The 57,671-nt window shown below is 61.9% G+C and carries 47 protein-coding genes and 1 tRNA gene (2 of these 48 running past the window's edge); 38 read left to right on the top strand and 10 right to left on the bottom strand.

The annotated features are described in order from the left end of the window. The 4 genes from MRBLMS1_RS17540 to MRBLMS1_RS17525 form a co-directional block, all read left to right on the top strand. Positions 1-411, top strand: the 3' portion of a protein-coding gene (locus tag MRBLMS1_RS17540) for a phasin family protein (protein ID WP_128140787.1). Its footprint begins 75 nt before the window's first position; the window shows 411 of its 486 coding nt (coding positions 76-486); the start codon falls outside the window, past its left edge; it ends in the stop codon at positions 409-411. A 213-nt stretch (positions 412-624) separates the two neighbouring features. Next, on the top strand, positions 625-1,803 hold the full coding sequence (locus MRBLMS1_RS17535; protein WP_034752893.1) for an acetyl-CoA C-acetyltransferase: 1,179 nt from the start codon (positions 625-627) through the stop codon (positions 1,801-1,803). A 211-nt stretch (positions 1,804-2,014) separates the two neighbouring features. Next, complete coding sequence (gene phbB, locus MRBLMS1_RS17530; RefSeq protein WP_034752894.1) at positions 2,015-2,755, top strand: acetoacetyl-CoA reductase; 741 nt, start codon at positions 2,015-2,017, stop codon at positions 2,753-2,755. Positions 2,756-2,871: 116 nt separating this feature from the next. Next, a complete protein-coding gene (locus MRBLMS1_RS17525) occupies positions 2,872-4,302 on the top strand; it encodes a hypothetical protein (protein WP_485880700.1) in 1,431 nt (476 codons plus the stop codon). Here the strand turns inward: MRBLMS1_RS17525 and MRBLMS1_RS17520 are convergent. Beyond that, the gene (locus MRBLMS1_RS17520; protein WP_485880698.1) at positions 4,239-4,859 is read right to left on the bottom strand and encodes a LysE family translocator; all 621 of its coding nucleotides are present in this window, start codon (positions 4,857-4,859) and stop codon (positions 4,239-4,241) included. The two genes, MRBLMS1_RS17525 and MRBLMS1_RS17520, sit on opposite strands and share 64 nt — an antisense overlap. Before the next feature lie 153 nt (positions 4,860-5,012). Between MRBLMS1_RS17520 and MRBLMS1_RS17515 the strand changes: the two genes are divergently transcribed. From MRBLMS1_RS17515 to MRBLMS1_RS17500, 4 genes are all read left to right on the top strand, one after another. After that, positions 5,013-5,495: an Lrp/AsnC family transcriptional regulator gene (locus MRBLMS1_RS17515; RefSeq protein WP_034752896.1), complete on the top strand. Its 483-nt coding sequence runs from the start codon at positions 5,013-5,015 to the stop codon at positions 5,493-5,495. Positions 5,496-5,573: 78 nt separating this feature from the next. Further along, the gene (gene pip, locus MRBLMS1_RS17510) at positions 5,574-6,530 is read left to right on the top strand and encodes a prolyl aminopeptidase (RefSeq protein WP_485880696.1); all 957 of its coding nucleotides are present in this window, start codon (positions 5,574-5,576) and stop codon (positions 6,528-6,530) included. Between the two features lie 112 nt (positions 6,531-6,642). Continuing rightward, a complete protein-coding gene (locus MRBLMS1_RS17505) occupies positions 6,643-7,083 on the top strand; it encodes a DUF2721 domain-containing protein (protein ID WP_034752898.1) in 441 nt (146 codons plus the stop codon). Positions 7,084-7,125: 42 nt separating this feature from the next. Next, the gene (locus MRBLMS1_RS17500) at positions 7,126-7,581 is read left to right on the top strand and encodes a hypothetical protein (RefSeq protein ID WP_034752899.1); all 456 of its coding nucleotides are present in this window, start codon (positions 7,126-7,128) and stop codon (positions 7,579-7,581) included. A gap of 1 nt (position 7,582) precedes the next feature. On the opposite strand, the gene MRBLMS1_RS17495 is transcribed toward MRBLMS1_RS17500, so the two are convergent. Then, positions 7,583-8,164 carry an SRPBCC family protein gene (locus MRBLMS1_RS17495; RefSeq protein WP_223278957.1) on the bottom strand — a complete coding sequence of 194 codons (582 nt, stop codon included), beginning with the start codon at positions 8,162-8,164 and terminating at the stop codon, positions 7,583-7,585. Positions 8,165-8,325: 161 nt separating this feature from the next. Between MRBLMS1_RS17495 and MRBLMS1_RS17490 the strand changes: the two genes are divergently transcribed. Continuing rightward, the gene (locus MRBLMS1_RS17490) at positions 8,326-10,371 is read left to right on the top strand and encodes a 2,4-dienoyl-CoA reductase FMN-binding domain-containing protein (protein ID WP_485880692.1); all 2,046 of its coding nucleotides are present in this window, start codon (positions 8,326-8,328) and stop codon (positions 10,369-10,371) included. 57 nt (positions 10,372-10,428) lie between these two features. Here MRBLMS1_RS17490 and MRBLMS1_RS17485 read toward each other — a convergent pair whose 3' ends face one another. From MRBLMS1_RS17485 to MRBLMS1_RS17475, 3 genes are all read right to left on the bottom strand, one after another. Then, complete coding sequence (locus MRBLMS1_RS17485; protein ID WP_128140941.1) at positions 10,429-12,141, bottom strand: cation:proton antiporter domain-containing protein; 1,713 nt, start codon at positions 12,139-12,141, stop codon at positions 10,429-10,431. Between the two features lie 211 nt (positions 12,142-12,352). After that, positions 12,353-13,474 carry a beta-ketoacyl-ACP synthase III gene (locus tag MRBLMS1_RS17480; RefSeq protein ID WP_128140942.1) on the bottom strand — a complete coding sequence of 374 codons (1,122 nt, stop codon included), beginning with the start codon at positions 13,472-13,474 and terminating at the stop codon, positions 12,353-12,355. 197 nt (positions 13,475-13,671) lie between these two features. Then, a complete protein-coding gene (locus MRBLMS1_RS17475) occupies positions 13,672-15,114 on the bottom strand; it encodes a S41 family peptidase (RefSeq protein WP_070304461.1) in 1,443 nt (480 codons plus the stop codon). A 367-nt stretch (positions 15,115-15,481) separates the two neighbouring features. On the opposite strand from MRBLMS1_RS17475, the gene MRBLMS1_RS17470 reads away from it, so the two are divergent. The 3 genes from MRBLMS1_RS17470 (at position 15,482) to MRBLMS1_RS17460 (ending at position 20,210) form a co-directional block, all read left to right on the top strand. Further along, a complete protein-coding gene (locus tag MRBLMS1_RS17470) occupies positions 15,482-15,703 on the top strand; it encodes a hypothetical protein (RefSeq protein ID WP_456148198.1) in 222 nt (73 codons plus the stop codon). Positions 15,704-15,877: 174 nt separating this feature from the next. After that, positions 15,878-17,953 carry a M13 family metallopeptidase gene (locus MRBLMS1_RS17465; protein WP_485880688.1) on the top strand — a complete coding sequence of 692 codons (2,076 nt, stop codon included), beginning with the start codon at positions 15,878-15,880 and terminating at the stop codon, positions 17,951-17,953. Positions 17,954-18,134: 181 nt separating this feature from the next. Beyond that, positions 18,135-20,210, top strand: a complete 2,076-nt coding sequence (locus MRBLMS1_RS17460) for a M13 family metallopeptidase (RefSeq protein WP_485880686.1) — start codon at positions 18,135-18,137, stop codon at positions 20,208-20,210. A 139-nt stretch (positions 20,211-20,349) separates the two neighbouring features. On the opposite strand, the gene MRBLMS1_RS17455 is transcribed toward MRBLMS1_RS17460, so the two are convergent. Then, complete coding sequence (locus tag MRBLMS1_RS17455; RefSeq protein ID WP_072455912.1) at positions 20,350-20,910, bottom strand: c-type cytochrome; 561 nt, start codon at positions 20,908-20,910, stop codon at positions 20,350-20,352. Between the two features lie 199 nt (positions 20,911-21,109). Here MRBLMS1_RS17455 and MRBLMS1_RS17450 point away from each other — a divergent pair. From MRBLMS1_RS17450 to MRBLMS1_RS17365, 18 genes are all read left to right on the top strand, one after another. Then, a tRNA-Arg gene (locus MRBLMS1_RS17450) sits at positions 21,110-21,185 on the top strand. A gap of 157 nt (positions 21,186-21,342) precedes the next feature. Further along, positions 21,343-23,013, top strand: a complete 1,671-nt coding sequence (locus MRBLMS1_RS17445) for a DNA glycosylase AlkZ-like family protein (RefSeq protein ID WP_485880684.1) — start codon at positions 21,343-21,345, stop codon at positions 23,011-23,013. Between the two features lie 533 nt (positions 23,014-23,546). Beyond that, complete coding sequence (locus MRBLMS1_RS17440) at positions 23,547-26,204, top strand: TonB-dependent receptor (RefSeq protein WP_485880682.1); 2,658 nt, start codon at positions 23,547-23,549, stop codon at positions 26,202-26,204. A gap of 108 nt (positions 26,205-26,312) precedes the next feature. Continuing rightward, a complete protein-coding gene (locus tag MRBLMS1_RS17435) occupies positions 26,313-27,665 on the top strand; it encodes an MFS transporter (RefSeq protein ID WP_485880680.1) in 1,353 nt (450 codons plus the stop codon). 24 nt (positions 27,666-27,689) lie between these two features. After that, the gene (locus tag MRBLMS1_RS17430) at positions 27,690-28,637 is read left to right on the top strand and encodes a glycoside hydrolase family 43 protein (protein WP_485880678.1); all 948 of its coding nucleotides are present in this window, start codon (positions 27,690-27,692) and stop codon (positions 28,635-28,637) included. 17 nt (positions 28,638-28,654) lie between these two features. Beyond that, positions 28,655-29,725 carry an aldose epimerase family protein gene (locus tag MRBLMS1_RS17425; RefSeq protein WP_485880676.1) on the top strand — a complete coding sequence of 357 codons (1,071 nt, stop codon included), beginning with the start codon at positions 28,655-28,657 and terminating at the stop codon, positions 29,723-29,725. A 200-nt stretch (positions 29,726-29,925) separates the two neighbouring features. Continuing rightward, positions 29,926-31,668 (top strand): IlvD/Edd family dehydratase, encoded by a 1,743-nt coding sequence (locus tag MRBLMS1_RS17420; RefSeq protein WP_034752921.1) that lies wholly within the window; start codon positions 29,926-29,928, stop codon positions 31,666-31,668. A 12-nt stretch (positions 31,669-31,680) separates the two neighbouring features. Beyond that, positions 31,681-32,673, top strand: a complete 993-nt coding sequence (gene araD1, locus MRBLMS1_RS17415; RefSeq protein ID WP_485880674.1) for an AraD1 family protein — start codon at positions 31,681-31,683, stop codon at positions 32,671-32,673. Next, positions 32,670-34,247 (top strand): aldehyde dehydrogenase (NADP(+)), encoded by a 1,578-nt coding sequence (locus tag MRBLMS1_RS17410; RefSeq protein ID WP_485880672.1) that lies wholly within the window; start codon positions 32,670-32,672, stop codon positions 34,245-34,247. Before araD1 ends, MRBLMS1_RS17410 begins: the two co-directional genes overlap by 4 nt. Before the next feature lie 34 nt (positions 34,248-34,281). After that, complete coding sequence (locus MRBLMS1_RS17405; RefSeq protein WP_139091365.1) at positions 34,282-35,049, top strand: SDR family NAD(P)-dependent oxidoreductase; 768 nt, start codon at positions 34,282-34,284, stop codon at positions 35,047-35,049. A 158-nt stretch (positions 35,050-35,207) separates the two neighbouring features. Beyond that, positions 35,208-36,758, top strand: a complete 1,551-nt coding sequence (locus MRBLMS1_RS17400) for an alpha-N-arabinofuranosidase (RefSeq protein WP_485880669.1) — start codon at positions 35,208-35,210, stop codon at positions 36,756-36,758. A gap of 69 nt (positions 36,759-36,827) precedes the next feature. Next, on the top strand, positions 36,828-37,862 hold the full coding sequence (locus MRBLMS1_RS17395) for a family 43 glycosylhydrolase (RefSeq protein ID WP_485880667.1): 1,035 nt from the start codon (positions 36,828-36,830) through the stop codon (positions 37,860-37,862). 160 nt (positions 37,863-38,022) lie between these two features. Continuing rightward, positions 38,023-38,985 carry an ABC transporter substrate-binding protein gene (locus tag MRBLMS1_RS17390; RefSeq protein WP_034752929.1) on the top strand — a complete coding sequence of 321 codons (963 nt, stop codon included), beginning with the start codon at positions 38,023-38,025 and terminating at the stop codon, positions 38,983-38,985. Between the two features lie 9 nt (positions 38,986-38,994). Further along, positions 38,995-40,536 (top strand): sugar ABC transporter ATP-binding protein, encoded by a 1,542-nt coding sequence (locus tag MRBLMS1_RS17385; RefSeq protein ID WP_139091367.1) that lies wholly within the window; start codon positions 38,995-38,997, stop codon positions 40,534-40,536. Then, positions 40,533-41,615 carry an ABC transporter permease gene (locus MRBLMS1_RS17380; RefSeq protein WP_139091368.1) on the top strand — a complete coding sequence of 361 codons (1,083 nt, stop codon included), beginning with the start codon at positions 40,533-40,535 and terminating at the stop codon, positions 41,613-41,615. Before MRBLMS1_RS17385 ends, MRBLMS1_RS17380 begins: the two co-directional genes overlap by 4 nt. Beyond that, positions 41,612-42,586 carry a galactofuranose ABC transporter, permease protein YjfF gene (gene yjfF / locus MRBLMS1_RS17375; protein WP_035823670.1) on the top strand — a complete coding sequence of 325 codons (975 nt, stop codon included), beginning with the start codon at positions 41,612-41,614 and terminating at the stop codon, positions 42,584-42,586. Before MRBLMS1_RS17380 ends, yjfF begins: the two co-directional genes overlap by 4 nt. A 4-nt stretch (positions 42,587-42,590) precedes the next feature. Next, complete coding sequence (locus MRBLMS1_RS17370) at positions 42,591-43,565, top strand: glycoside hydrolase family 43 protein (RefSeq protein WP_485880663.1); 975 nt, start codon at positions 42,591-42,593, stop codon at positions 43,563-43,565. A 93-nt stretch (positions 43,566-43,658) separates the two neighbouring features. Beyond that, positions 43,659-44,600: a LysR family transcriptional regulator gene (locus MRBLMS1_RS17365; RefSeq protein WP_128140959.1), complete on the top strand. Its 942-nt coding sequence runs from the start codon at positions 43,659-43,661 to the stop codon at positions 44,598-44,600. 90 nt (positions 44,601-44,690) lie between these two features. Here MRBLMS1_RS17365 and MRBLMS1_RS17360 read toward each other — a convergent pair whose 3' ends face one another. The 4 genes from MRBLMS1_RS17360 to MRBLMS1_RS17345 all read right to left on the bottom strand — a co-directional run bounded on the left by MRBLMS1_RS17360 (position 44,691) and on the right by MRBLMS1_RS17345 (position 49,055). Then, positions 44,691-45,956 (bottom strand): DUF6445 family protein, encoded by a 1,266-nt coding sequence (locus MRBLMS1_RS17360; protein ID WP_128140960.1) that lies wholly within the window; start codon positions 45,954-45,956, stop codon positions 44,691-44,693. Positions 45,957-46,010: 54 nt separating this feature from the next. Continuing rightward, positions 46,011-46,742: a hypothetical protein gene (locus MRBLMS1_RS17355; RefSeq protein ID WP_456129534.1), complete on the bottom strand. Its 732-nt coding sequence runs from the start codon at positions 46,740-46,742 to the stop codon at positions 46,011-46,013. Positions 46,743-46,775: 33 nt separating this feature from the next. Then, positions 46,776-47,585, bottom strand: a complete 810-nt coding sequence (locus MRBLMS1_RS17350; RefSeq protein ID WP_331778246.1) for a hypothetical protein — start codon at positions 47,583-47,585, stop codon at positions 46,776-46,778. 75 nt (positions 47,586-47,660) lie between these two features. Then, positions 47,661-49,055, bottom strand: coding sequence for a caspase family protein (locus tag MRBLMS1_RS17345; protein WP_485880660.1), 1,395 nt, complete (start codon positions 49,053-49,055; stop codon positions 47,661-47,663). A 173-nt stretch (positions 49,056-49,228) separates the two neighbouring features. On the opposite strand from MRBLMS1_RS17345, the gene MRBLMS1_RS17340 reads away from it, so the two are divergent. From MRBLMS1_RS17340 to MRBLMS1_RS17305, 8 genes are all read left to right on the top strand, one after another. Then, positions 49,229-49,993, top strand: a complete 765-nt coding sequence (locus tag MRBLMS1_RS17340; protein ID WP_485880658.1) for a hypothetical protein — start codon at positions 49,229-49,231, stop codon at positions 49,991-49,993. Beyond that, on the top strand, positions 49,990-51,012 hold the full coding sequence (locus tag MRBLMS1_RS17335) for a hypothetical protein (RefSeq protein WP_485880656.1): 1,023 nt from the start codon (positions 49,990-49,992) through the stop codon (positions 51,010-51,012). Before MRBLMS1_RS17340 ends, MRBLMS1_RS17335 begins: the two co-directional genes overlap by 4 nt. A gap of 27 nt (positions 51,013-51,039) precedes the next feature. Continuing rightward, complete coding sequence (locus MRBLMS1_RS17330; RefSeq protein ID WP_485880654.1) at positions 51,040-51,903, top strand: hypothetical protein; 864 nt, start codon at positions 51,040-51,042, stop codon at positions 51,901-51,903. Between the two features lies 1 nt (position 51,904). After that, positions 51,905-53,545: a hypothetical protein gene (locus tag MRBLMS1_RS17325; protein ID WP_485880653.1), complete on the top strand. Its 1,641-nt coding sequence runs from the start codon at positions 51,905-51,907 to the stop codon at positions 53,543-53,545. After that, entirely contained in the window at positions 53,520-54,431 is a 912-nt protein-coding gene (locus MRBLMS1_RS17320; protein WP_436482278.1) for a glycerophosphodiester phosphodiesterase, read from the top strand. Before MRBLMS1_RS17325 ends, MRBLMS1_RS17320 begins: the two co-directional genes overlap by 26 nt. 192 nt (positions 54,432-54,623) lie before the next feature. After that, positions 54,624-55,649 carry a LacI family DNA-binding transcriptional regulator gene (locus tag MRBLMS1_RS17315; protein WP_485880650.1) on the top strand — a complete coding sequence of 342 codons (1,026 nt, stop codon included), beginning with the start codon at positions 54,624-54,626 and terminating at the stop codon, positions 55,647-55,649. Beyond that, on the top strand, positions 55,649-57,136 hold the full coding sequence (locus MRBLMS1_RS17310) for a sugar ABC transporter ATP-binding protein (RefSeq protein WP_485880648.1): 1,488 nt from the start codon (positions 55,649-55,651) through the stop codon (positions 57,134-57,136). The genes MRBLMS1_RS17315 and MRBLMS1_RS17310 overlap by 1 nt, the downstream gene beginning before the upstream one ends. Then, on the top strand, positions 57,117-57,671 hold the 5' portion of the coding sequence (locus MRBLMS1_RS17305; protein ID WP_485880646.1) for an ABC transporter permease. Its footprint extends 453 nt past the window's final position; only the first 555 of its 1,008 coding nucleotides appear in the window; its start codon is at positions 57,117-57,119; the stop codon falls past the right edge of the window. Before MRBLMS1_RS17310 ends, MRBLMS1_RS17305 begins: the two co-directional genes overlap by 20 nt.

Genomic DNA, 57,671 nt, shown 5'->3' with positions numbered 1-57,671 from the left:
TATGCCCAGGCCGCCGTCGATAGCGGCGCCAGCGTGCTGGACTTGCAGCTCGATGCGGCCCGCACGGCGCTGGCGGCCGCTACGGTGGCGGGCAATCAGCTGCTGTCCGTGAAGGACCCGCAAGCGCTGCTGCAACTGTCGCGCACGCAGTCGCAACTGGCCATCGAGCGCATCGGTGCATATGGCCGCCAGGCAAAGGATGTTGCCCAAGAAACCCAAGAGAAATTCGACACTGTGACAAAGGGTGAGTTTGCTGCATCGCGTCAAAAATTTGGCGAGCTGTTGCAAGTGGTAAAGCAAACCCCCGTACCCCTGATTATTCCCTTCAATAATTTTCTAAAAACCACTTTCGGCAGCGCCGATGAAGGGTATGATAAAAATAAAAACACGCGTCCTGCGCCCCAGGCGTAAGCGTTTTGCGGCCCGGCAGCGGCTATCCGCCGCGCCAGGCCATCCGCCAGTACCGCAAGCAGGCTGTCATCGCCGCCGCCAGCGGTGCGGCGCTGGAACTGCGGCGCATGCCGCGCTAGAATGAAACGCAGCTTGCTGTGTCTTTCCGAATTCTCATTGGATTCTATTAACACCTTGACCTTGGCCCTCGTGGCCTGCATATCGGAGAAATAAATGGATGATGTCGTAATCGTGGCCGCTGGCCGTACCGCAGTCGGCAAATTCGGTGGCAGCCTGGCCAAGATTCCTGCGTCCGAACTGGGCGCGCATGTAATCAAGGGCTTGATGGCACAAACCGGCATCGACCCGAACCTGATCGGCGAAGCGATCCTGGGCCAGGTGCTGACAGCCGCCGTCGGCCAGAACGCCGCGCGCCAGGCCGTCATCAAGGCTGGCCTGCCCAGCGCCATCCCGGCATTTACCATCAACAAGGTTTGCGGCAGCGGCCTGAAGGCCACGCACCTGGCGGCGCAAGCGATCAAGTGCGGCGACGCCAACATCATCATCGCCGGCGGCCAGGAAAACATGAGCGCTTCGCCGCACGCGATGAACGGCTCGCGCGACGGTTTCCGCATGGGCGACTTCAAGATGATCGACACCATGATCGTCGACGGCCTGTGGGACGTGTACAACCAGTACCACATGGGCATCACGGCGGAAAACGTCGCCAAGAAATACGAAGTGACGCGCGCCGAGCAGGATGAATTCGCGCTGCAGTCGCAACTGAAAGCGGAAGCGGCGCAAAAAGCGGGCAAGTTCAAGGATGAAATCCTGCCGCTGGAAATCGCCAACAAAAAAGGCACCGTGGTCTTCGACAGCGATGAATACATCAAGCCCGGTTCGACCCTGGAATCGCTGTCCGGCCTGCGCCCCGCGTTCGCCAAGGACGGTACTGTTACCGCCGGCAATGCGTCGGGCCTGAACGACGGCGCCGCCGCCGTGATCATGATGTCCGCTTCGCAAGCGAAAGAACTGGGCTTGAAGCCGCTGGCGCGCATCAAGGCTTACGCATCGTCGGGCCTGGACCCTGCCGTCATGGGCATGGGCCCCGTCTCCGCCTCGCGCCTTTGCCTGAAAAAAGCCGGCTGGACGCATGAAGAGCTGGACCTGATGGAAATCAACGAAGCGTTTGCCGCGCAAGCGATTGCCGTCAACAAGGAAATGGGCTGGGATACCAGCAAGATCAACGTGAACGGCGGCGCGATCGCCATCGGCCACCCGATCGGCGCCTCCGGCGCGCGCATCCTGGTCACCCTGATCCACGAAATGATACGCCGCGACGCCAAAAAAGGCCTGGCAGCCTTGTGCATCGGCGGCGGCATGGGTGTTGCTTTAGCGATCGAGCGGGATTAAGTAGCTGGCACCGCACCCAAGCTACTGCGCGGCGCGCTTTGCGGCCTGCGATGCTCACCGTGCTAGAGCACGGTTGCGCTTCTTAGCCACAAATCATCGCCGCTCGCTACGCTTGGATACGGTGCGGTACGGCGCTGTGGTTCAACGGTTGTGGACTACTTTCACTAAATAATTAACTTTTTAGCAATAGAACGACACTGAGGGGATGAAAATGGCAAGAGTTGCATTGGTAACTGGTGGCATGGGCGGTCTGGGCGAAGCGGTGTGTTTCAAGCTGGCGGCGCTCGGCTATCGCGTGGTGACCACATATTCCCCAGGCAATCCGAAGGTCGCGGAATGGCTGGCGACGACGAAGGACATGGGTTATGACTTCAAGGCGTATCCGTGCGACGTGGCTGACTACGATTCGGCGGCTGCCTGCGTGGCGGCCGTGGAAGCGGAAATCGGTCCTGTCGACGTGCTGGTGAATAACGCCGGCATCACGCGCGACATGACGTTCAAGAAGATGGACAAGCCGAACTGGGATGCCGTCATGAGCACCAACCTCGATTCCGTCTTCAACATGACCAAGCCCGTCTGCGACGGCATGGTGGAACGCGGCTGGGGCCGCATCATCAATATTTCGTCCGTCAACGGCCAGAAGGGCGCCTTCGGCCAGACCAACTATTCGGCCGCGAAAGCCGGCATGCATGGTTTCACCAAGTCGCTGGCGCTGGAAGTGGCGCGCAAGAACGTCACCGTCAACACCATCTCGCCAGGCTACATCGGCACCAAGATGGTCATGGCGATTCCACAGGAAGTGCTCGACAGCAAAATCATCCCGCAAATTCCGATGGCGCGTCTGGGCAAGCCGGAAGAAGTGGCCGGCCTGGTGGCCTACCTGGCTTCCGATGAAGCGGCGTTCGTCACGGGCGCCAACATCTCGATCAACGGCGGCCAGCACATGTCGTAATCGTTGTTGAGGTAAAAAAGAGAGACAGCTTCGGCTGTCTTTTTTTATGCTTGCCAGCAAAACAAGGGGATGGCCGGATTTGCCTTAAAATCAGCATTTCTTCACTGCATCATTCCATGACCCTTGTTCCCGCCTTGCGCCGCGCCAGCGTGGCCGCCATCCTTTTCCTGGGCGCCAGCGCGGCCCAGGCCAGCGTTGCGTTCCACGTCACGGTAACTACCGAACGCGTCAACCAGCCCGGCGTGAAAACCAGCTTGCCCGCGCGCACCACGCAGGAAAGCGATGTCGTGCTGGGCCCGCATTACCTGAGCGTGCGCGATGGCAAGGCCTTGTCGGTGTTGGACTTTGCCACGCGACGCCGCCACGTCATCGATATGGCGGCGTCTACCTACGACACGTATTCGCTGTTCGACGTGGCGGGTTTTCGCGTCTTCGAGCTGCGCCACCGGCAGGGGATCGCCGGCATCTTGAAGGCGGGCGGCCTTGAGCAGCACGCAACGCTGCCCGTGTATGAGGAGCAAGCTTTATCGGTGCTGGACAACAAGCGGCGCGGCGCGCTGCAGCCCCAGCTGCTCGATGGCGCCGTGCTGTGGTCGCTCGACGGACACCCCCTGCTGCGCCTGGGCATTGCCGGCAGCCCCGTCAGCGGCGACGATGCGACGGCGTTTGCCCAGTATGTGCGCTACACCTGGGGCGGCCACCCGCTGGTACTGAAGCTGCTGGCCGACGGCAAGCGCATTCCCGCCGACTTCACCTTGCACTACGAGGAAGTGGGCGGCACGGTCGCGCGCCATTTCCGCGTCAGCGCCATGACGGCGGGGGCGCCCGCCACCTATTCGCTGACCGCCTACCGGCTACGCCCGCTGGCGGCCGACGCGCCGCCGCTCGAAAGAGTGCTGGCGCAGGCGGCGTCGCTGCCGCCGTTGAGCCCCCAGGCGCATCCAGCGCTGCGGGCCGAGGCGGAGCGCCTGTTTGCGGTAGACAAACCCTTCGAGGCTTTCTTGACCATGCTGGAAGACCATTTTTCCACGGGCGCGCTGGTCGAAAAACTGTCGCTTCAGCAACAACGGGCCATGCAGGAGTGCCAGCCCATCCACGATTTGACGCGGGGATTGCAGGCCAAGGACAAGGACAAGGAGGGTATCGCGGACGCGCTGGCCACCGTGCAGGAATTGAGGAAGCAAACGGGAATGGAGCAACCCGTCCTGGCCTTGTTCGAGGGGAATTTGCGCGCCAAGCTGGGGCAATGGCCGCAAGCGACGGCCTTGTATCTGCAAGTGCTGCAGGCAAAGCCGCAGATGGCGGCCGTGTACCAGGATCTGGGCGACGCCTTGCTGGCGCAATTCGATGCGCCAAATGCCTGGCGCAGCTGGGATGCGGGCCGGGCCATGGCGCCGTCGCTACGGCAATTTCGCAAGGTCAACGACCTTGAGCGCAGCCTGCTGAACGATTATCCTGCCTTCTTTGCCGACGTTAAATCAATTCAGCCCAGCACCAGCCGTCCGGCCAGCAGCACGAAGACGGAGGGCAGCACGAACTTGCCGTAAGGCGAAGGCTTGCCGCGCAGGCGGCGCGCTAGGCGCGCGGCCAGCACGGCGTAGATGGCGTCGAACAGCAGGCCCATCAGCACCAGAACGGCACCCAGGCGCAGGTATTGCATGCCGACCTGTTCGCTGCCGGCGACGAATTGCGGCAGGAACATGCTGCAAAACAGCAGTGCCTTCGGATTGAGCAGATTCGTCAGGAAGCCGCGCACCAGGCTGGCGCGGGCGCTGTGCGCCGTGGCGGGGGCCGCTTCTTCCGGCGCCGTTTTGCTCGACAGGGCCGACTGCAGCAAGCGCAGCGCCAGGTACAGCAGGTAGGCGGCGCCTGCCCATTTGACCCACTGCAAGGCTTGCGGATGCGTCACCATCAGCGCCGCCAGGCCCGCGCCCGCCAGCGCCACGTGGACGGCGCGCGCGCCAGCGATGCCCAGCGCCGTCACCAGCGCCGTGGCCACGCCGCGCGCGGCGCCCGTGGCCAGCACCAGCGCCATGTCGGGACCCGGTAATAAAAAGGCGCCGGCCAGTGCCAGCAGGTACATCAGGAAGGTAGAATCGGACATGGGCCAGTCGAAAAGAAAAGCGGGAGCATGCGCACGGTGCAGCCTGCTCGCCGGCCCCCATTATGTTCTTGCGGCGATGAAATGTGCTTGCTTTTCCTGCCCCGCATGCCCTAGTATTTGGGTAGATTCCACTCGTATAAAAACAAAAATTAGATGAAAATTTCAGAAGTTAGTCTCGACGCCACCGATTTGCAGATACTCAGGCTGTTGCAGGATGAAGGAAGGCTGTCGAATGCGCGCCTGGCCGAGCGCTTGAAACTGAGCGAAACCCCCGTCTGGCGCCGCTTGCGCCGTCTGGAAGAGGAAGGTTTTATTACCGGCTACCAGGCTTTGCTCAACCGCAAGAAGCTGGGCATCGGCCTGGTCGCGTTTGTCCGGGTCGTGTTCGCCAACCATGGCGGCGAGCAACCGTCGCAGTTCGAACAAGCGATCGCGACGATTCCCGAAATTCTGTCGTGCCACAACGTGGCGGGCGAAGCCGATTATTTCCTGCAAGTGGTGGCGCGCGACCTGGAAGCGTATGGCGAATTCGTCTCGACTGTGCTGCGCCGCCTGCCTGGCGTGGCGGAAATCCAGTCCAGCCTGTCGATGCGCGAAATCAAGTCGTCGAACCGCCTGCCTTTGCTGCTGGCCTGAGGCGCCGGGCGCGCACTATAATTGGAACAGTTGCCAGGACTCGCGCCTGGCGCCCTGACCGCCACTCCAAGGACCGCCATGCCCGATTCCCTGTCTCCTTTGTTTCCCGCCCTGTCGCCGAACCGGCACGGCATGCTGGCGGTCGATGACATCCACACCATTTATTGGGAAGAGTGCGGCAACCCCGACGGCATTCCCGTGCTGTTCCTGCATGGCGGCCCCGGCGCGGGCCTGTCGCCGCAGCACCGCCGCTTTTTTGACCCGCAGCGCTACCGCGTGATCCTGTTCGACCAGCGCGGCGCCGGCAAGTCCACGCCGCTGGGCGAATGGCGCAACAACACGACGCAGTTGCTGATCGAGGACATCGAACGCTTGCGCGCCCAGTTCGGCATCGCCCAATGGCTGGTGTTTGGCGGCTCGTGGGGTTCGACCCTGGCGCTGGCGTATGGCCAGGCGCATCCTGAAGCCTGCCTCGGTTTCGTGCTGCGCGGCATTTTCCTGTGCACGCAGGCGGAAATCGACTGGTTCATCGAGGGCGTGCGCTGGTTCTACCCGGAACTGTACGCGGAGTTCGCCGCACCGATTCCACCAGAGGAACGGGGTGACCTGCTGGCGGCCTACGTGCAACGCATCCTCAGCAGCGATCCAAACGTGTACTGGCCGGCCGCGCGCGCCTGGAGCCGCTTCGAAGGGCGCCGCGTCTACCTGATGCCGCAGCCGGAAGATGCGCCGAACGATGCGCTGGACTTGGGCGTGGGCCGGCTCGAATCGCATTACATGGCCAATCTGGGTTTCTTCGAGGAAGACCAGCTGATCCGCAACATGGGGCGCATCGCGCATTTGCCGGCCGTCATCGTGCAAGGACGCTACGACGCCATCTGCCCACCGCTGTCGGCCTACCGCCTGCAGCAGGCCTGGCCAGGCGCGCAGCTGGAAATGATCCCGGACGCGGGCCATGGCGCGCTCGAGCACAGCATCGCTTCGGCGCTGGTGCGCGCCACCGAGCGCTTCGTGCCGGGGCGCGGCTTCGCATGAACTGTGAACATGCCGGTTGGCAAAGCTGCCAGCCGGCGTGTGCCACCTGCTACACTATGGCCTGTGCTGGCGCCAAGGTCGGGCGCCGGTGTGAACCCACGACTTTTTATCCATGAACATACAGATCGGCGACATCGGCCATATCATCCAGCTGGCGATTGCGCCGGTTTTCCTGTTGACCGGTATCGGCACCATGCTGGTGGTGCTGACCAACCGCCTGGGCCGCATCATCGACCGCACGCGCGTGCTGGAAGACCGGCTCGACATCGGCTACAACGATTTCTATATGGATGAGCTCGATACCTTGTATCGGCGTACCCATTTGATCAATTATTCGATTTCGCTGAGCACGGCGTGCGGTTTCTTCGTCTGCGTCATCATCGCCATGCTGTTTTTGGGCGATATTCTGAACCTGACCCTGGACAGATACATCGCGGCCTTCTTTGTGCTGGCCGTGATTTGCCTGATCGGCTGTTTTATTTATTTACTGCGCGAAATTTATCTGGCCGCGACGGCCCAGCGCATCCGGCGCCATATCCGCCCGCCACGTTAAGCGGCGCGCCGGTTTACCCTACTATTGAAGAACGAGTCCAGCATGCACGATTACAAACGTCCCCCCACCCTGCACCGCTACGGCCAGCGCAGTGAACTCGAGCTGGCCCTGAGCCTGGGCCAGTTCCGCCTGGCGCCGGCGGGCAATTGTCTGACCCTGAGCTTTTCGCAAGTGTGGGACAAGCAACTGTTCGACCTGTTCGCCCCGGCCGACGCTTGTTTGATCATCCACAATACGGAAGAATTCGGCGAACGCCTGCACCGCGCCGTGCAGCGCACCTTGCCCAGCTGGGCAGGCATCGATGGCCTCGTCGAATACGGCCAGCGCGCTGCCCTGGGCGCCGCCTTCACCAAGACGCGCGCCGAAGCGCCCGAGCAGGAATGGCTGTTCGCCTGGCGCTCGATGCAGCCGCAGGCCAGCCTGAACCCCGTCACCGTGAAACTGGGCAGCCTGGAAAACTTCGCGGAAATCCGCGACCGCGACACGTACTTGGCGTAGTTCAGCTCGATTTGTCGGCGTACTGGCTGTCGATGCGGGCCAGCACGGCCGCCATCATGCGCTCGATATCGCCGCGTATCATGGTCGTGCCCAGCATGCCGGGCACATAGAAGCCCGGCATCAGGCGGCTGGAAAAGACGATGCGCGTGCCGCCCGTCTCGGGCACGGGATACAGATTCCAGCGCGATTCGTAATGCCGCATGTCGCCGGAGATCAGGGCGATGTCGATGGACGTGAACGGCGTTTCCGTGGCCCGCACCACCAGGTGGATGGGGTGGTTCATGAACAGGAAGCGCGCCATGCCCTGCTGCTCGATGATGACTTCATTGCCGTTGCGCGACAGCACGCGGCAGGAACTGAGGTCGGGCACGAATTCACTCATGCGCTCATAGGTGGTCAGGGTCTTCCACACGGACGCCGGCGGCGCCTGCACGCTGGCGCTGGCATCGACTTCATACATGCGCTGCCCGTCGACCTCGATGCGCTTGACCTCGACCTTGAGCTTGTCCAAGCGTATCGCCTGTGCCAGCGCGGTAGCGGGGACGGCGCACAGCATCAGCAGGCAGAGGAAGAGTCGCTTCATGCCAGCTAGCCTACGGGAAAGTACCGCCCGGCACAAGCTGTACCCGTCGCCGGCCCGCGCGCCGGGCGATTTAGAACTCCCGGTCTAGAGAAAGTCGCTGCGGCGATCGGCAATGCTTGCTACCGTACGGCCTGCATACCACTTCTACCGGACCGATCACCATGACTGCCTATCCTCACCTGCTGGCCCCGCTCGACCTGGGTTTTACCACCTTGCGCAATCGAGTCATCATGGGGTCCATGCACACGGGCCTGGAAGACCGCTTTTATCATTATGGCAAGCTGGCCGCCTTTTACCGCGAGCGGGCGCGCGGCGGCGTGGGGCTGATCGTCACGGGCGGCATCTCGCCGAACCGTCAGGGCTGGCTGCTGCCGTTTGGCGGCACCTTGAATTTCCTCGGCGACGTGCCCAACCACCGCAAGGTGACGCGCGCCGTGCACGAGGAGGGTGGCAAGATCGTCATGCAGATCCTGCATGCGGGCCGCTATGGCTATCAGCCGTTCGTCGTCTCGGCGTCGGCCAAGAAATCGCCGATCTCGCCATTCCGTCCCCGTCCCTTGAGCGAGCGGGGAATCGAACGCACCATCTGCGACTACGTGCGCTGCGCGCGCCTGGCGCAAAAGGCGGGCTACGATGGCATCGAGGTGATGGGCAGCGAAGGATATTTATTGAACCAGTTCCTGTGCGCGCGCACGAATCTGCGCCAGGACCGCTGGGGCGGCAGCATCGAGAACCGCATGCGCCTGCCCGTGGAGATCGTGCGCCGCATCCGCGCCGCCGTCGGCCCCAACTTCATCATCATGTACCGTCATTCCTTGCTCGACCTGGTCGAAGGCGGCAATACCTGGGAGGACGTGGTGACGGTGGCCAAGGCGCTGGAGCAGGCGGGCGTGACGATTTTGAATACCGGCTTCGGCTGGCATGAGGCGAGGGTGCCCACCATCGTCACCTCGGTGCCGCGCGCCGCGTTTGCTTCCGTGGCGGGCCGATTGCGCCGCGAAGTGACGATTCCCGTGGTGGCCTCGAACCGTATCAACATGCCGCACGAAGCCAACGCCATCCTCGAGCGGGGCGACTGCGACCTCGTGTCGATGGCGCGCCCCTTCCTGGCCGACCCTGATTTTGTCGCCAAGGCGGCCTCGGGACGCGCCGACGAAATCAATACCTGCATCGGCTGCAACCAGGCCTGCCTCGACCACACGTTCGCCAACAAGCGCGCCAGCTGCCTCGTCAACCCGCGCGCCTGCCATGAAACGGAACTCGTGTACGCGAAAAAGGCCGTGCCGCGCAAGGTCGCCGTCGTCGGCGCGGGCCCGGCCGGCTTGTCCGCCGCCTGCGTGGCGGCCGAATGCGGGCACGAGGTCACCCTGTTCGACAGCAGCGATAGCGTGGGCGGCCAGTTCAAGGTGGCCATGCAGATTCCCGGCAAGGAAGAATTCACGGAAACCATCCGCTATTTTGCGCGCCGTCTGGCGCTGCTGGACGTCAAGCTGCGCCTGGGCCAGCGCGTGACGCGCGAGCAATTGCTGGCCGGCGGCTACGACGACGTCATCGTCGCCACGGGCATCAAGGTGCGCTTGCCGGCCATTCCCGGCATCGACCATCCGAAGGTGCTGTCGTACCTCGATGTGCTGCAAGCCAAGAAGCCCGTGGGCGCGCGCGTGGCCATCATCGGCGCGGGCGGCATCGGTTTCGACGTGGGAGAGTATCTGCTGCACGACCCGGCGCATCCATTGCCGCAACCCGTGGCGACGTGGGCGGGCGAGTGGGGCGTGGACTTGAACGCGGCGACCGGTGGCGGCCTGGTGCCGCCCGTGGCACCCCATCCCGTACGGCAAATCTTCCTGTTGCAACGCAAGACGTCGAAAGTGGGTGCCGGATTGGGCAAGACGTCGGGCTGGGTGCACCGCGCGGCGCTGGCGCGAAACGGCGTGGCCATGCTGGCCGGCGTGAGCTACGACAAGATCGACGAGCAGGGCTTGCACATCACCGTGGGCGGCGAGCAGCGCCTGCTGGCGGTGGACAACGTGATCATCTGCGCCGGCCAGGACAGCTTGACGGAACTCATGCCGCCCACCGACAAGGATGGCAAGCCCTTGCAGGCTGGCGGCCCCCGTTTCCATAAAATCGGCGGCGCCGCGCTGGCGGCGGAACTCGATGCCAAGCGGGCGATACGGGAAGGGGCGGAGCTGGCCGCCAGCCTGTAAAAAGAAAGCCTGCCGGCTGGGTAGCGGGCAGGCTTGCTGGACGGGAAGGACGCTGGCTTAATGCCCGCCATGCCCCTTCTTCGCCGTCTCAAAACTCTGCAGCACATGCTCGGCCATGCCATTGGCCAGCTCGTGCTCGCCAATAAACACCTTGCCCGCGTTTTCCGCGCGCAGCAATTCCGCCTCTTCTTCGCTATGCGTGCGCACCACCGTCAGGATGGCGGGGTTCAGCGCGCGCGCCGTCTCGATCATGGCGCGCACGTGGAAGGTGTCCGGCGTGGCGATGACGAGCATGGTGGCGTGCGTGATGTGCGCCTGGATCAGCACGGCCGGTTCGCCCGCATTGCCGGCCACAGCGGGAATGCCCTGCTTGCGCAGCTGGTCGACGATTTCACGGTTTTCCTCGGCCACGACAAAGTGGATACCCCGCTCCATCAGGGCGGCGGCGATGCGCCGGCCCACGCGGCCATAGCCGACGAGCACGATCTGGCCCGACAGTTTTTCCTGCGGCACGGTCATCGGCAGCTCGGCCAGCGGATCGGTCGTGCGTTCGAACTTGCGCGCGAAGTCGCTGTTGCCGATCACGCGCAGCAGCGGCTTGGCCATGCTGAAGACAAGCGGGTTGAGGGCGATCGACAGGATGGCGCCGGCCAGGATCAGGCTTTGGCCTTCCTGCGGCATCAGGCCCAGCGAAAGGCCCAGCGCGGCCAGGATGAACGAGAACTCGCCGATCTGCGCCAGGCTGGCCGAGACGATGATGGCCGTTTTCGGCGGATAGCGCAGCGCCATCACGAGCAAAAAGGCGGCGATCGATTTGCCGAAGATAATGATGGCGCATACGGCCAGCACTTGCAGGGGCTTGTCGATGAGGATATTCGGCTCGAACAGCATGCCGACGGAAACGAAGAACAGCACGGCGAACGCGTCGCGCAGGGGCAGGGATTCTTCCGCGGCGCGGTGACTGAGTTCGGACTCGCGCAGCACCATGCCGGCGAAGAAGGCGCCCAGCGCGAACGACACGCCGAACAGCTTGGTCGAAGCGTAGGCGATGCCGACGGCGGCCGCGATCACGCACAGGGTGAACAGTTCACGCGAGCCGGTGCGCGCCACTTGCCACAAAATCCACGGGAACAGCTTGCGGCCGACGACCAGCATGAAGACGATGAAACCGGCCACTTGCCCCAGGGTCACGGCCAGGGTTTGCCACAGGCTGACGGCCTCGGCGCCAGGGGCGACCTTGCCGCCCAGCGCGCCGGCAAACGCCGGCAGCAGCACCAGCACCAGCACGGTGACGAGGTCTTCGACCACCAGCCAGCCGACGGCGATGCGGCCATTCAGGGAATCGAGGATGCCCCGTTCTTCCAGCGCACGCAGCAGCACCACGGTACTGGCCACGGACAGGGCCAGGCCAAAAATCAGTCCGCCACCAAGGGTCCAGCCCCACCAGTGGGCCAGGCCCATGCCCATCGCCGTGGCGACGCCGATCTGCAGGATGGCGCCGGGCAGCGCGATCTTGCGCACGTCCCACAAATCGTCGATGGAAAAGTGCAGGCCGACACCGAACATCATCAGCATCACCCCGATTTCCGCCAATTGTCCCGCTATTTCCGCATCCGCCACAAAACCGGGCGTGGCCGGTCCGATGATGATGCCGGCGGCCAGATAGCCGACCAGTGCCGGCAGTTTCAGGCGCGCGGCGATGAAGCCGAAGATGAGGCCAAACCCGAGGGCGGCGGCGATGGTGGTAATCAAGCTGATGTCATGGGGCATGCGTGTGGGGTTCCTTATGGGGACGTGCGGGTAGAAAAAGATGTTGCTCAGCGACCAAGTATAAACGCTTCAAAGCCCCTGCCGGAAAATTTCCTGCGGCTTTATTGCAAAAAACCAGTGCTATATCTTCGTCCAGGTGGCCGCGAACGCATGCCTATCCACCTTGAACATCGCCTAATTCAAGGTATCAAACGATGTTACACCCATGCGCTCAGACCTTGCGCACGACCACGCAGCCGATGGAATAGCCGGCGCCAAACGAGCAGATGACGCCGGTGCTGCCCGCCGCCATGTCATCCTGATATTTATGGAAGGCGATGATGGAACCGGCCGACGAGGTGTTGGCATAGGTGTCGAGGATCACGGGCGCCTCATTGGCTTGCGCGTCGCGGCCCAGGATCAGGCGCGCGATCAGCAAGTTCATGTTCAGGTTGGCCTGGTGCAGCCAGTAGCGGGAGACTTGCGCCACTTCCACGCCGGCCTTGGCCAGGGTCGCCTTGATCATTTCGGCGGCCATCGGGCACACTTCCTTGAAGACCTTGCGGCCTTGCTGGCGGAACAATTTATCGGCCTGGCCCACGCCGGACTCGTCAAAACGGTTGAGGAAGCCGAAATTGTTGCGGATGGCGTTAGAGAAGCGCGTTTTGAGTTCCGTGCCGATGATCTCGAACTGGTGCTGCGACACGGCCGTATCTTTCGCTTCGACGATGATGGCGGTGCAGGCGTCGCCGAAAATGAAATGGCTGTCGCGGTCGCGCCAGTTCAGGTGGCCGCTGGTGATTTCGGGATTCAGGACCAGCACGGCGCGCGCCTGGCCGCTTTGCACGGCGGCCACGGCTTGCTGGATGCCGAAGGTGGCGGACGAGCACGCCACGTTCATGTCAAAGCCATAGCCATCGATGCCCAGCGCATCCTGCACTTCCACGGCCATGGCCGGGTAGGCGCGCTGCATGTTGCTGCAAGCGACCAGTACCATGTCGATATCGGCTGGCGTGCGGCCGGCGCGGGCCAGCGCATCGCGCGCGGCGGCGACCGCCATTTCCGCCTGTAGCGACAGTTCGTCATCGCCCCGTTCCGGGATGCGGGAGACCATGCGCGCCGGATCGAGGATGCCTTCCTTTTCCATCACGAAGCGCGACTTGATGCCGGATGCCTTTTCGATGAAGGCCACGCTCGACAGGTCCAGCGCCGTCACCGTGCCTGCGGCGATCGCGTCGGCGTTGTCGGCATTGAACTTTTCCGCGTAGGCATTGAAGCAGGTGACCAGCTCTTCGTTGGAGATCGAAAATGGCGGCGTGTACAGTCCGGTACCGCTGATGACGACTTGTTTCATGGTTAAACTTTCAAATTTGGCAATCGACGTGGCGCCGATAAGTGAAGCAAATTTTACACAAACGGGCTCGACTGTAGAGAGTTTCGTGTTGCGGGGCAGGGCGATGTGTGGCGGAAGATTGATTTTTGTCGCGTGGAGCGGTGCTGGGGGGATTGCGTGTGATGGGGTCAGACCCGCCGGGTCTGACCCCAAACTGCTTACTTCTTCTGTTCTTTCTTGACGTCGGCTTGCACCACCACCGGTTCGGCCTTGGCCAGTTGCACTGGCAAGCCCTTCAGGTGATTGAGCGCCTGGTGCAACTGAAAATCGTCCTTGCTGCCAAATTCCAGCGGCTTGCGGGTCTTTTCCAGGGCGATGATGCGCAATTGCTCTTCCATCTCGTCGTTGACGGGGGCCGCCTTGGTACTTTCCTTGTCGCGGTCGTTGCTCAGGTGCTTGGTCAGGTCCGCTTCACGGATGCGCAAGCCGTTCAAGCCGTCGCCATCCGCATTTTCATCGACCAGCAGGTCGGGCACGATGCCCTTGGCCTGGATCGAGCGGCCATTCGGCGTGTAGTAGCGGGCCGTCGTCAGCTTGACGGCCGTGTCGGCTGTCAGTTGGCGGATGGTTTGTACGGAACCCTTGCCGAAGGTTTGCGTGCCGATGATGGTGGCGCGCTTGTAATCCTGCAGGGCGCCGGCGACGATTTCCGAGGCCGAGGCCGACCCCGTGTTGACCAGCACTACGAGCGGCACTTTCTTGATGGCGGCCGGCAATTTCGCCAGCGCGTCGCCTTCCGAGCGGAACGTATAGTATTCGGCGCGGCCGTAGAACACCTGTTTCGAGTCCGGCAGCTGGCCGTTGGTCGAGACGATGGCCGCGTCCTTCGGCAGGAAGGCGGCCGAGACGCCGATGGCGCCCTGCAGCACGCCGCCCGGATCGTTGCGCAGGTCGAGCACCATGCCCTTGATGTTCGGATCTTGTTGATATAGCGCCGTGATCTGCGCGGCCATGTCGTCGACGGTCGGTTCCTGGAATTGCGACACGCGCAGCCAGGCGTAGCCCGGTTCGACCATCTTCGCCTTCACGCTTTTTTGATGGATTTCCTCGCGCGTGATGGTAAAGGCCAGCGGCTGCGCTTCATCCTTGCGGGCAATGGTCAGCGACACCTTGGTGCCCGGTTCGCCGCGCATGCGCTTGACGTTGTCGTCGAGGCTGACGCCTTTCACGGGCTGGCCATCGAGGCGGGTGATCAGGTCGCCAGCCTTGATGCCGGCGCGGTAGGCGGGCGAATCCTCGATGGGCGAGACGATCTTGATGTAGCCGTCTTCGCTGAGGCCAATTTCAATGCCGAGGCCGACGAACTTGCCTTCGGAGCCTTCGCGCAGCTCGGCGTAGGCTTTCTTGTCCAGGTAGGCGGAATGGGGGTCGAGCGAAGCAACCATGCCGGAAATGGCGTCTTCCAGCAGTTTCTTGTCTTCGACGGGCTCGACGTAATCGGACTTGATCAGGCCAAACACGTCGGCCAGCTGGCGCAGCTCTTCCAGCGGCAGGGGCGGCTCGACCGTTTTTTGCGCCATGGCGGAAAATTGCAGCGACACGGCGACGCCGGCCACCACGCCCAGGCCGATCAAGCCGGTATTTTTGAGTTTGCCCATCATTGCACCTTTGCAGCTAGCGTGTCTTGCACAAGCGCCAGTCCCCGTGGAGCGGCGCTTTGTTGAAAGTATAGACCTGAATCTCTGCCGGCGTGGGCCGGCTATGGAAAAAGCGTGCCTGGGGCCAGTCTACGCGCGAAAACGGGGCTGCCAGCTTGCCATATGTTGCGGTTTTGTATGCGATGTATAGGGAGTCTTGAGGGGAGTAAGCATTTGTAAGAGTCGAAAAAAAGCGTGTGCGGCGGCCCTATAGTGGACTCGCATTCTCGACCCGAAGTGGTTTTGCCTGCGTCCGCGGACGCAGGCTTTTTTTTATCCGCGGGCTCCGGCTCATTTAGACTGGAGCTTCTTTCTTCCCAGCAGATAAAAAATGTTAACTGATTTGCAGGCACGTGTCTCGCTCGAAGCGCTGATTGAAAAGTATCTGAGGGGGCGGGATCCTGATGCCGGCCTGCTGATCGACATCGTTCAGGACCCGTCACGGCAAGTGCCGATTAGAGGTGTGCTCGAAGCTATCGGGCAGTTCAACAACACGCAGTTCACGCAACAGGAACTGGCGCTGATCGACGACCTGCTTTATCTGTATGGATAAACGCTGCATGTGCTGTTCCAGCCCACGCCATGCTCGCCGGACTGGACAATGAAAGCCCCTTGAGCCTGGCCGAACTGAGCGGCGCGTGCTACATTCCTGCAGCGCCTGGCGCGGAGGGCTATCCGCCCGCAGCTATCTGCCCGGTCTTTTTGACATGCCCCATAAGGACAATTCGTGAATCGCTATCTCTTGAGCAGTCTGACCCTGACCCTGTTGGCTGCGTTTGCCCATGCCGCCGAACCCGTATCCGCCGCTGCCGCCCCGACCGTGGCCCCAAGCGCCGCGCCTGCCGCCGCTGGCGTCGTTTCCGGCATCGATGTGCAGTACATCGACCCCGCCGTGCGCGTGCAGGACGATTTCTTTACCCATTTGAACGGCAAGTGGCTGGCGACGGCCGAGATCCCTGCCGACAAGTCGAGCTGGGGTTCGTTCGCCAAGCTGCGCGATGACACGACACCGCAATTGCGCGGCATCATCGAAGCGACGCAACAGGACAAAAACAAGAAGGCCGGTTCCGAAGCGCAGAAAATCAGCGACCTGTACGCCAGCTACATGGATGAAGCCAAGCTCGATGCGCTGGGCACGAAGCCGCTGGCCGGCGAACTGAACCGCATCCGCTCGCTGCGCGACAAGAAGGGCGTGCCGGCCCTGATCGCCCACCTGAGCCAGACGGGCGTGTCGACCCCGTACGCCGTCTATGTGGGCCAGGATGCGCGTGCCTCGACGAAATATGCGGCATATGTCAGCCAAAGCGGCCTGGGCATGCCAGACCGCGATTACTACCTGGAAGCCAAGCAGGCTGGCGTCAAGGAAAAATACCAGGCGCACGTGGAAAAAATGCTGGCCATGGCCGGCGACAAGAACGCCGCCGCGCGCGCCAAGGCGGTCGTTGCGCTGGAAACGGCCCTGGCCGAAGTGCAATGGACCAAGGTCGAGAACCGCGATCCCGTCAAACGCTACAACAAGACCGACATCAATAAGCTGAACGACCTGACCCCGGGCTACGACCTGAAGTCGGGCCTGGCCGCCCTGGGCATCGCCAACAAGGTCGATTACGTCATCGTCAACCAGCCAAGCTACCTGGCCGGCTACAACAAGGTGCTGGCATCAAGCGACCTGGACACCGTGAAAGCGTATTTCGAATGGCAGTTGCTGCGCAGCTATGCCAGCTACCTGTCGAAAAACTTCGTCGATGAAAGCTTTGCCTTCTACGGCACGGTACTCAGTGGCGTGAAGGAAAACCAGCCGCGCTGGAAGCGTGGCGTGGGCGCCGTCGAAGGCGTGTTGGGCGAAGCCGTCGGCAAACTGTATGTCGCGCAATATTTCCCGGCAGAGCGCAAGGCGCACATGCAGGAACTGGTGAAAAACGTGCTGGCCGCCTACAAGGACAGCATCGATACCCTGGACTGGATGAGCCCGGAGACCAAGAAGGAAGCGCAAGCCAAGCTGGCCAAGTTCACGCCGAAAATTGCGTATCCGAACAAATGGCGCGATTACACGAAGCTGCAAATCGTCCCGGGCGACTTGGTGGGCAACATGATGCGCGCCGCCAACTTCGGCTCCGCGCGCCAGGTGGCCAAGCTGGGCAAACCGATCGACCGCGAAGAATGGGGCATGACGCCGCAGACGGTGAACGCCTATTACAGCTCGACGATGAATGAAATCGTCTTCCCCGCCTCGATCCTGCAGCCGCCGTTCTTCGACGCCAACGCGGACGACGCCGTCAACTATGGCGCCATCGGCGCCGTCATCGGCCATGAAATCAGCCATGGCTTCGACGACAAGGGCAGCCAGTCCGATGGCGACGGCAACCTGCGCGACTGGTGGACCCCGGCCGACCGCAAGAATTTTGCGGCCAAGGCCGATGCGCTGACCAAGCAGTACGATGGCTACAGCCCATTGCCTGGCTATCACGTCAACGGCGCGCTGACCCTGGGCGAGAACATCGCCGACAACTCGGGCGTGGCGATCGCCTATAAAGCCTATAAAATCTCGCTGGGCGGCAAGCCGGCGCCCGTGCTGGACGGTCTGACGGGCGACCAGCGCTTCTACATGGGCTTTGGCCAGGTGTGGCGCAGCAAGATGCGCGAAGCGCAGCAGATCGTGCAGATCAAGACCGACCCGCATTCGCCAGGCCAGTACCGCGCCAATGGCACCATGGTCAACCAGCCAGGCTTCTACGAAGCGTTTGGCGTGAAACCGGGCGACAAGATGTATGTCGCGCCGGAAAACCGCGTGATCATCTGGTAAACGTCGTATCCATGTAAACGTTATCTTGTCACAACAAAAAAGACCACTTGCGTGGTCTTTTTTGCATTCTGGCCAAAGTTTTTTCTGTCATTTCGGCCGGTATGCTACAGTCAAAAACCGGGCCAGAAGCCTTGGGCCTTCTGACCCTTATATTCCACACAATATAATATAGAGGACAACCGTGAATCGTTATTTGTTAAGTGCTTTGACCCTGAGTTTGCTGGCCGGCGTGTCCGGCATGGCTGGCGCCGCTGATGCGGCCAAGAAAGCCGCCGCCGCTCCCGCCACGGCCGTCGCGTCTGCGGCGCTGACGTCCGGCATCGCCGTCGAATACGTCGACCCTGCCGTGCGCGCGCAGGACGACCTGTTCCAGCACCTGAATGGCAAATGGCTGGCGGAAACCGTGATTCCTGCCGACAAGTCGAGCTGGGGCAGCTTTGCCAAGCTGGCCGACGATACGCAAACGCAGCTGCGCGGCATCGTCGAAGGCGCTGCCGCCGACAAGGCACGCGCGGCCGGTTCGAATGCCCAGAAAATCGGTGATTTCTATAACAGCTTCATGGATGAAGCCAAGCTGGAAAGCCTGGGCTTGAGCCCATTGAACGCGGAGCTGGCGAAGATCGCGGCGCTGCAGGACAAGGCGGAGTTGCCGGCCGTGATCGCCCACTTCAGCAAGCTGGGCGTGACCTCGCCTTACGACTTCGGCATCCACCAGGACGCCAAGGATTCCACCAAATACGTGGCCGACATCGTGCAAAGCGGCCTGGGCTTGCCTGACCGCGATTATTACCTGGAAGAAGGCAAGGCCGATACGCGCGCCAAATACCTGGCCCACGTGGAAAAAATGCTGAGCTTGGCTGGCGACGCGAACGCGGCCGCCAATGCCAAGGCCATCCTGGCGCTGGAAACGGAACTGGCCAAGGCGCAATGGAGCAATGTGCAGAACCGCGACCCCGTCAAAACCTACAACAAGGTGGAACTGGCGAAACTGGCCAGCGTGGCGCCAGGCTACGACTGGGCCCGCTACCTGAAGGACACGGGTATCGCCGGTAAGGTCAATTATGTGATCGTCAGCCAGCCCAGCTACCTGAAGGGCTTTGCCGAGATCGCCAACAAGACGCCGCTGGAAACGTGGAAAGCGTATTTCCAGTGGCACTTGCTGCACGCCAATGCCGGCTACCTGCCGAAAGCGTATGTCGATGAAAACTTCGCGTTTTATGGCACCACTCTGACGGGCGTGACGGAAATGCGTCCGCGCTGGAAACGCGGCGTGGGCGCCGTCGAAGGCGCGCTGGGCGAAGCCGTGGGCCAGCTGTACGTGGAGCAATATTTCCCGGCCGAGCGCAAGGTGCGCATGGAAGCGCTGGTGAAAAACCTGATGACGGCCTACAAGCAAAGCATCGACAAGCTCGACTGGATGAGCCCCGTCACCAAGAAACAGGCGCAAATCAAGCTGGCCAAGTTCACCACCAAGATCGGCTATCCGAACAAATGGCGCGATTACTCGGGCCTGACGGTGGCGCCGGACGACTTGATCGGCAACATCCAGCGTTCGCACCTGCTCAACTACAACCGCGAGCTGAACAAGCTGGGCCAGCCCATCGACCGCGACGAGTGGGGCATGACGCCGCAGACCGTGAACGCCTATTACAATCCTGAGCTGAACGAAATCGTCTTCCCGGCCGCCATCCTGCAAGCGCCGTTCTTCGACGCCAACGCGGACGACGCCGTCAACTATGGCGCCATCGGCGGCGTCATCGGCCATGAAATCAGCCACGGCTTCGACGACCAGGGCGCCCAGTACGACGGCGACGGCAATTTGCGCGACTGGTGGACCAAGGCCGACCATAAAAACTTCGCCAAGAAAACCAAGCAGCTGGTGGCGCAGTACAACAGCTTCAGCCCGGTGAAAGGCCACTTCGTCAACGGCGAACTGACCCTGGGCGAGAACATCGCCGATAACTCCGGCGTGGCGATTGCCTATAAAGCGTATAAATTGTCGCTGAACGGCAAGAAAGCCCCCGTCATCGACGGCTTCACGGGCGAGCAGCGCTTCTACGCGGGCTTTGCCCAGGTATGGCGCATGAAGATGCGCGAAGCGCAGCAACTGGTCTTGCTGAAAACGGACCCGCACTCGCCAGGCCAGTTCCGTGCCAACGGCACCATGCGCAACCAGCCCGGCTTCTATCAAGCCTTCGACGTGAAACCGGGCGACAAGATGTATCTGCCACCGAAAGACCGCGTCATCATGTGGTAACAGCAGTGCCAACGCGCTAGCATCGAGCCGCCCCGCTATCAAGCCCGGGCGGCTTTTTTACGCCGTGTGATCTGGCACAAACTGCAGGCGAAAAAAAACCGCCCATACGGGCGGTTCCTGGTTCAGCGCGCTGGCTGAATTATTTGGCAGGCTCGGCTGCAGGAGCAGCACCGTCAGCGGCAGCGGCTGGTGCCGGCACTTCCGGTTCCTTGAACTTGCCGCCCGACGCGTTGGCGATGTAGACGACGGCGCGCGCCACTTCCACATCGTCGAGGTCGGGATTGCCGCCCTTGGCCGGCATCGCGCGCAAGCCTTCGATGGCGTGCTTCAGGACCGTATCGTAGCCCTGGGCCAGACGTGCAGACCAGCCGCCCACGTCGCCAAATTTCGGTGCACCGGCCACGCCGGCGCCATGGCAAGCCACGCAGGTCGCCGTGTAGACGGCTTCGCCGCTTTGCAGCACTTTCGGACCGCTGGCATCCTTGAAGGTAAAGCCAGCATTGGCAACCGGACTCAAGCGCTCGGCAATGGCTTCCGGCGACTGGCTGTCCGTACCGGCGCCCGTCAGTTTTTGCGCCGTGACGAACTGCACCAGCAGGATGATGCCGATGACGGTGACGAGGAAGAAGCCAGCTACGGCGGCAAGCAATTGTTTAGGCGTTTTGATCGCTGATTGTTGTTCGTTATGTGCGTCGCTCATGATGTCCTTAGTCCAGATTTGAAACTGATGGCCGTGTAAGGTAGCATTTTTACATGCTTGGATGTAAACCTTTATGAAACCCACAATTATAGGCACAAAAATTGAGCAGTGACATGCAATTGCCAGCGATACGACAGTTTCCGTAGACGTAGGTAAAGAAAAACGGTATCCTTCGCATCACTTCAGAAATTCCCCCTACGCGGCTGTAGCTCAGTGGATAGAGTATTGGCCTCCGAAGCCAAGGGTCGTGGGTTCGATCCCCGCCAGCCGCACCAGACAAACCAAGACCTTGCGCTTTCCTTCCGGGTTCTTGCTGTTCATTGATTAATGCTTTACATGGTTAGCCTTTTCGTGGATGTACGCGAGCTGCACCATGATGTATCTTTCATGTAGTGATACCTTATTTTCTATCCAAGCAAAGAGCCACTGCATATGATCCTCGAGCTACCGCTGGTCGAATCACTGACGGTTGAATTCAAGAGCGACCGGAAACGCTTACCTGATCGTGAGCTTGTTGAAGCGGTCATTTGCCTCGCAAATGCCGAGGGTGGACAGTTATGGCTAGGGGTAGAGGACGATGGTATCCCGACTGGATTACATGCTGAACGTTTGGAATTGACGGGACTGGCAGGGCTTATCGCGGCCCGGACATCACCTTCCTTGGCGGTCAATTTCAAGGCTGTCATCGTGGGTGAAGTTCGTGTCGCCTGTATCTTTGTTCCCAAGGCCCATGGTGAGGTCGCAACTACTTCTGGTACTTATCTCCGGCGCCGCATCAAGGCTGATGGACAGCCTGAATGTGTGGCCATGCTGCCGCATGATCGTGCCAGCCGGGTTAGCAGTTTTGGTTTGATGGATGCGTCAGCTCAAATAGTCGCAGGGGCATCATTGAGCGATCTCGATCCATTGGAACGCGAACGCTTGCGTCAGAGTGTGCAGCAATATGGTGGTGACCGTGTGTTGCTGGAACTCGATGATGAAGCGCTCGATGGTGCCTTGGGGCTCACTGCGCGCTTGAGTGATGGCAGCCGTGCACCGACTTTGGCTGGCCTCTTGCTCATTGGCCGGGAAACGGCATTGAACGAGTTGGTTCCCACACATGAATTTGCTTTTCAGGTGTTGGCGCGCGAAGCAGTGACGTTTAATGAATTCCGCCGCTTTCCTTTGCTAAAAGCGTTAGATTGGCTGGAAACGAATTTCCGTCCCTATAATCCCGAACGGGAGATCCAAGTCGATCTCTTTCGTGTCCCGGTACCTAAAGTAGATTTTGGGGCCTTTCGGGAAGCCGTTGCAAATGCCTTGGTGCACCGTGACTATCATCGCTTGGGCGCAGTGCATGTCCGTATGGATGATGATGGCTTGACGATCAGTAATCCAGGCGGTCTGGTGGATGGCGTCACCTTGGCAAATTTATTAACGACCGAACCGCGACCGCGCAATAGAGCCTTGGCCGATGCCATGAAACGCATAGGCTTGGTTGAGCGTTCTGGTCGTGGCGTAGATAAAATTTATCGAGGACTGCTACGTTTTGGACGATCCGAGCCCGATTATCGCCGCACTGATAGCACCAACGTTGTTTTGCGTCTGGATACAACGGATGGGGATGAGGCATTCCTGAAGCGTGTGATTGAAGAGGAAGGGCGTCGCGGTGGCGAGTTACCGATAGATAGCCTTATCGCCTTGGCTGCATTGCGTGGCATGAAACGCATGACAACGGAAGAACTGGCACTGCATATTCAGCGGGAACCTGCGCAAGCCAAACGTACTCTCGAGGCACTCGTTGAGGTTGGATTGGCGCAGGCACATGGTATGGCCCGTGGCCGGACGTACACCTTGGCCGCTGGTTTGTACCGTGCTGACGGTGATAAAGCCGCCTATACACGGCAAATGGGATTCAGCGGTCTTCAGCAGGAACAAATGGTTTTGAGCTATGTACAGCAACATGGTTCGGTGCGGCGTGCCGAGGTGGCTGAGCTATGCCGCTTGACTTCGCTGCAGGCGAAAAATTTGCTGAAACGTTTGCGAGAGTCTGGCCAACTCCTGCAGCGAGGTGAGCGCCGCACTGCATATTATGTGCCAAATGATGGCACGACATCGCTTTAATGGTTTGGCTATTTTTGGATTATTTTGGACTTCTTTGGACATCTTTGGATATCCGTATGTGATTTCCGCCGATTGAACTGTACCGTAGCCCAAACGGCCCATCCTGGCCGTTTGGGCTGAGGGTTACTGCAGCAATGTCAACCATGTCTGCGTCGTCGCCTTCGACGAGGCTGGATGTCAGCCTGTGATAAGGCACTATCTGTCAGCACATACAAGCCCCACTCGGCGACTATCGGGTAATTACTACCGTTTTCTCTGAGCATGTCTTCCACCAAGTCGGGTGAATCGCCACGACCTTTGTCAGACCCACAGCGTTACTTCCGTATGCATCAATCCCGTCATTTTTGTCCCTGACGCCCCTGCCGTTGTCTGTTTGCAACCTCCAAAGTCCCTCAGCCGCTGATATCAATATTGATATCGAAACAGTGGAAAAATTGATTGGAGAGATTATCGCCCAGCCCCTAAGATAAACGCCGAGCATGCGAACGACATGCAAGCGATACAAAAAATATCAATACAATATCTGGAGATTCATGATGCGCAACGCCACCGGCCCGCTCGCGGCCACTTCCCCTCGTCCATTCACCTTGAAGGCAGCCGTTGCGGCACTGGCCGGTATTGGTTTGCTGAGCACGGCTTCGGTCTGGGCGCAGGATGCGGTGGCGGCCGATGCCGGTGCCGAGCCTGCTGCGGAAGTGTCGGTCGTGACCGTCAGCGGCGTGCGCCGCTCGGCCCAGAACTCCCAGCAGATCAAGATGCGCTCGGACCAGGTCATCGATTCCATCGTGGCTGACGACATCGGCAAATTCCCCGATAACAACGTGGCTGAAACCCTGGCGCGCATTTCAGGTATCCAGATCCGCCGCGATTCGGGCGAGGCGAGCGCCGTCATGATCCGCGGCTTGCGCGATGTCACGACCCTGCTCAACGGCCGCGAACTGTTCACCACCACGGGCCGCTACGTCAACCTGGCAGACATTCCCGCCACCATGCTGCAGCGCGTTGACGTGTATAAGTCGCAGGGCGCGGACCAGGTCGAAGGCGGCGTGGCCGGCATCATCGACGTGCGCACCAACCGTCCGTTCGACTTCAAGGACTTCACGGCCAGCGTGAATACGCGCGCCGTCTACAGCGACAAATCCAAGGCCACCGACCCGAACATCAGCGGCATGCTGTCGAACCGCTGGAAGACGGGCATCGGCGAAGTGGGCGCGCTGCTGGGCCTGTCGCAGCAGCAGCACCGCTACCATGAAGAGCGCGCGTTCAATACGGCGCCCGTGGATAAAAGTTTCCTGTCGCCGGGTTTGACGGGGCCGGACCAGGTGGGCTTGCTGCCGATCAAGGGCGACCGCCGCCGCACGACCGCCAATGCCGTGCTGCAATGGCGTCCGAACGCCGACGTCGAGTTGTACGCGGAAGGCATGGCCACGCGCTTCCTGCTCGATGCCGAGTCCGATTACTTTGTCGGCTTGCCATGGTGGGGCACGCCCGTGTCGGCTACAAAAATTCCCGGCACCAACCAGCTGCAAACGCTCACATCCACCAACGTCAACACCATCATGTCGACGCAGGCGAACAAGAACCAGACGAAGACGCATCAATTTGCCGTCGGCGGCTTGTGGGATATCAATTCCGAATGGCGGTTCACGTCGGAAGTGGCCAGCACCAAAAGTACCTATGCCTGGCGCAATCCCATTCTCGATGCGATTACCGTCGTGCCGAATGCTCGCATCAATACCAACCAGAACGGCACCTTGCACGTGGACTACACGGGCGTCGATTTGCAAGACCCGTCGAATTACTATTTGAAGGGTTTCTTCGACCGCTACGGCCGTGACCAGGGCAGCTCGAACGACGTGCGCGCCGACCTGGCGTACACGCCCAGTGCCGGCGGCATCTTCAAGGAAATCAGCGTCGGCCTGCGCGGCGTGAAGCGCGAAGCCGAATCGATCAAGAGTTTCGAGGGCAATGCGGAAGCACCGGACGTGTCCGGCGCCGCGTTTCCGTTCGGCCGCCAGAGTGTGACGTCGATTCCGGGCCTCAATTGTCTGTCGGAACCGATGTCCAGCGGCGGCCCCGACTATGGCTTGAAGCAGTGGTACACGCCGTGCGCCAGCTTCCTGCTCAATAACACGGGCACCATCCGCGAAGCCGTCACGGGCAGCAGCGCGGCACGGGCCATGGACCCGGGCTCGTTCTTCAAGGATACGGAAAAGACGTACTCGATCTATACCAAGGCCAAGGTTGCCTTCAAGCTGGGCGCCTATCCCGTCGATGGCACCCTGGGCGTGCGCGTCGTGCGCACCGAACAAAGCCTGCAAGGCAACAGTTCGCAGGATGGCGTCTACACGCCCGTCATCAGCGACACGGCCAGCACCGACGTGCTGCCGAGCGTGGCCCTGAAAATCAAGCTGCGCTCGGACCTGGTCGGCCGCTTCGCTGCGGGCCGCACCATCAGCCGTCCCGGCTTTTCCCAGTTGAACCCGGGCGTGGCCCTCGTCAACTCGACGGAAACGGTGAAGGCGACGGGCGCGGGCGGCAATCCGAATTTGAAACCAGTCACAGGCGACAATGTTGACGCGGCACTGGAATGGTATTTCGCGCCCGCCGGTTCCGTCACTGCTACCGTGTTCCACCACAAGTTCGACGGTTATATCCAGCAACGCATTTCCAGCGAAACCATCGCCGGCAAGACCTATGATGTGGACCGCCCATACAACACTGCCGCCGGCAAGCTGCAAGGCCTGGAAATTGGCTACCAGCAGTTCTATGACGGTTTGCCTGGCCTGTTGAGCGGCCTGGGCCTGCAGGCGAACGGCACCTACATGAGCGGCACCACGGACGACGAGACGGGCAGCCATGCCATCACGGGCGTGTCGCGCTATGCCTACAACCTGGTGCTGCTGTACGAAAAAGACGCGTGGTCGGGCCGCCTGGCTTACAACTGGCGCTCGAAATTCGTCGACAGCTACAACCAGGGCGGCCCCGGCCTGGACTTGAAAGTGGCGTCGACGGCCCAGCTCGACGGTTCGCTGTCGTACAAGATCAACGACCAGTTCACCGTGACCCTCGATGGGAATAACTTGCTCGACACCAAGTTCAAGGATTACTGGAACACTGCGGGCGTGTATCCGCGCGACACGCGCCGCTATGACCGCACGGTAGGGTTATCACTGCGCTGGAAAATGTAAGTTGGTCGCACAGTAAAAATCAAGGGCGTTGCCATGGTTTCGGCCGGCAACGCCCCTGTCAGTTGGGCAGTCACGCACGATTCATCATAAAAAGAATGGACGGAAAGCATGGAGACGCAAAAATTATCTACCGTTGAAAAGGTCGGCTTCGGCGCCGGCGACATGGCGCTCAATGTCGTCATTTCGTCGATGATGTTGATCATCACCTTTTTCTATACCGATATCTATGGCTTGAAAACCACCGACCTGGCCCTGCTGTTCGTGGCCGTGAAAGTCATCGGCGCGATTGCCGACCTGGTCATGGGCCAGATCACCGACCGCTACAGCTTTGCCTCGGGCCGCTACCGTCCATATCTGCTGTGGCTGGCCGTGCCGTATGGCGTCAGCGTCTTCTTTGTCTTCAGCACGCCCGAGTGGCACTATGACGCCAAGCTGATCTGGGCATACTCGACGTATATCCTGATGACCATCATGACGGCCGGCGTGGGCATTCCGTATATCTCCCTGATCAGCGGCCTGACCAGCGATCCGCAAGACCGCCTGTCGGCCAACGGCTACCGCCTGTTCTTCGCCAAGATCGGCGCCTTCATGGTGACCATCGTCGTGCCGGTTCTGTCGCAGCGCTGGGGCGGCGGCAACCCGGCCGTCGGCTACCAGGCGGCCATGGCCGTGATGGCCGTCATGGGCGTGGCCCTGTTCCTGTTCTGCTATTTCTCCACCACCGAGCGCGTCGTGCACGTAGTGGAAAAGCAATCGTTGCTCGACCAATTGAAAGTGCTGCTGCAGAACGACCAGTGGCTGGTGCTGTGCGGCGTGTGCGTCACGGGCACCATCGGCTACGTGGTGCGCGGCTCGGTCGCCATTTATTACGCGAAATACTATCTGGGCGGCAGCACGGAAACCGTGGCCGCCTTCCTCACGACCGGCGTGGTGGCCGCCATTCTGGCCATGATCGCCTCGACCTGGATCACCAAGTTTTACTGCAAGGTAAAACTGTTCCGTTACACGCAGATCGGCGTCGCCCTGATCAGCCTGGCGATCTATTTCTTTGTGAAGCCGAGCGACACCGTGCTGGCTTTCGCCCTGTATTTCCTGCTGTCCTTTGTCGTGGATTTGCATGCGCCCGTGTTCTGGTCGGCCATCGCGGAAACCATCGATTACGGTCAAGTCAAGACGGGCAAGCGCGTCTCCGGCTTCGCCTTTGGCGGCATCTCCGTCTGCCAGAAGGCGGGCATGGCGGTGGCGGGCGGCCTGGTAGGCGTGCTGCTCGCGTATTTCGACTACCAGCCCAACCATGAGCAAACGCAATTCGCCCTGAACGGCATCGCCCTGATGCTGTCGATCATCCCCGGTTTCTTCCACTTGCTGATGGGCTTGCTGATGTTCAAGTACCGCATCAGCGATGCGTACTACAGCGGCGTGAAGTCGGAAATGCACAAGCGCGGCTACGTGGCCGCGTAAGAATAATTGAATGGAGCAAGCAACATGGCAGACATCTTGACACCGTTGATCGAACAGCGCGCCGACCCGCATATCTACCGTCACAGCGACGGCTATTATTACTTTACGGCGTCCGTGCCCCAGTACGACCGCATCGAACTGCGCCGCGCCGACAGTATCGCCGGCCTGGCCGACGCGCAAACGGTCGACGTGTGGCACAAGCCGGAAACGGGCCCGTACAGCGAACTGGTGTGGGCGCCGGAATTGCACTTCAACCAGGGCGCCTGGTATGTGTACTTCGCCGCCGCGCCAAGCCGCGAGATCAAACATAAGTTGTTCCAGCACCGCATGTATGCGATTCGTAACACGAACGCTAATCCGCTCGAAGGCGAATGGGAATTCATGGGCCAGATCGACACGGGCATCGACACCTTCTGCCTGGACGCCACCACCTTTACGCACGATGGCGTGCTGTATTACCTGTGGGCGCAGAAAGATGTCGCCATCGAGGGCAATTCGAACCTGTATATCGCGCCGATGGCCACACCGTGGCAGCTGGCCGGTCCGCCCGTGATGCTGAGCAAGCCGGAATTCGACTGGGAAATCCGCGGCTTCTGGGTCAATGAGGGGCCGTCCGTGCTGAAGCGCAACGGCAAGATCTTCATCAGCTATTCGGCCAGCGCCACCGATGAAAACTACGCGATGGGCTTGCTGTGGGCCGACGACTCTGCCGACCTGCTCGATCCAGCGGCGTGGACCAAGTCGCCCGAGCCCGTGTTTGCCACCTGCTACGAGCACGGCATTTACGGTCCCGGCCACAACAGCTTCACGACGGCCGGCGATGGCGACGGCGTATTGCTGGTGTACCATGCCCGCACCTACACGGAAATCGTTGGCGACCCTTTGTGGAACCCGGACCGCCACACGTTTGTCAAACCGTTGCGCTGGGATGCGCAAGGCATGCCCGTGTTTGGCCGCTCATCGACCCTGTAAAACCTGGACCTGACGCCATGACCCCAGTTGATTCTGTTTCAGTGACGCAATTGCCGTTCGGCATCTTGCCCGATGGCCAGCACGTCAGCGTATTTACCCTGACGAACCGCCAGGGCATGCAAGTCAAGGTGCTCGACTTTGGCGCCATCATCAGCGAAATCCACGTGCCGGACCGCGACGGCAACTTTGCCGACGTGGTGCTGGGTTTCGATCGCATCGAGCCGTATCTGCACAACAGCGCTTTCCTGGGCGCCGTCATCGGCCGTTTCGGCAACCGCATCGCCGAGGGACGTTTCAGTCTCGACGGCAAGGATTACCAGCTGGCCGTCAACAACCCGCCCAATCACTTGCATGGCGGAAACCAGGGTTTTCACCAGGTCATGTGGCAAGCCGCGCCGTTCACCAGGGACGACGCCGTCGGTATCACGTTCACGCGCAGCAGCCCGCATGGCGAAGACGGCTACCCGGGCAAGCTGGATGTCACCGTGGTCTACGAACTGGACAACGATAACGCGCTGAGCCTGCGCTATCACGCCGTGACGGACCAGGCCACGCCGATCAACTTGACCAACCACAGCTATTTCAATCTGGCGGGGCAGGACGATATCCTCGGCCACGCGTTGTCCATCAACGCGGACCGCTACCTGCCCGTGGACGCGGGGGCTATCCCCACGGGCGAACTGGCGGACGTGTCCGGCACGCCGTTCGACTTGCGCCAGAGCACCGTTCTCGGCAGCAGCATTGATGTGCCGCATGAGCAGCTGCGCATCGGCCGCGGCTACGACCATAACTTTGTGCTCAATAAACAGACAGATCACGGGCTGAACCTGGCCGCCACCGTGCGCGATCCCGTTTCCGGGAGGGTGATGCAGGTGTACACGCAGGAGCCGGGCATCCAGTTTTATTCCGGTAATTTCCTCGACGGCAGCCAGCAGGGCAAGCAGGGCGCCATCCGCTATCGCGGCGCGCTATGCCTGGAAACCCAGCATTTTCCGGATTCGCCGAACCAGCCGCATTTCCCGAATACCATTTTGCGCCCGGGCGAGGTGTATCAGACGGAAACGGTCTATCGGTTTTCCGCAGAATAATCGTCGCAGACCCCGAAAACCTTCCACGCCCTGCCGCCACGCGCCCGCAGGGCGTTTTCATTGGTGCTTATGGATATCATTTTCGATATCGGAACGCATTAAAAATTGATTGGAAAGGCATGGCAGGATTCTTTAGTATTCCAACATCGCTGCCCGGGCCGACGACATTAGATCCGGCATGGCACAACCAGGAGAATGGCATGTCTGAGACAAAAAAGAAGGTAGCCCTGCGCTCTGCCGAGTGGTTCGGCTCGCAGGACAAGAACGGCTTCATGTACCGCAGCTGGATGAAAAACCAGGGCATACCTGACCACGAGTTTCACGGCAAGCCCATCATCGGCATCTGCAATACCTGGTCCGAACTGACCCCTTGCAACGCACATTTCCGCCAACTGGCCGAACACGTCAAGCGCGGCATCCTGGAGGCGGGCGGTTTTCCAGTGGAATTCCCTGTTTTCTCGAATGGCGAATCGAATTTGCGCCCGACAGCCATGCTGACGCGCAACCTGGCGTCGATGGACGTGGAAGAATCGATCCGCGGCAACCCGATGGACGCCGTCGTGCTGCTGGTCGGCTGCGACAAGACGACGCCGGCGCTGCTGATGGGCGCTGCCAGCGTCGACATCCCCACCATCGTCGTCAGCGGCGGCCCCATGCTGAACGGCAAACTCAATGGCAAGGACATCGGCTCCGGCACGGCCGTGTGGCAGTTGCACGAGCAGATGAAGGCGGGATCGATCACCTTGCACCAGTTCATGTCGGCCGAATCGGGCATGTCGCGCTCGGCCGGTACCTGCAACACCATGGGCACGGCTTCGACGATGGCCAGCATGGCGGAAGCGCTGGGCACGTCCCTGCCGCACAACGCGGCCATCCCCGCCGTCGATTCGCGCCGCTACGTGCTGGCACATATGTCGGGCATCCGCATCGTCGAAATGGTGCACGAAGATCTGCGCCTGTCGAAAGTGCTGACGCGTGAAGCGTTTGAAAACGCCATCAAGGTCAACGCCGCCATCGGCGGCTCGACCAATGCCGTGATCCACCTGAAGGCGATTGCCGGCCGCATCGGCGTGCCGCTGGAGCTGGAAGACTGGACCAAGGTAGGCCGCGGCACGCCGACCATCGTTGACTTGCTGCCGTCGGGCCGTTTCCTGATGGAAGAGTTTTATTATGCGGGCGGCTTGCCGGCCGTGATACGCCGCCTGGGCGAGGGCGATTTGCTGCCGCACAAGAATGCGCTGACCGTCAACGGCAAGTCGCTGTGGGACAACTGCGTCGAAGCGCCGATCTACAACGATGAAGTGGTGCGCACCTTGGACAACCCATTGCTGGCCGATGGCGGCATTTGCGTGCTGCGCGGCAATCTGGCGCCACGCGGCGCTGTGCTGAAACCGTCGGCCGCCTCGCCACACCTGATGCAGCATCGCGGCAAGGCCGTTGTGTTCGAAGATTTTGAACATTACAAGGCCCGCATCGTTGATCCGGATCTGGATGTCGACGCGAACTCCGTGCTGGTCATGAAGAACTGCGGCCCGAAAGGCTATCCTGGCATGGCGGAAGTAGGCAACATGGGCTTGCCGCCGAAACTGCTGGCGCAAGGCATCACCGACATGGTGCGCATCTCGGATGCGCGCATGAGCGGCACGGCCTACGGCACGGTCGTGCTGCACGTGGCGCCGGAAGCGATGGCCGGCGGCCCGCTGGGCATCGTGAGGGATGGCGACATGATCGCCCTCGACTGCCACAACGGCAGCCTGAACATCGACATCAGCGATGCGGAAATCGCTGAGCGCCTGGCGGCCCGCGAACTGGGCAGCGCGCCCGGACCGAAGAGCGGCTACCAGCAGCTGTACATCGAACACGTGTTGCAGGCCGATGAAGGCTGCGATTTCGACTTCCTGGTCGGCAATCGCGGTTCCGCCGTGCCGCGCCACTCACATTAAGCGGAGAATCCCATGCTGTTGCTGCAATTTACGAATGAACACGGCGGCCGCCTCGTCGGCCTGCTGCAAGACGACGTCATCCGCGTCATCGAAGGCTACAACACGACGTATGCACTGGCGCAAGACGCCATCCGAAAGAAAGTCAGCCTGGCGGACCTGGTCAACGCCACGGTCGGCAATACCACGCATTCCTATACGGACGTGGCCGCTACCGGACGTGTGCTGCCGCCGCTCGACCACGCCGATGAAGCGCACTGCTACGTGACGGGCACGGGCCTGACCCACCTGGGCAGCGCCGGCGCGCGCGACGCCATGCACAAGAAGATCGGCGGCGATGCCGAGTCCCTGAGCGATTCGATGAAAATGTTCCGCCTGGGCGTGGAAGGCGGCAAGCCGGCTGACGGTACGGCCGGCGCCCAGCCCGAATGGTTCTATAAAGGCGACGGCTCCATTGTGCGCGCCGGCGGCCAGCCGCTGCGCATGCCGGATTTTGCCCTCGATGGCGGCGAAGAGCCGGAAATCGCCGGCCTGTACGTGATCGGCGACGATGGCCAGCCCTACCGGGTCGGCTACGCCATCGGCAATGAATTCTCGGACCACATCACGGAGCGCCAGAACTATCTGTACCTGGCCCACTCGAAACTGCGCGCCTGCAGCGTGGGACCGGCCCTGCTGGTGGGCGAATTGCCCGCGCATATCGCCGGCGCCTCGCGCGTGCTCGATGCGGCTGGCAATGTACGCTGGGAAAAGGCGTTCGTCAGCGGCGAAGAGAATATGTCGCACACGATTGCCAATCTGGAACATCATCACTTCAAGTACCCGCTGTTCAAGCGCCCTGGCGACGTGCACGTACACTTCTTTGGCACGGCAACGTTAAGCTTTGCCGATGGCGTGAGCGTGGCGCCGGGTGAAACCTTTGAAATCGAAGCGCCGGCCTTTGGCCCTGCCTTGCGCAACCGCCTCGATGTCTTCCCAACCGAATTTGCGAAAGTGAGCACATTATGAGTTTCAATATCACCGGTGATGCATTGATCGGCGGCGTCGCCGTCAAGGGTAACGGCGGCTCCTTCGAAGCGTGGGACCCGGCCGCGCGCACACACATCGCGCCCGCTTTCCACATGGTCGACGCCGCGCAAATCGACGCGGCGTGCCGTTTGGCCCAAGCCGCGTTCGATCCGTACCGCGCCACCAGCGATGCGGAACGCGCCGATTTTCTCGACACCATCGCCGCGCAAATCCTCGAGCTGGGCGACGATCTGATCGTGCGCGCCATGACGGAAAGCGGCTTGCCGCGCGCGCGCCTGGAAGGCGAACGTGGCCGCACGGTGGGTCAGCTGAAATTGTTCGCCGGCTTGCTGCGCGAGGGTTCATGGACCGATGCACGCATCGACAGCCCGCTGCCTGACCGCGTGCCGCCGCGTCCTGACTTGCGTTTGCGCATGATCGGCCTGGGCCCCGTCGCCGTGTTCGCGGCCAGTAACTTCCCGCTGGCCTTCTCGGTCGCTGGCGGCGATACGGCCTCGGCCCTGGCTGCAGGCTGTCCCGTCGTCCTGAAAGCCCATTCGGCCCATCCGGGCACGTCGGAGCTGGTGGCGCGCGCGATCGTGAAAGCGATTGCCATCTGCAAGCTGCCAGCCGGCGTGTTCGCCTTGCTGACAGGCACGGGCAATGGCATCGGCCAGACCCTGGTGGCGCATCCCGCCATCCAGGCCGTGGGCTTTACGGGTTCGCGTTCGGGCGGCATCGCCTTGATGAAGGTGGCGGCGGAACGTGCGCAACCGATACCCGTATATGCGGAAATGAGCAGCATCAATCCCGTCTTCGTGTTGCCGCAAGCGCTGGCCGCCCGTGGCGCGGCGATTGCCAGCGGCTTTGCCGCCTCGCTGACGATGGGCGTGGGTCAGTTCTGCACCAATCCCGGCCTCGTGCTGGGCCTGGAAGGCCCTGACTTTACGGCGTTTGCCGCCGCTGCCGCCGAAGCGTTGGCGCCGGCGCCTGCCGCCACCATGTTGACGGCTGGCATAGCCAGCAGCTATGCCAAGGGCGTCGCCGCCCTGGCGCAGCATGCCGACGTGACGCCGCTGGTGCAAAACACGGGCGACGAAGGCAAGGGCGCCGCCGCCCTGTTCGTTACTTCGGGTGAAGCGTTTTTGGCCAAGCACGATCTGCGCGACGAAGTCTTCGGCCCGGCCTCGCTGCTGGTCGCCTGCCGCGACATCGAGCAATTGCTGGCGATCACGGAAAGCCTGGAAGGCCAGCTGACGGCCACCTTGCAAATGGATGCCGGCGACGTGGCAGATGCGCGCCGTTTGCTGCCCGTGCTGGAACGCCGCGTGGGCCGCATCCTGGCCAACGGTTTCCCGACGGGCGTGGAAGTGTCGACAGCCATGGTGCACGGCGGCCCGTTCCCGGCCACATCGGACGGCCGCAGCACCTCGGTCGGCACGGCAGCCATCAACCGCTTCCTGCGTCCCGTGTCCTACCAGAACCTGCCGCAGGACTTGCTGCCGGAGTCGCTGCGCGACGATAATCCGCTGGGCATCTGGCGCCGTCACGATGGCGTGCTGGGCAAACTTTAATCACAAAAAATAAAAATACACAGGCGGAGACAAGATGAAGCAATTGGCGAAATATGGCAGCTTGCAGGGCAAGCGCGTGTTCATCACGGGTGGCGGCAGCGGCATCGGCGAATCTTTGGTGGCGGAATTTGCCGCTCAGGGCGCACTGGTGGCGTTTGTCGATATCGCCGTGGAAGCGAGCGAGGCCCTGTGCCGCCGCCTGGCCGAAGCGGGCCTGACGGCACCGTTGTTCCGCCATTGCGACATCACGGATATTCCATCGTTGCAAGCCGTCATGGCCGAACTGGCCGACAAGCTGGGCGACTTCGATATCCTCGTCAACAATGCCGCCAACGACCAGCGCCACCAGGCGCAGGACGTCACCCTGGAATACTGGAACGAGCGCATTGCGATCAATCAACGTCCCATGTTCTTCACGTGCCAGGCCGTCTTCGAGGGCATGAAACGCAAGGGCGGCGGTTCCATCATCAACGTCAGCTCGATTTCCTGGCACATGAAGTCGGGCGGCTACCCTGTGTATGCCACCACCAAGGCGGCCGTCGTGGGCCTCACGCGGGGCCTGGCGCGCGACTTTGGCGCCCACAATATCCGCGTCAACACCGTCACACCGGGCTGGGTCATGACGCAGCGCCAGATCGACCTGTGGGTCGACGACGCGGCGGAAGTGGAAATCAAGAAAAGCCAATGCTTGCCAAGCAAGCTGATGCCACAGGACATCGCCGCCATGGTGCTGTTCCTCGCTTCCGATGACGGAGCGATGTGTTCCTCCCAGGAATTCATCGTCGACGCCGGCTGGGTCTAAGCCTTAGGGCATCGTTTAATCCGCGCCGGTACTGACCGGCCCTCCAATCTTGAAACACCGCTCTTGCCGCCGCAACCCCGCGGCAGGAGAGGCATCGCCATATCCATATTGCCGGGTTGATCCCGGCCCTTGCTTTTCACTAAAAAACAGGAGACAGCATGAAACTCATCCATACCAGCATCGTGGCCCTCAGCCTGGCCATGGCCGCCGGCAGCACCTTTGCCGCGCCCGTCAAGGTCACCATCGACGTGGCCAAGCCCGGTGCCGTGATCAACAAGAACGTGTACGGCCAGTTCGCCGAGCACCTGGGCACGGGCATCTACGAAGGCATGTGGGTGGGACCGGAATCTTCCATTCCGAATACCAAGGGCTGGCGCAACGACGTGCTGGGCGCGCTGAAACAGTTGCACGTGCCCCTGGTCCGCTGGCCGGGCGGTTGTTTTGCCGATGAATACCACTGGAAGGACGGCATCGGCGCGCGCGACAAGCGCCCGACCAAGGTCAACACCAACTGGGGCGGCGTGGAAGAATCGAACGCCGTCGGCACGCACGAATTCTTCGATCTGGCCGAGCTCCTGGGTGCGCAGACCTATATCAACGGCAACCTCGGTTCCGGCACGCCGCAGGAAATGTCCGAATGGCTCGAATACATGACCTCGGACAGCAAGTCGACCCTGGCCGAGCTGCGCCGCAAGAATGGCCGTGCCCAGCCGTATAAAGTCGATTACTTTGGCATCGGCAATGAAGCCTGGGGTTGCGGCGGCAATATGCGCCCGCAGTACTATGCCGACCTGTACAAGCACTATCACACCTTCATGAAGACGCCGGAAAGCGCGCGCCCGAAATTTATCGCCAGCGGCGGCAATGACGACGACATCAGCTGGTCCAGCACCCTGAGCCGCGAAATCAAGCCGAACATGATGGACGCCATCAGTTTCCACTACTACACGGTACCGACGGGCGTCTGGGAAAAGAAGGGCGCCGCCACGGGCTTTGGCGAAGATCAATGGATCTCGACCCTGAGCCGTACCCTGTGCATCGATAGCTTGATCAAGAACAATATCGCCGCCATCGACAAGAACGATCCCTCGAAAAAGACGGGCTTGTACGTCGATGAATGGGGCACCTGGTACGACGTGGAGCCGGGCACCAACACCGGTTTCCTGTTCCAGCAAAACAGCTTGCGCGACGCCTTGGTCGCCGCCCTGAACTTCAATATCTTCCACGCCCACGCGGACCGCGTGCGCATGACGAATATCGCGCAAATGGTCAACGTGCTGCAGGCGATGATCATTACCGACAAGGACAAATATTTCCTCACGCCTACATATCACGCGTTTGAAATGTACGTGCCGTTCCAGGATGCCACGTCCCTGCCGGTCGCCATCCAGGGCAATGGCAAGTACAGCCTGGGCAAGGTCAGCATTCCGGAAGTGAGCGCCTCGGCCGCGCGCGGCAAGGATGGCAAGGTGTATCTGTCGCTGGTCAACACGAACCCGCACAAGGCTGTCGACGTGAGCGTGGCATTGGCCGGCAAGCAAGTGGCCAGCGTGACGGGCCGCGTGCTGACCGCAGGCAAGATGGATGCCGTCAACAGCTTTGCGCAACCGCAAGCCGTGCAGCCGGTGGCGTTCAATGCCCAGGCGCAAGGCGGCAAGCTGACCGTGTCGGTACCGGCCAAGGCCGTCGTGGTGGTGGCCGTCGACTAAGCTGTCGCTCACCTGTCACTCATCAGGCCGGCCCGCATGACGGGCCGGCTGACCATTTTGGAGAAGACGATGCACACATTGACACGCGGCATGGCCGCCATCCTGAGCACCCTGGCGATCATGGCTGCCGCGCACGCGGCCCAAGTCAGCGTGCACGACCCCGTGATGGCCAAGGAAGGCGACACGTATTATTTGTACAGCACCGGTCCCGGCATCACCTTCTACAGTTCGAAAAACATGGTTGACTGGCAACCGGAAGGGCGCGTCTTCGCGGGCCAGCCTACGTGGGCAAAAACAGCTGCTCCCAGCTTTGACGACCATATCTGGGCGCCCGACGTGCAATTTCACGACGGAAAATATTACCTGTACTACTCGGTATCCGGCTTCGGCAAGAACACGTCCGGCATCGGCGTGACCGTCAACACCACCTTGAATCCCCGCTCGCCCGACTACCGCTGGGTCGACCAGGGCATGCTGCTGCAATCGGTGCCCGAACGCGACGAGTGGAACGCCATCGATTCGAACATCATCACCGATGCCAAGGGCACGCCGTGGATGTCGTTTGGCTCATTCTGGAATGGCATCAAGCTGGTGAAACTGACGCCGGACTGGACCCATATTGCGGAACCGCAAGAGTGGCACTCGCTGGCCCGACGCGTACCCCTGCCGCCACGCGCAGGCGAATTCAAGCCGGCGCCCGAGGAAATCGAGGCACCGTTCATCTTCCAGCGCGGCAACGATTACTTCCTCTTCGTTTCCTGGGGCTTGTGCTGTCAGAAAGAAAAAAGCACCTATCACCTGGCCGTGGGACGCTCAAAAAGCGTGACGGGCCCCTACCTGGACAAGGATGGCCGCGACATGGCACAGGGCGGCGGCACGGTGCTGCTGAAAGGCGACAAGGACTGGCAAGGCCTCGGCCACAACAGCGCCTATAAGTTTGACGGCAAGGATTACCTGGTGCTGCACGCCTATGAAACGACGGACAATTATTTGCAGAAGCTCAAGATCTTGCCCATGACGTGGGACAAGGACGGCTGGCCGCAAGTCGATGCGCGCGACTTGAACCGCTATCAAAGCCGCGAATTGCCGGCAGCCAAACGGTAAGCAGGCTAGGGGATGGGCGGTAGGTGATACGCAAATCGATATCACAAGCGAAAAAGAATTGATTGGATGGCTATGTTGCTTTCTCCTACCATGGGTTCATAAAAAACCGCCCATCCGGCATCCGGCTGTGATGGTATTCCAAAAAAAACTGGAGACAAGAATGAAATTGACACGCCGCACACTCCTCGCCAGCGCCATGTTGTTGGCACTGTCCGCTACTTCTTCCGCTTTTGCCGCCAAGCCCCTCGTCATGGGCTTTTCGCAGGTGGGCGCCGAAAGCGAATGGCGCACCGCCAATACCGTCTCCATCAAGGATGCGGCCAAGAAAGATGGCGTCACCCTGAAATTTGCCGATGCGCAGCAAAAACAGGAAAACCAGGTCAAGGCCCTGCGCTCGTTCATTGCGCAAAAAGTCGACGTGATCGCCTTCTCGCCGGTCGTTGAGTCCGGCTGGGATACGGTTCTGCGCGAAGCCAAGGCCGCCAAGATTCCCGTCATCCTGACGGATCGTGCCGTCAATGTCACCGACAAATCGCTGTACGTGACCTTCATCGGTTCCGATTTCGTGGAAGAGGGCCGCCGCGCCGGCCAATGGCTGCTCGAGCACGCCAAGAAAACCCCGGACGCGCAACTGAACATCGTCGAGCTGCAAGGCACGGTCGGTTCCGCGCCGGCCATCGACCGCAAGGAAGGCTTCCAGGAAGTCATCGGCAAGAATCCGAAATTGAAGATCATCCGTTCGCAAACGGGCGACTTTACGCGCGCCAAGGGCAAGGAAGTGATGGAAGCGTTCCTGAAGGCCGAAGGCAAGAAGATCAACGTGCTGTACGCGCACAATGACGACATGGCCATCGGCGCCATCCAGGCCATCGAAGAAGCGGGCATGAAACCGGGCAAGGACATCATCATCATCTCGATCGATGGCGTCAAAGGCGCGTTCGAAGCCATGATCGCCGGCAAACTGAACGTCACCGTCGAATGCAGCCCGCTGCTGGGCCCGCAATTGATGTCGATCGCCCGCGACGTGGTGGCCGGTAAACCCGTGCCAGCGCGCATCACGACGGTGGAAGGCGTGTTCCCTGCCGAGGTGGCCGCCAAGGAATTCCCGAACCGTAAGTACTAAGCTTGCCGCATGATGAATACGCAAGCGCAACACAACGCCGCGCCAGCTCCCTTGCTGGAGTTGCGCGGCATCAGCAAGTCCTTTCCTGGCGTCAAAGCCCTCAGCGACGTTGCCCTGCGCCTGTATCCGGGCGAAGTGCATACCTTGATGGGGCAGAACGGCGCCGGGAAATCGACCCTGATCAAGGTGCTGACGGGCGTCTACACGCCCGACAGCGGCCAGATTCTGTTTGAAGGCAAGCCCATCGCCCCCGCATCCACGTCGGACGCGCAGTTGCTCGGCATCAGCACCGTGTACCAGGAAGTCAATCTGTGCCCGAACCTGTCGGTGGCGGAAAACATCTTTATTGGCCGCTACCCGCGCCGCTTCGGGGCCATCGACTGGCGTTCCATGCAGCAGCAGGCGCGTGCCTTGCTGCAGCAATTGCAGATCGATATCGATGTCACGGCGCAATTGTCCAGTTTTCCGCTGGCCATCCAGCAAATGGTCGCCATTTCGCGCGCGCTGAACATTTCGGCCCGCGTGCTGATCCTCGACGAACCCACGTCTAGCCTGGACGAGGCGGAAGTCAATCTGCTGTTTTCCGTGCTGCGCCGCCTGCGCGAGCAGGGCATGGCGATTCTGTTTGTGACCCACTTCCTCGACCAGACCTACGCCATTTCCGACCGCATCACCGTCATGCGCAATGGCGAGCGCGAGGGCGAATACGCGTGCAGCGAACTGTCGCGCCTGGCGCTGGTGAATAAAATGATCGGCGTGGCGGCCGACACGCAGGAGCAAACGCTGGACCTGGCGCAAGAAGCGGGCGCCGCCAGCTTCGGTCCGACTGTGCTCGAAGCGCAGGGACTGGGCCGCAAGGGCGCCCTGCTGCCCATGGATTTCCACATCCGCCAGGGTGAATTGCTGGGTCTGGCCGGCTTGCTCGGTTCGGGCCGCACGGAACTGGCGCGTTTGCTGTTCGGCGCCGACAAGGCCGATTCCGGCAGCATCGTTATGCAGGGCAAGATACGCCAGTTCAACGTGCCGCGCGACGCGATCGCCCAGGACATCGGTTTCTGCTCGGAAGACCGCAAGCACGAGGGCGCGATTTTGTCGCTGTCCGTGCGCGAAAACATCATCCTGGCCTTGCAGGCCCGCACGGGCTTGCTGCGCGCCATTCCATTCAAACGCCAGCAGGCGCTGGCCGACGAGTATGTGAAGGCGCTCGGCATCAAGACGGCCAGCATTGAAACGCCGATTGGCAGCCTGTCGGGCGGCAATCAGCAGAAAGCTTTGCTGGCGCGCTGGCTGGTGACGTCGCCGGCCATGCTGATTCTCGATGAACCGACGCGCGGCATCGACGTGCGCGCCAAGCAGGAAATCATGAGTTATGTGAGCAAGCTGTGCCGCAAAGGCATGGCCATCCTGTTCATCTCGTCGGAGTTGCCGGAAGTGCTGCGCTGCAGCGACCGTATTCTCGTCATGCGCGACCGCAAGGCCTGCGGCGACTATGCGCGCGGCGAGCTCGATGACAGTTCCGTGCTGCAAGTGATCGCCGGAGACGCCACATGAGTTTATCCACGCCATCGAACGCGCCCCTGGCGCGTCCGGCTTCCACTACGGGTACGTCCGCCTTGCATACCGTTCTGCATCACCCCTTGAGCCGGCCCCTGGCCGCGCTGTTGCTGCTGTTGCTGGTGGCCTTCTTCGCCATCCCCGGCTTTTTTCATCTGGAGATCCGCGACGGCCACCTCTACGGCAGCGTGATCGACATCGTCAACCGTGCCGCCCCGCTGATGCTGGCGGCCCTGGGCATGACCCTGGTGATCGCCACGCGCGGCATCGATATTTCCGTGGGCGCCGTCGTAGCCCTGTCCGGCACGGTGGCCGCCATGCTGATCGGCGGCACCATGGTGATGGACAACGGCGTGCCGACCTACGTGAGCAACATCCCCATGGGCTGGGCCCTGGCGGCCGCCCTGGGCGCTGCCCTGTTGTGCGGCGCCTGGAATGGCGTGCTGGTGGCGGGACTCGGCTTGCAACCCATCGTCGCGACATTGATACTGATGGTGGCTGGGCGTGGCCTGGCGCAATTGCTGACGGATGGGCAGATCGTCACCGTCTATTATCAACCGTTTTTTTTCATCGGCAGCGGCTACCTGTTTGGCTTGCCGTTCTCGCTGTTCCTCGTCGCTGCCGTGTTCATCATCACGGCCGTGCTGATGCGCAAGACGGCCCTGGGCCTGTTCATCCAGGCCGTCGGCATCAACCCCGTCGCCGCGCGCCTGGCCGGCATCAAGACGGCGACGCTGATCTTCTTCGTCTACGTGTTTTGCGCGGCCTGCGCGGGTCTGTCGGGCCTGATGATCAGCTCGAACATCAAGAGCGCCGACGCCAATAACGCGGGCCTGATGCTGGAACTCGACGCCATCCTGGCCGTCACTTTGGGCGGCACCTCGCTGGCTGGCGGCAAGTTCAGCCTCGTGGGCAGCATGATAGGCGCGCTCATCATCCAGACCCTGACCTACACGATTTATTCGCTGGGCGTGCCGCCGGAAGTGAACATGGTCGTCAAGTCGGTCGTCGTCTTCCTCGTCTGCCTGTCGCAATCGTCGGAATTCAAGCAATTGCTGCATCGGAGAAAAGCATGAAGGGCTTGCTGCACACCCCGTATTTCACCTCGCTCGTCACGGTCCTGCTGCTGGTGGTGATGCTGGGCCTGGGCGGTGCCGCCTATCCGGGCCTGCTGTCGACGCAAGTGATCTTTAACCTGTTGATCGATAACGCCTTTTTACTGGTCATCGCCGTCGGCATGACTTTCGTCATCGTCTCCGGCGGCATCGATTTATCGGTCGGTTCCGTGCTGGCCCTGTCGACCATGATCGCCGCCTGGCTGCTCAACGTGGCGCACTGGCCGCCGCTCCTGGTGATCGTCACCGTGCTGGCGCTGGGCACGGTCTTTGGCGCCAGCATGGGCGCGCTGATCCATTACTTCAAATTGCAGCCGTTCATCGTCACCCTGGCCGGCATGTTTTTGGCGCGCGGCCTGTGCTACTTGATCAGCATCAATTCCATCACCATCGATGACCCGTTGTTCGTGGCCATGTCGCAGACGCAATTGCAATTTCTCGGCGGTTTTGTCTCACCCGGCGTCGTGATCGCCGTGATCACGTTGCTCTTGGCCATCTGGCTGGCGCACGCCACGCCGTTCGGCCGCGCCGTGTATGCGATCGGCGGCAATGAACAGTCGGCCCTGATGATGGGGCTGCCCGTGGGCCGCACCAAGGTGTTCATTTACGCCTTCAGCGGCTTTTGCGCCGCGCTGGGCGGCGTGCTGTTTTCGTTCTACATGCTGTCCGGCTATGGCTTGCATGCGCAAGGCACGGAACTGGACGCGATTGCCGCTGTCGTCATCGGCGGCACCCTGCTCAGCGGTGGCTATGGCTACGTGGCGGGTGCGCTGTCCGGCGTGCTCGTGCTCGGCACCATCCAGACCCTGATCGCCTTCGACGGCACGCTCAGCTCGTGGTGGACCAAGATCGTCATCGGCGGCTTGCTGTTCGTCTTTTGCGTCGTGCAAAGACTGATGGCCATGGGTCAGAAAAATACCAATCGGAGTTAATACCATGTTTCACAAGAATAAACTTGCCGCAACCATCGGCATGGCGGCGGCGCTCGCCTGCGCCCCATTCGGCGCGCAGGCGGCCAACCCCATCGTCAAGGACATCTACACGGGCGACCCGGCCGCGCTGGTGGACAATGGCAGGGTCTACCTGTACGTGGGCCACGATGAAGCGAGCGCCACGGATACGGATTACCGCATGCACGAGTGGCGCGTGTATTCCTCGTGCGACATGGCGAACTGGACGGATCACGGCTCGCCCGTGCGCTTTTCCACCTTCGCGTGGGCCGGCAAGGATGCGTGGGCCGGTGACATCGTCAAGCGCGATAATAAATATTATTTCTATTCGACCGTCGACCATAAAAGCATCCCGGGAAAAGCCATCGGCGTGGCCGTCTCCGACAGCCCGACAGGCCCCTTCGTCGACGCGCGCGGCAGCGCTCTGGTCACGAATGACATGACGAAGCAGACGGCCATTCCCTGGGACGATATCGACCCGGCCGTCTTCATTGACACGGATGGCCAGGCCTACATTTACTGGGGCAACACGGTCTTGAAATACGCCAAGCTCAAGCCCAATATGACGGAGCTGGACGGCCCGATTCTGACCTTCGGCATGGATGCGTTCACGGAAGCGGCCTACATGCATAAGCATGCGGGCACGTATTACTTGTCGTACTCGCGTAACTTCCCGGAAGAAACGGCGTATTCGACGGGTCCGACGCCGACGGGTCCGTGGCATTTCCGCGGCACCATCATGGACAAGAACGCCGTCGTGAAAACCATTCACCAGGCCATCATCGAGTTCAACGGCAAGTCCTACATCTTCTATCACAACGACAAGTTGCCCGGCGGCGGAGAATACCGGCGTTCCGTGGCCGTGGAAGAGCTGAAATACAAGCCGGACGGCACCATCGAATTCATCCAGCAAACGGCTGGCCCGGCCGCTAACCCGAGCGCCGCCTGCAAGGCATTGTGAACGCTTGTTGACCAAGTATAAAAAGGAGACATACCGATATCTATAACATCGATATTGAATTAAAACTGATATCGATCATGATATGATTTATTCATGGATACCCTCAACCCCAACTGGTTCTTGCGAGCCCGCCTGAAGACGCGGCAATTGCTGCTGTTGATCGCCCTTGACGAGCAGCGCAACATCCACCGCGCGGCGGAAGAGTTGCACATGACGCAGCCGGCCGCGTCCAAGCAAATCAAGGACTTGGAAGAGATGCTGGACGTGCGCCTGTTCGACAGGTTGCCACGCGGCATGGAGCCGACCATCTACGGCGAGACAATGATACGCCACGCGCGCATGGCCCTGACGAGCCTGTCCTTGGCGCATGACGATATCGTTGCCCTGAAGTCGGGCCTCACGGGCCAGGTGGAAGTGGGCGTCATCATGACGCCGGCCATGGCCTTGCTGCCGCGCGCGATTGCCCGCATCAAGCAGCAGGCACCGTTGATGCGCATCGGCGTGCATCTGGAACACAGCAATACCCTGATGGACATGCTGCAGCACGGCACCCTCGATTTCATGATCGGGCGCATCCTGGAAAAGGAAAGCAGCGCGGGACTCATCTACGAGGAATTGACGGAGGAGCCTGCCAGCGCCGTGGCGCGCAATGGCCATCCGCTGCTGTCGCGCAAGAATCTGCAATTGAAGGATTTGGCGGCCCAGCCGTGGATCTTGCCGCCGCAAGGCAGCATCCTGCGCCACCGCTTCGACATGATGTTCCGCCGCGCGGGCCAGGAACCGCCCGTCGATGTGGTCGACACGACCGCCTTGCTCCTGATCACGTCGCTACTACAGCAGACGGACTCGCTGCACGTGATGCCGACGGAAGTGGCGCATTACTATGAATCGTTGAACGTGCTGAGCATCTTGCCCATCGAACTGCCGTGCAAGATGGATGCGTTCGGCATTATTCGCCAGCAGGATCATTTGCTGTCGCCGGGGGCGGATATGCTGTTGAAAGCTGTGCGGGCGACGGCGGCGGATATGTATTGACTGACCCGACGGCTGAAGAGCTGGGGTCAGACCCGTCGGGTCTGACCCCGGATTTACGCTGCGTAATCCGACAATATCCGCGCAGCATGCTCAATCCGGTACTTCAAAGAAAAACAGCTGCACCAATCGCCCATTCTCCGGCGTGTCGCCAAACACATTGCTGATCGAGTGAAAGTAGTGTCCCTTGTAGACGATCAGGCGGTTGTGGCGCATCGGCACTTCCAGCAGGGCTTGCCAACTGTCGCGCTGTTCCTGCAAGTCGTTGAATTTCTGCACTTTGCTGTTCGGCAGCCAGCGTTTCTGGAAATCCTTGAAGCTGGCGTAGCCGCCCGCTTTCACGTCCGCCTCGGGTAATCGCCGGTACCAGCCGCTGGGCTGGTGGCGCCAGAAGGTGGTGCCGCCCTGGCATTGCTCGGGCGGGTTCAGATACAGCACGCCCGCATAGAAATTGAAATTGTTGCCCGTCTCGTTATCCACGTGGATATCGGTGCGCGCCATGGCGTCCGCATAGCTGAGGCGGTAGGAACCGTTGTCGGGCGAAATGAAACGAATGGGCCGGCCCAGCGCCGTGGCGATGCGTTCCATGATGGCCTGGCTGGGCTGGCCTGCCGTCTGGCTGCCTGGATAGTTTTGTCCCGCATAGCGCTGCTGCTCGAACGGCAACGCCAGCGCTTGCGCGCGCCAGGCGGCGGGATCGGGCAGGAAATCGTCGAGGATGTGCAAATCCGTTTCGCGCAGGAAATCGTGCAAGCTTGCCGGTACGTCGGGCGCCGTCAGCCGCTCCGTGTTTTCCGTGCCGGGGCTGGCAAAGCCGATGCGGCACGTTTGCGCCAGCGCAGGATGCAGCGCCAGGGCTTGCGCGTAGCGTTGCAACGCCAGTTCCTGCTGTCCCGTGCGGTAGTACAGCTCGGCCAGTCCCTGCAGGGTTTGCCAGCGCTGCGGACGCAGGGCGTGGGCCCGTTCCAGTTCGGCGATGGTATCCATCAGCCGCTGTTTTCCCATCAGCAATTCCGCATGGCTGATGGCGAAATCATGTTCGTGCGGCGCCAGCCGCGCCGCCGTGGCGTAGCTGGCCAGCGCCGCGTCGCTGTCCGTGCCGCGCAGCACGTTACCGAGGTTGTAGTGGAACAGGGCGTTGTCCGGCTGCTGCTTGAGCGACAGTTTCAGCAAGCCCAGGCCGATGGCGCCCTGGCCCAGCTCCAGCATCGCCAGGCCCTGGAAATGCTGCGCTTCGGCCAGGGCCGGATTCAGCTTATACGCGGCCTGGTAGGCGTTGATCGCCTCGATCAGCTTGCCTTGCTGCTGCAGCCGTTGCCCGTTTGCCAGATGTTGTTCCGCCAGTGTCTGTTCGCCCATATGTCCCGATCCCGATCCCGATGCAATGTGGCGAACAGTGTAACCGAGCCCGTTCTACCGCGCCTGGCTGACGGGAATTTCTTCTCCGTTCAGCTTGATCGCCACCTTGACGATCTGCGCCTTGACCTGGTTGCTGGCCATGTCCGCTTCCTGGGCGTAGGCGTACACGACGATGGCGAAATCCTTGTAGCCGCTGCGCGCCGCTTCGATCTTGCGCGCCGCATCCTGGTCCACTTTCAGCAGCGAATAACCGTCGCCATTCGTGAACGCCAGCTTGTAGTCGCCGTTGTCGTACATGTAGTAATAGGTGCCCGCGTCGGCGAACTTGGCGGGGAAGGCGGCCTTGTCCATCGCGTACGGCGACAGTGCGCCCTGGCCATTGATCTGGTAGCGCAGGTAGCGCTTGGTTTTCGCTTCATTGACCTTGGCGTCGATCTGCGGTTTCAGGGCGTCGAGCACTTCCTGCTTGCGGAAGGCGTCGTTGCTGCCCGCATATTCGCGCGAGATGCGCTGGGCCACGGCCGCGTAGTCGGGCGGCACGCCGGACAAGGCGAGGTAGCTGTACATCAGCTGGTGGCCGCTCGTGATGTCGACATAGCTGGACGTTGGCGTGGCAGCGTCCGCTTGCGGCAGGCTGGCTGCTGCTGCCTTCACTTGCGCCTTGGCGGCCATGTCGGCGACATTCGCTGCGACGGGAGCGGAGGCGGCCGGTGTGGCGGTCTCTGTTTTACCGCAGGCGGACAGCAGGACGGCGATGGCGAGCAGGGCTGGGAGGGTACGTTGCATGATATTTCCTTCAATGAATGTGTAAGAGGTGGCTTAGCCGATGGTTTTACGTTTGTATTCGCCGACGCCGTAAGCGGCCAGGACGATGGAAGACGCCAGCACCAGGTAAAAGCCGATGCCGAACGAGAGGCCTTGCCACACTTGCCCCAGCATTTCGCTGGCCATCTGCTCGGCCATGCGGGCCGCGCGGGTGCCCATGATGCCGCCCATGGCGCTGCCCGCGTCGCTGACGGCGCCCTTGATCTTGATGAACAGCAAGCTGCTGTGGATGACGATGAACAGCAGCGGGGCGCACTTGCCCAGCGCCGCTTTCGGGTGGCGGCTAACCATGGTGGCGCAGCATCCGGCAATGGCCAGCAGGAAGAAAAATTGTGCCGACGTAAAACCGCCGCCGCCATCGCGGGCAAAGCTTTCCAGGCTGTCGGCGGACAGGCCCAGCAGCTGCCAGTAGGTGCGCGAGACGGAGGCGAACAAACGGATGCCGATGGTGTTGAAGATAAAGGCGCCGGCGATCAGAACGCCCAGGCTGGCCAGCACCTTGATGCCCAGGGCGGACACGGCCTGGCCCCACAGCTGCTGGCCCTTGTCGCGTGCCAGTTTCGCCGCGCCGGCCATCTCTTCCTGCGCCAGTTGCTGTGTCGCCACGGCGCTGACGGTGGCGAGGCTGCCGGCCTCATCGAAGCGCACGTCGACGACGGCGTTGATGGCGGGTGCCACGTCCGAGCGCCAGTGTGTTGCCACGTCGAACGCATGTTGAATGCCGGCCACGCTGACGGAACCTTGTCCGCTCGGTTGGTAGGCGAGGATGCGGCCACGCTGGCCGGTGGTGGTGAATGGTTGCATGAGATTTCCCTGGTCACTGTCATGCTCTATTGCATGTACCCACGGATAACGGGGGCAGTTCAGGGAAATCTAAAATTATTTTGAATTATTTTTTGGCGGCTGCATCATGTCCTTGGCGGCGCCCTGGTAATCCTTCATCAAGCCCATGAAAGCATCCTGCAAATGCCGGGCCGCATCCTGCGGCGGCGCGCCCGTGCGCCGCGCCAGATCGAATTTATACGCATGGGCGGGGCTGTAGCCCGCCTGCGATGCGGCGTCCAGCAGCACGCCCGCCCGCTTCAGCGAAGCGGGGTCGCCCTTGACCATCAGCAATTCCGCCAGATAGGTCTGGGCAATCGGAAAATCTTTCGCGGCCGCCTTTTCCAGCCACTGCATGCCCGCCTTCGGCTGCTTGATGCCAGCATCGCCGCCGCCGATGCCATAGCCGAGGGCCGTCAGCGCCACCAGATCTCCGCCCCGTGCGCGTTTTTCCAGTTGCTGGCGGGGAAATGGACGGGCCGCGATCTGCATGCGGATTTCATAGTTAATGTCTTGCAGTACATTGCCTGGCCACACTTTGACGCCCGGTGCGGCCGGCTTTTCCACCGCTGGCGCAGGCGCGCGCACGCCGCCCTGGCCTTGCGCGCCGGCCAGCACGCCTGGCGTTGCCTGGCTGACGCCCTTGCCGCTGCCCATGTTCAGCACCAGGCGCGCCGACGTCTCGCCAAACGACACGCGGGGTTTTTGCACGTCGTGCGTCATGGCGGCAACCCTGGCCGCCACTTGCGAAAACACATCGCTCATCGGCAAACCGGGCGCATCGAGCGCGTCGAGCAGGGCGCTCGTGTAGGGGCTGTTGCGCGAATCGGGCGACCAGAAGTCGCGCGCCAGGGCGCCCGGGCCCGCCGAATAGGCGATCACCACGCCGCGTGGCGCGGCCGTATCGGCAAAGCCGTGGCTGGCCGCATTGCCGCCGCCGGGAATCGCCACGGCGCCGCCGCGCGTATATTCCTGGCGGCAAGCGTCGAGGATCAGTACGGCGCCGCGCGCGCCCGTGCGCTGCAAGTCGCCCGCCAGGCTGGAAACGGACACGCCCTGCGCGGCGATGGCGGCCGCGCTCAATGCATTCATGTTGGCGCCCAGCGGCAATACATAGTTCGCTTCGCCCGCCTGCGCGCCGTGGCCCGCGTAAAACACGAGGGCGATATCGGCGCCGCGCGCCTGCGTGGAAAACTCGGCCGACGCCTTTTGCAGCTGTTGCGCATTGATGTCCGTGCGCAACAGCACTTCAAAGCCCAGGCGGCGCAGGCGCTCGGCCATGGCACGCGCATCGTTCACGGGATTCAATAGAGGCTGCGGATAGGCCGCATTGCCGATCACGAGGGCGATGCGCTTGCCGGGACCGCTGGCGGCGTTGCCCACGGCCGCCTGCGCGACGTTAACGCAGAGTAAAAAGAGGAGGCTGAAAGACAGGGGAATCAGGCGATGCATCGGCGTCTCGAGAATTGTCGTGAAAGTAACAAAAGTTAGCGATTTTTACTGTGATATGAGAAAATTGCTTAAATGCATTTTACCTTACTGACAAGTTTCTCTTGTCTGGCCAGCGCACGGTACGTCGCCGCCGGCCAGTGGCGCGTGCCGCCCAACACACGATCGGACCGGCTTTGCAATCGGAACAATTTGAACGGATTCATGCTTTCTGGACCCGCCGCCAGCAGCTGACACAAGGCGAACTTGGCGAGTTTTACCAGCGCGTCATCGCCGCGCTGACGCCGTGCCGTCCGCGCGAGGCGGCGTCGCTGGGCGACTCGCTGGCCGACTTGCGCCACCAGTTTTTCATCGAAAAAGTCCTGCACGGCGACAGCGAGGCGGCGCCCCACCACATCGGCGCCCTGTTTTTGTACTTCAAGCGTTTCATCATCGACCAGCTGCGCAAGCAGCGCGATGACGAAGATGCCGATGCACAAGAGGGCTGCGAGCTGCGCGCGCCCGATGCGTATGCGGAACCGCTGCGCGACTACCAGCTCACGCCGCAGCAAGTGCGCGACGCGGCCGACGTGTTCATCACCACCTTGCCCGACGATTTGATCTTGCTGCTGCGCCATTGCGGCTGCGGTGGCATGCCCGTCAAGGAACTGGCCGAGCAGATCGCTTCCGCGCACTACCACGGCGGAAAATTAGGCCTGGTACACAGGCAGAAGGGTGATCCTGCCAGCGCGGGCCGCCAGATCGTCGAGCCGGCCCACCGCGCCACCTTGCTGGGCAGCTGGGTCTTGAACCTGCTCAAGCTGCGCGTCGGGGACGCCCTGGCCGCACGCGATCTGCAGGCGGCGCAAATAGTTTTGGATATCTTGTGCGTGGCCGCGTTATCCCTGCACATGGACCCCGCGCCCACCCACCCAAACCCTGATGAAAGGCCATCGGCATGAACGCATTGACGCCCTCGCTGGCCATCGTTGCCGCGCGCCTGCCGTCGCCTCCATCTTCAGCCGAACTGCTGGACGACGAGGTGGCCGGCACTACCCCCGACTGGCGCGGCATTGCCGTGCCGGAACACCTGCTGCAACGTTTCGAGCGCCGCAGCGATGCGGCGCCGTTGGCCGCGCGCCCCATCGCCGGTGGGCAGATCCACTTGCTGGCGCGCCTTCCCGGCTTTGGCGCCGTGCTGCTCGATGCCTGGGACAGCACGCGGCAGCGCTGGCGCGGCTGGCTCGTCACGCCGGACACGGCGTATGCGGACGCCTGCGGCCTCGTGGTCGAGGAGCGCGACGCGCCCGCCGATCCGCGCGCGGGCCTCGTGCTGTGCGACATGCCGGTGACCTTGGCCGTGACGGACCTGGGCGCCTGCCTGGGCGTGTTCAGCCAGGAGCGCCTGCAGGCGGCGCGCTGGCTGGAGCTGCATGGCCGCGCGAATGGCGCCACGGCGGCACCCGGCGTGATCGCCCGCGTGGCCTTGCCCGGCGATGATTACGCCTTGACCGGCACACCGCTGTCGAGCGAGCTGGGCAAGGACGGCCGCGTGGCCTACCGCCAACTGCTGCGCCAGGGCTTGCAGCAATTGCAGATCGCTTCGGCCGATGCTATCGCGCCAGCGATGTCCCCCGTGAAGGCGGCCAATGCCAACCGCTGGCTGAAGCTCGTCACGGCCGTGGCCGCCAGCGTGATGGTGGTGCAATCGGCGTGGCTGTTCCTGCCGAAAGAGGGCGCCGTTGTCGGCAATGCGGAATTCCGCAGCGGTGGCAGCGGCATCGAGACGGGCGTGCGCACGCGCGTGCTGTTCCGTGCCGAGGCTACGGAGGCGGAAATCCGCACGTGGCTGCAGCGCGAGCAGCTGGAAATCGTCGCCGGACCGGACACCCTGGGTGCCTTCACCGTGCTCTCGCGCAACCGCCAGAAAGTCTTGCCGCCGCCAGGCCCGGGCAATCCGCTGGCTGTCATCAATCCCTGACCCTGAAATAAGAGAAAGTTATCGAGCATGACAAGGTATAAGAATTTTGCATCCGCGCACTGGCGCAAATTGATCGCCGGCGTGGCTGCCGGCGTCCTGTTGACGGGCTGCGCCATGACGCCGAACGGCCGTGGCGGCGTGTTGATGGGCCTCGATACGGCCGAGCTGTTCGGCACGCCGATTTCCACCTTCCGCCTGCGCGACGGCACGGAAGGGACCTTGCGCAAGGACCCGCAAGGCAAGTATTCGATCAAGCTGTCGCAGGCCTTCCGCGTCGTGCCGCTGGCCAACGCCATCACGGCCCGCGTGGCGCGTGTGGAAAACGTGGGCGAGCGCACCGTGGTTATCGTGGAAACGCAGGAGCGCGGCTGCGCCTACCGCTATGAAGTGCTGGCTTTCCAGGGCACGGACGTGCTGCAGTGGACGGTCGGCAATTGCAAGGACCGCCCCCGCGTGGACGTGGCGGCGGACGGGAAGTCGCTCAATATCGACTTCCCCAACTACAACCGCCTGTCGCGCATGATCTACACGGACAACCGCCTGCTCAACGCCAGCGTGGCCGTGCCGCCCGGCGTCGATACGCGCGCCCAGCCGTTTGCCGACGATGCCTTGCGCGGCACGGGTCCCGCCATCGCCACCACGCCCGGCAGCGACAGCGGCCGCGTGATCCCGGCGCCACCGGCACCGGCATCGACCCGGGCGCCTGCCGCCGCGCCGAAAGCGGCCAGCCGCGCCAGCGCCAAGGCGCGCCGCCAGGACACCCCGGCCAGGGTGGCAACGCCCGCCGCCATCAGCCTGCCCGCGCAACGTAGCGCTGCGCCTGCTCCGATGGCGCCGATGATCTTCCAGGCCGAAGAGATCAAGCCCGTCGTCATCGATCTGAGGAAATAAGATGGCCGCGAGTTTGCGCAGTCTGCAGATCCGGCAGACCTTGATCCTGATCGTCCTGACGATCATTTATTTGTGCTTCGAGCTGGGCTTCAATGCCCGTTTGCTCGACGTGGTGGGCGGCGACGTCAAGCCGCACGACGTGGAGGGCGTGGAATTCTATGGCCGCAGCCTGTCGGGCATCGCCGCCGCGCTCGTGGTGCTGCAACTGATGTGGCGCCGCCGCCTGAAGAACAATGGCAGCGGCCCCAGCTGGAAAAAGATCGTCTTTTGCTGCGTCGCCACGGCGGCGGTCGTGTTCGGCATTTTGAAAACGACGGTCACCGTGCTGGTCGAAACGCGCGATGCGCAATTTCGCCGCCTGGCCTTCAACACGACCCTGATGCAGCGCTCGCTGGTCGGCGGCAGCTTGCAATTGCAGGGCCTGGTCGATGACGCCACCCTGTTTGCCAAGCCCGAAGGCAAGGCTTTCCTCGCGCTGTTTCCCTTCCTGGCTGTCTCGGTGGGCCACCTCGATGAGCGCATGGAGCCGGCCAAGGAACAGTTGATCAATTTCAATGTGCGCAAGATCGCCGGCGGCGCGGCCGGGTACTATGAAAAATACCAGCAGGCGATCGGCGAAGTGCGCGACAAATGGAAACTGTATTCGGGCATCATTCCCGATGATGATGCGGGCTTGCGCCAGCAGCAGGAAACGGCGTGGAGCGATTACCGGCAAAGCCTGTCGCGCCATGGCTGGCAGCCGCATTCCGTGCCGGCGCGGCGCAAGGCGGCCGTCGTCAACAATGTGCGCAAGAAAGTGCCCGTATCGGCCAACTGGCACCCTGCCGACCAATTGAGCTTCCGCGCCGCCGTCAAGCGCCGCTATGCGTCGGAAGCGGCCAGCAAGGGTTTGCATATCAAGGGTGACCGTATTCCGCCTGGCTTGTCCTTTGCCGCCTTCGTGGCGCGCCCCGGCATCCAGGCCGTCCTGCGAGACGGGCCGGACGGCGGCGATGGCAGCGAAGCGAGCAAGGGCTTGCGTTTGCCGAAAGGCGCCGTGGTGCAGGACGCGTATGCGAGCCCGGCCGAGTTCAGCCGTCTGTTCGACCAGTTCGCCGCGCGCCAGACGGCGGAAAAACTCGTGGAATACCGCGCCAGCCGCAACGACTTCGAGGTGGGCGGCAAGTACTTTGAAGAGGGCAAGGAAGCGGCGCGCGCGGCCATCGTGCCGCCCGTCGCCCTGTTCTTCTCCTTGCTGGGCGCCATCGGCCACTTCTCGAAATTGCTGTACCTGATCGCCACGGTGGGCTTGCTGGCGCTGGCGGCGCGCCGCGGCGAGCAGGCGGGCGCCGATGGCCAGCTGAGCCGCCGTTCCGCCTGGATCGCCACGGGCGTGCTGGCTGGCGCCTTCCTGGGAACCTGGGGTATCTTTACCCTCTCGGACAATAATGTCACGAAGAGCGAGCTGTTCCGCCAGATGCTGGACTGGAACCGCCAGGCCGCCGACGACAGCACGCGCTGGCAAATCGCCGGCAAGGGCTTGCTGGCCAATATCACGCACGTCGTGGCGGTGGGGCAGGGCTACAGCTACCCCGTCAACGAAGCGATCCGCATCCACGTTTTGCAGGGAATTCACTATGGCTATCATCCGGGACAAAAATAAGGCGGCCGCACTGGCCTTGCTGCTTTCCATGGCCAGCACGGCTGTCCAGGCCGACTGCCTGGGCATGAAGGTGCACGCCCACCGTGGCGCCGGCAATGCGCCGGAAAACTCGCTGAGCGCGCTGCGCAACACGTATTTCGGCACTTGGGATGGTGTCGAGACGGATTTGCAGCTGCTTGGCGACGGCAGCTGGGTAGTGCACCACGACCTGTTGACGGGCAGGGTCGTCGACACGGGCTCGCCCCGTACCGTCAAGCAATTGACGGCCGACGATTGGCGCGCCGCCAGCATGAAGAACCGTGGCGTGGCCACACCGGAAACACCGCCTTTTGTGACCGACATCGCTGACCTGGCCACGGCTTTTCCAAGTAAAACCCTGAACGCGGAAATCAAGGATGTCGTGGGATCGTGCGCACCGATCGCCTCCCTGGTGGGGCAGTTGCGCGCAAACATCAAGCACGGCAACTGGTTCTTGACGTCGGGCGTGCCGAACAACCTCGCGTGCGCGCGCCGCGCCGATCCGCAGGGCTACCTGGGCTTGCTCGTGTTTGACGCGCGCAATGCGCAGGCGGCCGGCACGAACCGCGTCAGCCGCTATATCGCGAAAAATGCCCGCCCGCCGAAGCTGGACAAGCCGTGGTTGCAGCGCGTGCAGCAGCAGATCGGCATGCCCACGGGCGTGCACGTCGATGCGCGCAGCCTGGACGCCAATCCGAATTTGCTCAGCGACGCGGCCAGCCTGAACATGCCCGTCTTCGTGTATGCCATCGATGGCGACTCGGCCCTGGCCGCCTCCTTGCTGCGCGCTCAGCAGCGCAGCCACCGCTGGCCCAGCGGCGTCATCCTTGACGGCAATCCCGAGACGTTTTGCGCGATGATGCAGTAAGTTCCCCCTGATCTGCGATACGGCGGTTTTGCCGTGCAGCAGAACGCCTTGCAGCCCCAGAAATAGCTTTTCCAACGGCCCGTACAGGGCCGCTTTTTGCTCATTTTTTGCGCGCCGCAGCATCGATAATGTTTGCATCGCGCGCGCGACTGGCTTATAAATGTAATCGATTACATTTTGTTGAAAAGCGCCATGCCTGCAGCCCTTCCATCACCTTTGCCGACAGAAACCGTCTCCATCAGCGCCGTCGCCGCGCATGCGGGCGTGTCGGTGGCCACCGTCTCGCGCGTGATGAACGAGCAGGCGGGAGTGCGGGCGCCCACGCGCGACAAGGTGCTCGCTTCCGTGGCGGCGCTCGGCTACCGCATGAACCACCTGGCGCGCAGCCTGCGCACGGCCGAGAGCCGCATGCTGCTCACCATGGTGCCTGACGTGGGTAATCCGTTCTATGCGCAGATCGTGCGCGGCATCGATACGGTGGCGCGCGAGCACGGCTACTTCGTGCTGCTGTGCGACACGGGCGCCGACGCGGGCCGCGAGCGCTCCTACTTCGACTTGCTGCGCATGCACCGCGCCGACGGCGCCATCTGCCTCGATCCGGACACGGTGCAGCATGCCCTGTCGCATGAATCCGTCAGCCTGCCCTGGGTGGCGTGCTGCGAATTCGACCCCGCCGTGGCCGTGCCCTATGTCGGTATCGACAACCACCGGGCCGCGTCCGACGCTGTCGCGCATCTGCTGTCGCGCGGCCATACGCGCATCGGCCTGATCAACTCCGATGAGCGCTATCTGTACGCGCGGCAACGCCAGCAGGGCTACCTGGACACCCTGAAGGCGGCCGGCTTGCCCGTGCAGCCGCAGTGGGTGCACACGGTGCAAAGCCTCGATTACGAAGCGGGCACGGCCGCCACTTTGCGGATGATGGCGCAGCCCGACGCGCCGACGGCCATCTTTGCCGTCTCCGACACCCTGGCCATTGGCGTGCTGAGCGCGCTGCGCCAGCTGAACAAGCGCGTGCCCGAAGACGTGGCCGTCATCGGCTTCGACGATATCGCCATCGCCGCGCAGATCGATCCGGGCTTGACCACGATTGCCCAGCCGATGCGCGAACTGGGCGAGACGGCGGCGCGATTATTGCTGCAGCGTTTGGCGGACCCGGCGGCCAGTGTGCCTGGCGTGCTGCTGCAACACCAATTAATTCTGCGAGGGAGTGCATAGTGAGCGTTGCCGTCGGTTTCGAAGGGGTCTGCAAGGATTTCGGCCCCGTGCGCGTCTTGCATGGCGTCAGTTTCAACCTGTCGCCGGGGCGCGTGTATGGCTTGCTCGGTGAAAATGGTGCCGGCAAGTCGACCCTGATGAAAATCCTCGCCGGCTATGAAGCCGTCAGCGAAGGCCAGCTGCTGATCGATGGCCAGCCCCAGCGCTTTGCCAGTTCGCGCGCGGCGGAGAGCGCCGGCATCGTGCTGATCCACCAGGAATTCAACCTGGCCGAACACCTGACGGTGGCGCAGAACATGTTCCTCGGCCACGAAAAAACGCGCGGCTGGCTGCTCGACGAGAGCGCCATGAAGGAAGAAGCGTCGCGCTACCTGAAACAGGTGGGCCTGGACGTGTCGCCCGACACGAAAATCCGCGACCTCATCGTCGCCGAGAAACAGCTGGTGGAAATCGCCAAGGCCCTGTCGCGCCGCGCCCGTTTCCTGATCATGGATGAACCGACCGCCACCCTGACGTCGTCGGAAACGCAGCGTTTGTTTGCCGTCATGGCGCAGCTGAAAGCGGATGGCGTGACCATCCTCTACATTTCCCACAAGCTCGATGAAGTCGAGCGCAACACGGACGAGGTCATCGTCATGCGCGACGGGCGTTTCGTTACGCGCGAGCCGACGGCCAGCCTCACGCGCCAGCAGATGGCGAACCTGATGGTGGGGCGCGAATTGTCCGACATGTTTCCGGTCAAGGTGGCGCTGGCGAAAGACGCTCCTGTGTTGCTGAAAGTGGAGGGCTTGTGCGTGCCCGGCTGGTCCAGGGACCTGTCGTTCGAGGTGCGCGCCGGTGAAGTACTGGGCTTTGCGGGCCTGGTGGGCGCGGGGCGCACGGAATCGTTCGAGGCGCTGCTGGGCTTGCGTCCGCGCAGCGCGGGCACGATCAAACTCAATGGCCGGCCCGTGGACATCCGCACCCCCAAGCAAGCCATGCAGAACGGCATGACCTATCTGAGCGAAGACCGCAAGGGGAAGGGCTTGCACGTGAACCTGGGCTTGCGCGAAAACCTCACGATGATGACGATGGAGCGCTATGCACGGCCGTGGCTCGATGTGGCCGGGGAAAAAGCTGCATTGGCCAAGGCCGTCGGGGATTTCAATATCCGCACGGGCGACCTGGACAGCCGCGCGCGCATGCTGTCCGGCGGCAACCAGCAAAAGTTGGCGCTGGCGAAATACCTGCATTCGGACCCGCGTGTCGTCGTGCTCGACGAGCCCAGCCGCGGCGTGGACGTGGGCGCCAAGCGCGACATTTACTTTTTGATCCACCGCCTGGCCGCCGAAGGGCGTGCCGTGATCGTGATTTCATCCGAACTGATCGAATTGATTGGCCTGTGCCACCGGGTCGCCGTGATGCGCGCCGGCACCTTGCAAGCCACCCTGTCTGCTGACCACCTGACTGAAGAGGAGTTGATTGCCCATGCAACCGGCACGCACTGACACCACCGTATCCACGCTTGCCAGCTTCGGCGCGCGCATCAAGGGCTTTGGCCCCGTGCTGGGCCTGCTGGCCCTGTGCATCGCGGGCACCTTGCTCAACGGCGACTTCGCCACCGTGGACAACCTGATGAACGTGCTCACGCGCACGGCCTTCATCGGCATCATCGCCGTCGGCATGACCTTCGTGATTATTTCCGGCGGCATCGACTTATCGGTGGGTTCCATGGCGGCCCTGATCGCCGGCTGCATGATCTATTTCATGAATGCGCTGGCGCAAGGCGCGGGCGGCGATTTGGCGCCGATCACCATGCTGGTGCTGGGCATCGCCATGGCTCTGGTCCTGGGCGCGGGCTTTGGCCTGATGCATGGCTTGTTGATCAGCAAGGGCAATATCGAGCCGTTCATCGTCACCCTGGGCACGCTAGGCATCTTCCGCGCCGTGCTCACGTATTTGGCTGACGGCGGCGCCCTGACCCTGGACGCCACCCTGTCCGAGCTGTACAGCCCCGTCTACTACACGAGCGTGCTGGGCGCG

The organism is Massilia sp. LMS1-1-1.1 (genome assembly GCF_040815535.1).
In the GTDB taxonomy this organism is placed as follows: Bacteria; Pseudomonadota; Gammaproteobacteria; order Burkholderiales; family Burkholderiaceae_D; genus Janthinobacterium; species Janthinobacterium aestuarii.
This window is presented reverse-complemented; position numbering and strand designations above follow the sequence as displayed.

Bases quoted from the DNA above. Each gene is read 5' to 3' on its own strand.
- MRBLMS1_RS17485 (WP_128140941.1), bottom strand. From the start codon at position 12,141: ATGCCCCATGACATCAGCTTGATTACCACCATCGCCGCCGCCCTCGGG.
- MRBLMS1_RS17410 (WP_485880672.1), top strand. From the start codon at position 32,670: ATGAGTTTCAATATCACCGGTGATGCATTGATCGGCGGCGTCGCCGTC.
- MRBLMS1_RS17405 (WP_139091365.1), top strand. From the start codon at position 34,282: ATGAAGCAATTGGCGAAATATGGCAGCTTGCAGGGCAAGCGCGTGTTC.
- MRBLMS1_RS17400 (WP_485880669.1), top strand. From the start codon at position 35,208: ATGAAACTCATCCATACCAGCATCGTGGCCCTCAGCCTGGCCATGGCC.
- MRBLMS1_RS17355 (WP_456129534.1), bottom strand. From the start codon at position 46,742: ATGCAACGTACCCTCCCAGCCCTGCTCGCCATCGCCGTCCTGCTGTCC.
- MRBLMS1_RS17505 (WP_034752898.1), top strand. From the start codon at position 6,643: ATGAACATACAGATCGGCGACATCGGCCATATCATCCAGCTGGCGATT.
- MRBLMS1_RS17515 (WP_034752896.1), top strand. From the start codon at position 5,013: ATGAAAATTTCAGAAGTTAGTCTCGACGCCACCGATTTGCAGATACTC.
- MRBLMS1_RS17395 (WP_485880667.1), top strand. From the start codon at position 36,828: ATGCACACATTGACACGCGGCATGGCCGCCATCCTGAGCACCCTGGCG.
- MRBLMS1_RS17320 (WP_436482278.1), top strand. From the start codon at position 53,520: ATGGCTATCATCCGGGACAAAAATAAGGCGGCCGCACTGGCCTTGCTG.
- MRBLMS1_RS17480 (WP_128140942.1), bottom strand. From the start codon at position 13,474: ATGAAACAAGTCGTCATCAGCGGTACCGGACTGTACACGCCGCCATTT.
- MRBLMS1_RS17435 (WP_485880680.1), top strand. From the start codon at position 26,313: ATGGAGACGCAAAAATTATCTACCGTTGAAAAGGTCGGCTTCGGCGCC.
- MRBLMS1_RS17420 (WP_034752921.1), top strand. From the start codon at position 29,926: ATGTCTGAGACAAAAAAGAAGGTAGCCCTGCGCTCTGCCGAGTGGTTC.
- MRBLMS1_RS17495 (WP_223278957.1), bottom strand. From the start codon at position 8,164: ATGAAGCGACTCTTCCTCTGCCTGCTGATGCTGTGCGCCGTCCCCGCT.
- MRBLMS1_RS17380 (WP_139091368.1), top strand. From the start codon at position 40,533: ATGAGTTTATCCACGCCATCGAACGCGCCCCTGGCGCGTCCGGCTTCC.
- MRBLMS1_RS17350 (WP_331778246.1), bottom strand. From the start codon at position 47,585: ATGCAACCATTCACCACCACCGGCCAGCGTGGCCGCATCCTCGCCTAC.
- MRBLMS1_RS17490 (WP_485880692.1), top strand. From the start codon at position 8,326: ATGACTGCCTATCCTCACCTGCTGGCCCCGCTCGACCTGGGTTTTACC.
- MRBLMS1_RS17445 (WP_485880684.1), top strand. From the start codon at position 21,343: ATGATCCTCGAGCTACCGCTGGTCGAATCACTGACGGTTGAATTCAAG.
- MRBLMS1_RS17455 (WP_072455912.1), bottom strand. From the start codon at position 20,910: ATGAGCGACGCACATAACGAACAACAATCAGCGATCAAAACGCCTAAA.
- MRBLMS1_RS17335 (WP_485880656.1), top strand. From the start codon at position 49,990: ATGAACGCATTGACGCCCTCGCTGGCCATCGTTGCCGCGCGCCTGCCG.
- MRBLMS1_RS17430 (WP_485880678.1), top strand. From the start codon at position 27,690: ATGGCAGACATCTTGACACCGTTGATCGAACAGCGCGCCGACCCGCAT.
- MRBLMS1_RS17440 (WP_485880682.1), top strand. From the start codon at position 23,547: ATGATGCGCAACGCCACCGGCCCGCTCGCGGCCACTTCCCCTCGTCCA.
- MRBLMS1_RS17370 (WP_485880663.1), top strand. From the start codon at position 42,591: ATGTTTCACAAGAATAAACTTGCCGCAACCATCGGCATGGCGGCGGCG.
- MRBLMS1_RS17345 (WP_485880660.1), bottom strand. From the start codon at position 49,055: ATGCATCGCCTGATTCCCCTGTCTTTCAGCCTCCTCTTTTTACTCTGC.
- yjfF (WP_035823670.1), top strand. From the start codon at position 41,612: ATGAAGGGCTTGCTGCACACCCCGTATTTCACCTCGCTCGTCACGGTC.
- MRBLMS1_RS17470 (WP_456148198.1), top strand. From the start codon at position 15,482: ATGTTAACTGATTTGCAGGCACGTGTCTCGCTCGAAGCGCTGATTGAA.
- MRBLMS1_RS17535 (WP_034752893.1), top strand. From the start codon at position 625: ATGGATGATGTCGTAATCGTGGCCGCTGGCCGTACCGCAGTCGGCAAA.
- MRBLMS1_RS17365 (WP_128140959.1), top strand. From the start codon at position 43,659: ATGGATACCCTCAACCCCAACTGGTTCTTGCGAGCCCGCCTGAAGACG.
- araD1 (WP_485880674.1), top strand. From the start codon at position 31,681: ATGCTGTTGCTGCAATTTACGAATGAACACGGCGGCCGCCTCGTCGGC.
- MRBLMS1_RS17425 (WP_485880676.1), top strand. From the start codon at position 28,655: ATGACCCCAGTTGATTCTGTTTCAGTGACGCAATTGCCGTTCGGCATC.
- MRBLMS1_RS17330 (WP_485880654.1), top strand. From the start codon at position 51,040: ATGACAAGGTATAAGAATTTTGCATCCGCGCACTGGCGCAAATTGATC.
- MRBLMS1_RS17360 (WP_128140960.1), bottom strand. From the start codon at position 45,956: ATGGGCGAACAGACACTGGCGGAACAACATCTGGCAAACGGGCAACGG.
- MRBLMS1_RS17525 (WP_485880700.1), top strand. From the start codon at position 2,872: ATGACCCTTGTTCCCGCCTTGCGCCGCGCCAGCGTGGCCGCCATCCTT.
- MRBLMS1_RS17390 (WP_034752929.1), top strand. From the start codon at position 38,023: ATGAAATTGACACGCCGCACACTCCTCGCCAGCGCCATGTTGTTGGCA.
- MRBLMS1_RS17315 (WP_485880650.1), top strand. From the start codon at position 54,624: ATGCCTGCAGCCCTTCCATCACCTTTGCCGACAGAAACCGTCTCCATC.
- phbB (WP_034752894.1), top strand. From the start codon at position 2,015: ATGGCAAGAGTTGCATTGGTAACTGGTGGCATGGGCGGTCTGGGCGAA.
- MRBLMS1_RS17500 (WP_034752899.1), top strand. From the start codon at position 7,126: ATGCACGATTACAAACGTCCCCCCACCCTGCACCGCTACGGCCAGCGC.
- MRBLMS1_RS17520 (WP_485880698.1), bottom strand. From the start codon at position 4,859: ATGTCCGATTCTACCTTCCTGATGTACCTGCTGGCACTGGCCGGCGCC.
- pip (WP_485880696.1), top strand. From the start codon at position 5,574: ATGCCCGATTCCCTGTCTCCTTTGTTTCCCGCCCTGTCGCCGAACCGG.
- MRBLMS1_RS17385 (WP_139091367.1), top strand. From the start codon at position 38,995: ATGATGAATACGCAAGCGCAACACAACGCCGCGCCAGCTCCCTTGCTG.
- MRBLMS1_RS17475 (WP_070304461.1), bottom strand. From the start codon at position 15,114: ATGATGGGCAAACTCAAAAATACCGGCTTGATCGGCCTGGGCGTGGTG.
- MRBLMS1_RS17325 (WP_485880653.1), top strand. From the start codon at position 51,905: ATGGCCGCGAGTTTGCGCAGTCTGCAGATCCGGCAGACCTTGATCCTG.